Here is a 57,671-nt window from a genome sequence, read left to right as displayed (position 1 = left end):
TCCAGCGCCTGGGTAAACACATCCAGGCGGTTGGCGTAGCGGTGCACCGACAGGCCGATATCACTCAGGGTAAACAGCGTGGCCGGCTGCGAATAGTTGTAGGTGCCCGAGGCACGCATCACCGCGAGGTAAACGCCCGGTTGCTGCAATGGCTTGAGGCCGGCGATCGGCAGCAGCAGGGTCTCGCGGGTGTTGCGCGCCGGGTTCAAGTCGAAACGTCCGCCGTAGACCAGGTCGGCCAGGGGCAGCAGTTCGCGGGATTCATAACTTTGCAGGCTGGTGTTGCGGCCCCACTGCGCGAGGAATGTGGGCAGGGATTCGGGTTTGATGCGGAAGAATTCGACGTCGATCTTGTCGACGTTCAGCGCGATCACCGGCAGCCCTTCAGCCAGGCGGGTTGGCAGCAAGGTGCCACGGCTGGCGAAGCCGACAGTGGCTTGCAGGTCGCGGGTTTCCAGGCGGGCGGTGTACTCGGCGGCAAGCTTGTTGTCGTTGACGGCCTTCACACCAGCGTCGACGGTCAGCACCAGTTTGCGCTGCGGTTCGAGGTGGCGCAGGCGCAACTCCATCAGGTTGTCGGAGATCTCCCAGGCACCATCGACCTTGCCGGACTTGCTGTCCACCAGGTGAAGCTTGTCAGCAAATTTCTGATCGGGGTCCAACGGAATGGAAAAACTCACGGAAAGCGTGCTGGCACCGTCGAGTTGTACTTCGGACACGTCCACCACACTCAACTCACGTCCGGCGTAACGTTGCTTCAGCGCCGCCACATCCACCGCGGCCTTGGCCGGTTTGGGCGCCACTGTCGCCGCTGCGGGAGCGGTCGGGGCCGCCGGTTTATCGGAGGAATCGCAGGCGCTCAGCAGGGCCAGCGCGCAAGCAAGGAACAGTCCTTTGTTAAGCATGGGGCACTCGTTGTGAGGGGGTCCGAGAGGTGAACTATATATCAGCCCGCGGGGGGTCGATGTGGTGCTGGTCACATTGACCGACGGAGGGTGGTTTGGTTCTGATGTCATCCTGGATCAAGCCAAATCCCACAGCCAAGGGCAGCCAGTTACAATGCCGCTCCCCCAAGGAGCCTGCATGCCCACCCTACTCACCGACTGGCGCCACCGCCCCACCCACCGACGCGTCTGGGCCCTGGCCGCGCCGATGATCCTGTCGAACATCTCGGTGCCGCTGGTGGCCCTGGTCGACAGCATGGTGATCGGCCATCTGCCCCACGCGCACCAGTTGGGCGCCGTCGCGGTCGGCGCCAGCCTGTATACCTTTCTCGCCTGGGCCATGGGTTTCCTGCGCATGGGCTCCACCGGCTTCGCCGCCCAGGCTGCCGGACGCAATGATGGGGCGGCGCTGCGGCAGATCCTGCTGCAAGGCCTGCTGCTCGCACTGGGCCTGGCAATGCTATTGGGCACTGTCGGCATTCCGCTGAGCCATCTGGCCCTGGAATGGATGCAGCCCTCTCCCGAACTCAATCAACTGACCCAAGATTTTTTCCACACCCGCCTGTTCGGCCTGCCCGCCGCGCTGGCCAGCTATGCGCTGGTCGGCTGGTTCCTTGGTACGCAAAACGCCCGCGCGCCTTTGGCGATCCTGCTCACCACCAACCTGGTCAACATCGCCCTGAACCTGTGGTTCGTACTCGGGCTGGATTGGGGGGTGGTCGGTTCGGCGCGTGCGTCCGTCGTGGCGGAATGGACCGGCGCTTTGCTCGGCCTGGCGATGACGCAAAAAGCCCTGCGCGCCTACCCCGGCCATATCGCCTGGGCTGCGCTGAAATGGTGGGCAAGCTGGCGGCCACTGCTGGCGGTCAACCGCGATATCTTCATCCGCAGCCTTGCACTGCAATCGGTGTTTTTCATGATCACGGTGCAAGGCGCCCGCCTGGGCGACGCCACCGTGGCCGCCAACGCGCTGCTGCTCAACGGCCTATTGCTGACTGCCCATGCCCTGGATGGACTGGCCCACGCGGTCGAAGCCCTGTGCGGCCACGCCATCGGCGCCCATGACCGCCAAGCACTGCGCCGCTCGCTGGTGGTGGCCGGCGGTTGGTCGCTGATCGCCAGCGTCGGCTTTGCCCTGCTGTTTACCGTCGCCGGCCACCTGTTTATTGCCATGCAGACCGACATTCCCAGCGTGCGAGAAACCGCCGATATCTACCTGCCTTACCTCGCGGTATTGCCGTTGATTGCGGTGTGGAGTTACTTGCTGGATGGTTTGTTTATCGGCGCGACGCGCGCGCGGGAAATGCGCAATGGCATGCTGTTGACGGTGGTTTTGGTGCTGCCCATTGCCTGGGCGTTGCAAGGATTGGGCAACCACGGGCTGTGGATAACCTTCCTGGTGTTTATGACGGTGCGCAGTCTCACCCTTTGGGCGATTGCCTGGCGCCTAAATCGGCAGGGGCTATGGCTAGGTAGTAGCTGAAAGAATAAGATCCCGGCGTGGGAGCTGGCTTGCCTGCGATGGCGGTGGGTCAGACAACATTCCAGCACTGACACACCGCCATCGCGGCGGTTCGACAAGCCCGGCTCCCCATTAGAGCCGGGTCACGTCACTTATGACGACAGGTACGAAGAGCGCGTCAGCCCCAGACGCAACGCATCCAGGAACTGGGTACGCTCACTGGCACTGATCTTCGCGCTCGCACATTTATCACGGTAATGCGTCATCAACTCCTCCGGCGACAAGTGCACATAACGCAGCATGTCTTCGATCGTGTCGTGGGTCTCGATACCGGCGCTGTACACCGAACCGTCTTCACGCTGGTAGATGTTCACCGAGTCGGTGTCACCGAACAGGTTGTGCATATCACCCAGGATTTCCTGGTAAGCACCGACCAGGAAGATACCCAGCAAGTAGTCCTCGCCTTCGTTCAAGCCGTGAACCGGCAGGCTGGTCTCGATGGACTGCTCGTCGACGTATTGCTTGATCTTGCCGTCGGAGTCACACGTCAGGTCTTGCAGTACGGCACGGCGCAGCGGCTCTTCGTCGAGACGGTGCAGCGGCAGGATCGGCAGGACCTGGCCGATGGCCCAGGTGTCCGGCAGGCTCTGGAACACCGAGAAGTTGCAGATGTACTTGTCGGCCAGCTTGTCGTTGAGCTCGTCCAGCACCTGGCGGTGCGAGCGCTGGCGGGCCTTCAGCGAGTTATGCAGGCGGCGGCACACGGCGAAGTAGCATTGTTCGGCCAGGGCTTTCTCGGCCAGGGTCAGCTTGCCGTCGGCGTACTGGGTGGCCACGTCGCTCATGTAGTGGGTGGCGCGCCAGTAGGTTTCGGTGACCATCTCGATGTCGGTCGGGCCGAGCAGGTCCACCAGCCACTGCACGGTTTCCGGCAGGGCTTCCTTGTTCTCGATCACCGGCACGTCGTCGTTGTGCTTCTCGACGTCGGTCACCTGCACCACCAGCATGGCGTGGTGGGCGGTCAGCGAACGGCCACTTTCGGAGAAGATGTTCGGGTGCGGCAGGCTCTGCGCGTCGCAGAATTCCTTGAGCATGCCCACGACCACGCCGGCGTAGTCGTCCATGTCGTAGTTGATCGAGCTGGCGTTACGCGAGTGGGTGCCGTCGTAGTCCACGCCCAAGCCACCGCCGACGTCGATGTGGTCCACCGGCAGGCCGAGGTTGCGCAATTCGCCGTAGTAACGGATGGCTTCCTTGAAACCGTGCTGGTAGTCGGCCAGGTTGGCGATCTGCGAGCCCATATGGAAGTGCAGCAGGCGAATGCCCTGGTCCAGGCCGGCGGCGCGGAAGCGCTCGACGACGGACAACAGCTGCGCCGCCGACAGACCGAACTTGGACTTCTCGCCACCGGTGTCCGCCCATTTGCTCGACGCCAGGGACGACAAGCGCACGCGCAGGCCGACCTGTGGCTTGACCTTGAGGCTGGCAGCCTCTTCGATCACCAGTTCAACTTCGGATTCTTTCTCGATCACGATGAACACGTTGTGGCCGAGTTTCTGGCCCATCAGCGCGAGGCGGATGAACTCACGGTCCTTGTAGCCGTTGCAGACGATGGTGCCGCCCTTCGGCGCCAGGGCCAGCACGGCCAGCAGCTCGGGCTTGGAGCCGGCTTCCAGGCCGATGGACACGTTTTGGGTGGCGATGATGTTTTCGATCACCGCTTCCTGCTGGTTCACCTTGATCGGGTACAGCGCGGTGTACTTGCTCTGGTATTCCAGGCGCTCGATGTTCGAATCGAAAGCGCCGGTCAGCTGGCGTACACGGTCTTGCAGGATGTCGGGGAAGCGCACCAGCAGCGGCAACGACAGGCCGCTCTTGCGCAGCTCGTCGACTTGCTCGTACAGGTCGACAGGCGTGCTGTTCGGGCCGTTCGGACGGACTTCAACGCGACCGGCATCATTGATCGCGAAATACCCGGCCCCCCAATGGCGAATCCCGTAAACACTGCGGCTGTCCGCAACTGTCCATTGGCTGCCATCGTCTTTGCGTGTGCGTCGTACGGACATCGAAGTCCCCTATAAATGAAGTCGAAGGCACCGCCCCTATCAGAGGCTGGCGCAGTCTAAAGAATGAAAATGACGATTTGCCTGCGTGCAAGGTAGGACCCCACGCGCAGGACAGAGTTTAGACACAGGTCGGAAGAGGCTTTCAGCCGCCGGACTTCTTGGCCTTGTACCCGAGCTTGATCAGCTCGGCCAACAGCAACTCGACGTGATCGCCCTGAATCTCAATGACGCCGTCTTTCAACGCGCCACCCGTGCCACAGCGTCTTTTCAGCGTCGTGGCCAGTTCCTTCAGGGCCTCTTCGGCCAACGGCACGCCGGTGATGGTGGTCACCGTCTTGCCGCCACGGCCCTTGCTCTCGCGTCGCACGCGGGCAATACCGTCGCCTTCAGGGATCAGGGTCTGTTTGCAGGTACACGAATCCACGGGCTGACGACAGTCCGGGCAGTGTCGACCTGCGTCGGTGGAAAATACCAGGCCACCAAGGGCGGCGAAGGATGCGGCTTTTTTGGCCACCGGCAATCCTCTTGGGAGGATGAAGACTGATCGGCACCCGCAAAGGGGAGTACCGACCGCGAAGCCCCACTCAGGCAGGGGCAGCGCTACCGAACCGCCAAGGTGGTTCGGGTGAAAAGTCGCGCAGTGTAACCACAAAAAGCCGACTTGCTAAGAGCCAAATGGCGCCAATTTATGCAACTTTAGCGACGCAAGGCCAGATAACGGCGCAACCCTTCCTGGGCATCCGGGCAGTAAGGCTTTTGCGCAGCCTCCTGCAGGACTGTTTCAAGGGGTAAAAAGCGCGCTTCCATGACTTCTTCAGGCTGCAAACGCAGCGGCCCGTCCCAGACGGCGGAGTAGGATTTACACCAGAGCCGGCTGTCGCCATCTTCGAAGTAGAAGTGGTCATGTTCGACCAATTCCACTCCGCTGACACCCAACTCCTCTTCCAGCTCGCGAGCCGCCGACAAGGCATACGACTCACCCGCCGCCACCATCCCGCCCGCCGCCGTGTCCCAGAAACCCGGGTACAAGGCTTTGCTCAGGGTGCGCCGATGCACACACAGCTCACCGTTGGAGTTGAACAGGAATATGAAGGTGCAACGGCCAATCAGGCCACGCTGGCGAAGGTCGGACCTGACGAGGTGACCGAGCAGGTTGTCCTGCTCGTCGACCCAACAGATCAATTCAGCATCGGAAGCCGCGCGGTGCGCGGCCTCCTTTTGGGTAGCGTCCATCATCAACCCTGGTTGAGGAGCTGACGCAAGTCGATCACTGCAGCGTTTGCCCGGGAAATGTAGTTGGCCATCACCAACGAATGGTTCGCCAGTACGCCGAAGCCACTGCCATTAAGGATCATGGGGCTCCAAACCGGCTCCTGCGAGGCTTCCAGCTCACGAATGATCTGGCGCACGCTGACCGTGGCATTCTTCTTGGCCAGTACGTCGGCAAAGTCGACTTCGATGGCACGCAACAAGTGCGACAAGGCCCAAGCCTGGCCACGGGCCTCGTAAAACACGTTGTCGATCTGCATCCATGGGGTTTCCACCACTTCCTCATCGACCTGCGGCACTTCACCCGGCGCCAGGGCTTCGGTTTTCAATGCCGTGTTCAGCTTCACCCGGCCCACGCTGGCCGACAAGCGTTGCGACAACGAACCCAAGCGCGTCGCGACGTCGCCCAGCCAGTTGTTCAGGTTGTCGGCACGCGCATAAAACAGCGCACCTCGCTGGTTAGGGTCGGACAGACGTGCTTCGTAGCGACTCAGGGAATTGATGCCTTCCTGGTATTCCGACTCACTGGACGGGAGCACCCAGCTCTTGTTGTCGAAGTTGAAACGTGGCTCGGCCTTGGCCAGATCCGCGTCTTCGGCCGACTGCGATTGAGAGCGGGCAAAGTCTTTACGCAAGGCGCGGGTCAGGTCACGCACCTGCACCAGCACGCCGTATTCCCAGCTCGGCATGTTGTCCATCCACAGACCTGGCGGGAAGCGATCGTTGGAAATGTAGCCACCGGGCTTGTTCAGCAAGGTGCCGACTACGGTCTTGAGGGTTTCGACCGTGGTATAGCCCACCACCATCTGCTTGCCTTCCTTCTCGGCGGCAAGCTGCGCATTCTGCTGCACCGGAAACAGCGCCGGCTCTTCGCTCCAGTACCAGCCCAGGGCGCCGGTGACCAACAAGTACAGGCCGAGCACACTGAGCACGGCACGGCTCATCAGCACGGTACGAAAATAGCCGCGGTTGGTCGACTTGGGCTCAGGCGCGGGGCCTTTGGCGCTGCCTGCACGGTTTTTCCAGTCCAGCATGGCGATATCCTTTCAATCACTTGAGTTCATGCACTTGAATTGATGGCGTGCGTTCAAACACTCCGACCACAACCCTACCCCATCGTGCCCGCCCATGCGGGGCTTTTCGCCAAACTGGCGCACTGAGGCTGTTCGACTATAAAGGATGCACGCGTTTTACGCTGCGCGACCACCCAGTCAGCAATTGAATGCGACGGGCACGCAGTTTATTGACGTATGACACTCATCCCATTGAAAAGAGGTGCTAGCATAGAGCCATCAGTCGACCTCAGCATGCGCCCTAACTAGTAGTCAGGATATGACCGAGCCAGAAGACCCCAGCCGTGAGCGCCTCAAGCAGCATTTTGCCCAGCGGGTAATTCATCAGGCACGTCAAATTCTTGAGATCTGGCAGCGCCTGCAACGCAGCGAATGGTCCAGTGCAGACCTCGCCGAACTCAGCGAGGCCAACTTGCGCCTGCTGCGCTTTGCCGAGCGCTTCGAACAGCCGGAACACAGCCAGTTGGCGCGACACATCGGCGACTCCCTCAAGGCTGTGGACGAGAACCGTGGCCGCCTGAGCAGCCACCTGATCACCGAACTCAATCGCTTGATGCAGCGCCTGTCCCGCACCGGCCTGCGCCAGGGCGACCAGCTCGAACAAACCTTTCTGCCGCCAATGCGCAAGCCGATCTACGTGATGCTGGCCGATCACGACCGCGCCGAGCGCCTGGCCAAGCAGCTGGAATTCTTTGGCATGAGCGCCCAATCCCTGGACAGCGTGGCGGCGTTCCGCGCATCGATGGCCGAGCGCTTGCCTTCGGCCATCGTGATGGATGTGGATTTCTGCGGCACCGGCCTGGGCCTCAAACTCGCCGCCGAAGCCCAGGAAGGCCTGGAGCACAAGCTGCCGCTGCTGTTTTTCAGCCTGCACGAAACCGATACTCCCACCCGCCTCGCCGCCGTGCGTGCCGGTGGCCAGGAATTTCTTACCGGCACGCTGGAAGCCTCAAGCCTGCTGGAAAAGATCGAAGTGCTGACCTGCGTCGCCCAGTACGAACCGTACAAAGTGCTGATCATCGACGACTCACGGGCCCAGGCGCTGCACACAGAGCGTCTGCTCAACAGTGCCGGCATCGTCACTCGCTCCCTGATCGAGCCGATTCAGGCCATGGCCGAACTGGCGGATTTCCAGCCCGACCTGATCATCCTCGACATGTACATGCCCGCGTGCACCGGCACCGAGCTGGCCAAGGTCATCCGCCATAACGACCGTTATGTGAGCGTGCCGATCATCTACCTGTCGGCCGAGGACGACCTGGACAAACAGCTGGACGCCATGAGCGAAGGCGGTGACGACTTCCTCACCAAGCCAATCAAGCCGCGTCACCTGATCACCACCGTGCGCAACCGTGCGGCACGCGCGCGCCACCTCAAGGCACGGATGGTGCGCGACAGCCTCACCGGCCTTTACAACCACACCCACATCCTGCAATTGCTCGAAGACTGCAGCTTCCGCGCACGCCGCGAGAACAAGCCGCTGAGCTTTGCCATGCTGGATATCGACCACTTCAAGCGGGTCAATGACAGTCATGGCCACCCCATGGGTGACCGTGTGATCAAGAGCCTGGCGCTGTTTCTCAAGCAGCGCTTGCGCAAGACTGACTATATCGGGCGCTACGGCGGCGAAGAATTCGCCATCGTGATGCCCGACACCGATCTGGAATCGGCGTGCCAAGTGCTGGATGAAATCCGCGGGCGCTTTGCCGAAATCCACTATCCCGCCCAACCCCAGGATTTGTGGTGCACCTTCAGCGCTGGGCTGGTGGAGCTGTGCGACGGCTCCGACAGCCTGATGATGGCGGCCCAGGCCGATGAGGCGCTGTACCGCGCCAAGGATGCCGGACGTAACCGCGTGCAGGCCGCGCGCACATCAAAGCAAAGTGCCATCTTTTCACCAGAATCCACCGATTCCGTCATAACCTTGTAATGAAAACGCAATAACTTCAGGCACTTATCTTTTGTCGTCGGTTGAAACCACGCATGCGCCTGAAGCTGCTGACCAATCTCAATACCCTTCTGTTGGTGGCCGTGTGCCTGGCGCTGGGGGCGACGCTGTGGTGGTCGCAGCGCGCGCTGGAGCGGCCTTATCTGCTGATGGAGCGCTACCTGGGTCTGTCGCAGACCTTTCAGAACCAGGCTGCGCGCAATATCGACGACTACCTGGCCAGTGGCGACGCCCTACGCTTGAGCAGTGCCAGACAGAGCCTCGAAAGCTTGTTGCAGCAGCTGGATGAGCTGCCGGCGGACCTCGCCCAAAACCTGCGCCCCAGCCTGGTGGACCTGGATGCGTTCAGCAAGACCGCCTTGCTGGCAGCCGGCAAACTGGCAGGCGACCCGCAAGCCTTGCTGCTGCAGGCCGAGCGCGAATTGGGCGCGAACCTGGAGCAGTTGAGCCAGTACGCCATCAGCGTGAACTCTCCCGAGGCCGCCCGCTATCTACCGCCTTTGCTGGCAGCGTCCCAGCACCTGGGCAAACTGTCTCTGGCCCGCGACAAACTGGTCACCAGCGGGCGCGCGGAACTGGCCGACGATGTGGAACGCGAAGTCAGCAACATTCGCAGCCAGGCTGACCTGCTGGAACAACTGCCGTTGCTGGGCGTGAAAGCCAGCGCCGAATCCAGCGCCGACGACTTTTCCGCGCTGATGGGCCTGGAAAACACCGGAAAAACCGAAGCCCAGGACACCGGCGTCGACCTCAAGCGTGAGCTCAACAGCCTGCTGACCCGTTACCCGGCCGAACTCAAGCGCACCCGCGAACAGATCCAGCAGCGCACCGACCTGGCCGCCCAGACCCACCAGAAAATCGACACCGTGCAACACGCCATCGCCGGACTGGAACCTGTGGTGCGCGCGCAGCATGGCAAGATCCAGGGCGAAGTGCGCCTGATGCAAGGCGTGATGATCGGCCTGATCCTGCTGATCGCACTGCTGATCGACACCCTGCAACGCCGCTTGGCACGTGTACTGACCAACCTGGCACCGGCCCTGTCGACCTGGGCAGAGGGCGATTTCAGCCAGCCGATCGCCCTGGGCAAGACCAATCGCGAACTGCACGATATTGAAGCCTCCCTGAACCGTCTGCGGGCTTACTTGGTGGACTTGGTCGGCACCATTCGTGGCAATGCCGAGGAAGTTGTCGGCAGCAGCCGTGCGCTGGCCGAACTGAGCAGCGGCCTGCACGACGGCGCCGAACGCCAGGCCGGGGATACCGCGCAGATTCGTGATTCGCTGGGTGAACTGGAAGCGACCATCCAGCAAGTCGCGGGCGATGCCAGCCAGGCAGCAGGCGCCAGTCGCAGCGCCGGTCAGGCGGTGGAACAGGGCCAACGCGTGATCGGCCTGAGCCTGACCGGGCTGCATGCCCTGGTGGGCGAAGTGCAGCAGAATGCGCAGATGATCGAAAAACTCGCCGAAGAATCCGCCACCATCGGCGGCGTGCTGACGGTGATCCGTTCGATTGCCGATCAGACCAACCTGCTCGCCCTCAACGCCGCCATCGAGGCGGCCCGTGCCGGTGAAGCAGGACGTGGTTTCGCCGTGGTGGCCGACGAAGTCCGCTCCCTGGCCCAACGCACCGCTGGCGCTACCGCAGAGATCCAGAGCCTGATCGCCGGCCTGCAAAGTGCCGCCCATCAATCGGTCCAAGGCATGCGCGCCCAGGTCGAACACGCCGAAGCCACTGCCCAGCAAGCCCAGGCAGCAGACGGCGCGCTGGATGAGATCGTCGGCGCGATACAGACCATTTCCGAGACTGCCGTGCGCATCGCTGATGTGACGGCGCAACAGAGTGGGGCTGTGAGTGAGATTCGCGATAACAGTGAGCGGATTCATCAGATGGGTGAGGACAACCTGCTGCGGATTGGCCAAGGGCGTAGCCAGGGCGAGCATCTGTTGGTGCTCGGTGGGCAGCTCAACACTGCGGTGCAGGCCTTCCGCGTGTGACCCGACTTCCCGCCTCATCAATCACAAGCCATGCGCAGATCAGAACTGTGGGCGCTGGCCTGCCTGCGATCGCGGTGGGCCAGTTAACACATCCGGTACTGACACACCGCCATCGCAGGCAGGCCAGCTCCCACATTGAATCTCCATCAGCTTCGAAGACGTGCCACCAATGACCAGATCCTACGACTTGGTCACATACTTTGCGCTATCCTCGCTAATCGTGCCGCCTACTGCATAGAACTGGACAGTCACAAAGGCTTTGCGGCATAGTCGCCGGGTTCTGCCGTACCCACATCAATAACAAGGAACAGCCGATGGCGACCTTACTGGTTCTTCACGGACCCAACCTGAACCTGCTCGGCACCCGTGAACCGGGCGTCTACGGGGCAGTCACCCTGGACCAGATCAACCTCGACCTGGAACGCAGGGCGCGTGAAGCCGGCCACCATCTGCTCTACCTGCAAAGCAATGCCGAGTACGAATTGATTGATCGCATCCATGCCGCGCGTGGCGAAGGCGTGGACTTTATCCTGATCAATCCCGCCGCTTTTACACACACAAGCGTTGCATTACGTGACGCATTGCTGGCGGTGAGCATCCCATTCATCGAAGTGCATTTGTCGAACGTGCACAAACGCGAAGCTTTCCGCCATCACTCCTACTTCTCCAACGTTGCGGTAGGTGTGATCTGCGGCCTTGGCGCCAGCGGTTACCGACTGGCCCTGGAGGCCGCCCTGGAACAACTTGAACAACCGGCCAAGCGCCCCTGACCGACCCTTGGGAGTTGATGATTCATGGATATCCGTAAAGTTAAGAAACTGATCGAACTGCTGGAAGAATCCGGTATCGACGAGCTGGAAATCAAGGAAGGCGAAGAGTCCGTACGGATCAGCCGTCACAGCAAGACCCCGGCCCAACAGTTCTACGCGCCACAGATGCAAGCACCGGCTCCAGCCGCTGCTGCGCCGGCCGCCGCACCTGCTGCTGCCGCGGCACCTGCCGCCCCGGCTGCTCCTGCGCTGAACGGCTTCGTGGTCAAGTCGCCAATGGTCGGTACGTTCTACCGCACCCCGGCACCGACCTCGCCAGCCTTCGTTGAAGTCGGCGCAACCGTGAAAGTGGGCGACACCATCTGCATCGTTGAAGCGATGAAAATGATGAACCACATCACCGCTGAAAAAGCCGGCGTCATCGAATCCATCCTGGTAGAAAACGGTCAGCCGGTTGAGTACGACCAGCCGCTGTTCACCATCGTTTGAACCGCGGAGCGCCTTCGATGTTGAAACCTGCGAAGAAACTGCAAAAAGTCCTGATCGCCAACCGCGGCGAGATCGCGCTGCGTATCCTGCGCGCCTGTAAGGAAGAGGGCATCAAGACCGTCGCTGTTTACTCGACGGCCGATACCGAATTGATGCACGTGAAACTGGCGGACGAAAGCATCTGCATCGGCCCGCCACTGGCCACGAACTCGTACCTGAAAGTCTCGAACATCATCGCGGCCGCGGAAGTGACCGGCGCCGATGGCATCCACCCTGGCTATGGCTTCCTCGCGGAAAACGCCGATTTCGCCGAACAGGTGGAAAAATCCGGGTTTGCCTTCATCGGCCCGAAAGCCGAAACCATTCGCCTGATGGGCGACAAGGTTTCGGCCAAGGACGCCATGATCGCGGCTGGCGTGCCAACCGTGCCAGGCTCCGACGGCCCGCTGCCTGAAGACGAGGAAACCGCTTTGCGCATTGGTCGCGAAGTCGGTTACCCGGTGATCATCAAGGCCGCCGGTGGCGGTGGTGGTCGCGGCATGCGCGTGGTGCACAAGGAAGAAGACCTGATCGAAGCCGCCAAGCAGACCCGCTCCGAAGCGGGCGCCTGGTTCGGCAACCCGATGGTCTACCTGGAGAAGTACCTGACCAACCCACGTCACGTGGAAGTCCAGGTACTGTCCGACGGCCAGGGCCACGCCATCCACCTGGGCGACCGCGATTGCTCGCTGCAACGTCGTCACCAGAAGGTCCTGGAAGAAGCGCCAGCACCGGGCCTGGACGAAAAAGCGCGCCAGGAAGTACTGGCTCGTTGCGTCAAGGCGTGCATCGACATCAACTACCGTGGCGCGGGTACTTTCGAGTTCCTGTACGAGAACGGTCGTTTCTACTTCATCGAGATGAACACGCGCGTGCAGGTAGAGCACCCGGTGTCGGAGATGGTCACCGGTATCGACATCGTCAAGGAGATGCTCAGCATCGCCGCCGGCAACCCGCTGTCCTTCACCCAGGACGATGTGAAGATGCACGGCCACTCCCTGGAGTGCCGCATCAACGCTGAAGACCCGAAAACCTTTATCCCGAGTCCAGGCCTGGTCAAGCACTTCCATGCTCCGGGCGGCAACGGCGTTCGCGTCGATTCGCACCTGTACAGCGGCTACAAGGTTCCGTCCAACTACGACTCGCTGATCGGCAAGCTGATCACCTGGGGCGCGACCCGCGACGAGGCCATGGCCCGTATGCGCAACGCCCTGGACGAAATCGTGGTCGACGGCATCAAGACCAACATCCCGCTGCATCGGGATCTGGTTCGCGATGAAGGCTTCTGCGAAGGTGGTGTGAACATTCACTACCTGGAACACAAACTGGCCAACCAGTAAGTGCTCCGCTCAACAAAGCCGCCTTCGGGCGGCTTTGTTGTTTCTGGATCACCTGGATTTTGTGGTCACACACTCTAAATGTGGGAGCGGGCTTGCTCGCGAATGCGGTGGGTCAGTGATGAGTTTGTCGACTCACACGCCGCATTCGCGAGCAAGCCCGCTCCCACATTTGAACCCTGTGCAGTCAGTGGTGTCGTCTTCTGCCCGCCGCTCGCGTAAACTTGCGCCCTTTCGCAGCCCCACCCCGCTGCACACTCATTTTTTTCAAAGGTGCCCGCCATGCCTTGGCTGCAAGTCCGTCTCGCCATCAGCCCAGAACAAGCCGAAACCTATGAAGACGCTTTCCTCGAAGTAGGCGCTGTCTCGGTCACCTTCATGGACGCCGAAGACCAGCCGATCTTCGAGCCGGAGCTCAACACCACGCCGCTGTGGTCCCACACCCATTTGCTGGCCCTGTTCGAAGACGGCACCGATGCCGCCGCCGTACTGGCCCATATGGAGTTGCTGACAGGTGGGCCGTTGCCGGAGCATCACAGCGAAGTCATCGAAGACCAGGACTGGGAACGCAGCTGGATGGACAACTTCCAGCCGATGCGTTTCGGCCAGCGCCTGTGGATCGTGCCAAGCTGGCATGCCGCCCCGGAGCCGGACGCCGTCAACCTGCTGCTCGACCCAGGGCTGGCATTCGGCACCGGCACCCACCCCACCACCGCGCTGTGCCTGGAATGGCTGGACGGCCAGGACCTGACCGACAGCCACGTGCTGGACTTCGGCTGCGGCTCGGGGATCCTGGCAATTGCCGCCCTGTTGCTGGGCGCCAAGGAAGCCGTGGGCACCGATATCGACGTGCAGGCCCTGGAAGCCTCCCGCGATAACGCCGGGCGCAACAACATCCCTGAGGGCAAATTCCCACTCTACCTGCCGGAGCAATTGCCCCAGGTGCAGGCCGATGTACTGGTCGCCAACATCCTCGCCGGCCCGCTGGTGTCCCTGGCACCGCAACTGTCGAGCCTGGTCAAGCCGGGCGGCCGCCTGGCGCTGTCAGGTATCCTGGCCGAGCAAGGCGAAGACGTTGCCGCCGCCTACGCGAAGGATTTCGAGCTGGATCCGATCGCCAACCGTGATGGCTGGGTACGCATCAGCGGGCGTCGGCGCTAGAATGAGCGCTTGCCTGAATCGGATGGCCGCATGACCGACAGTTTCGTCACCCAGTGCCCGCACTGCCAAGCACGCTTTCGCGTCAACCACGCTCAATTGAGCGTGGCCCGTGGCGTGGTGCGCTGCGGTTCGTGCCTGCAAGTGTTCAACGCCGCTCGTCAATTGCTGGAGCAGCGCGGCAAGGCGTCCGCGCCGGAGCCAGAGGCGCCGCTGGCGCTGCCGCCTGAGCCTGCGCGGGCCATCAGCCAGAAGCAGTGGACCGCCGAAGAGCTGGACCTGGACAACCTGGACCTGGACGAAGAACTGGCCAAGCTGGAACGCCGCGAGATTCAGCACACGCTGCCGGCTGGCGCAGATCGTCGCCAGCCCGGCACCGACCGCCGCCAAAAGGAAGAATCCTTCAGCGCCAGCCGCGACACGGTCAAGGCCGAAGAGGAAAAATGGGCGTCGAGCCTGTTCAGCGAGCCGCCTGAAGAGCGCCTCCACGTCACTGAGGACGAGCCTGAACCTGCGACCAGGCAGCGCACCGAACCGTCAATGTCGTTCCACACCGACGAACTCGACGAGGAGCCGCCACTGCGCTCAACGCCAGTCGATGATGACATCGACCCGCCGTTCACCCCGCTGACCAAAGCGGCCGAACCCGAAGATCGCCTGCAACCTCGCCGCAAACGCCCGCGCCCTGAGGCGGGTGTGCATGACGATGTGCTCCAGGACCTGGAAGACGACCCGCTGCACCTGTACGCGCAAAAACGCCCATCGGGTTGGGGCCGCCGCCTGGTCTGGCTGTTGCTGGTGTTGATGGCTGCCGGCGGCCTGGCGGGTCAGTACATCGCTTATCAATTCGACGACCTGGCTCGCCAGGACGCCTATCGTCCGTGGTTCCAGCAACTGTGCCCCACACTGGGCTGCACGGTGCCATCACGGGTCGATATCGCCCACATCAAGAGCAGCAACCTGGTGGTGCGCAGTCACCCGGACTTCGCCGGGGCCTTGGTGGTGGACGCGATCATCTATAACCGCGCGACCTTCTCCCAGCCCTTCCCGCTGCTGGAGCTGCGTTTTGCCGATTTGAATGGCAGCCTGATTGCCAGTCGTCGCTTCAAACCCGCCGAATACCTCAGCGGTGAATTGGCCGGTGTTAGCGAAATGCCATCGCAAACCCCGATCCATATCTCCCTGGATATCCTCGACCCGGGCAATAAAGCCGTGAATTACAGCCTGAGCTTTCACTCGCCCGAGTGAATCGGTGCATGGGTTGAGATTTGACGGCAGGTTATTGACTTTCCCCTGCGCAACCAAACCGGTAGCGATAAAGAAATAACTGTTCAGATTTTATCCAATTCAGCCTTTATCCAGTCATCGAGAGCGGGTATCATGCCAACCCTTTTTCGAACTCTAATGATCCGGCCCCACAACAGGGAAGTCCTATGTCGGCGGTACGCATCGGCCCATATACATTACAGAATGGCTTGATTCTCGCCCCGATGGCGGGCGTCACCGACCAACCCTTTCGTCAGCTGTGCAAGCGTTTGGGCGCGGGCCTAGTTGTCTCGGAAATGGTCACCAGCGACATGAGCTTGTGGAACACCCGCAAATCGCGGATGCGCATGATCCACGAAGGTGATCCCGAGCCCCGCTCGGTCCAGATCGCCGGTGGAGATGCACAGATGCTGGCGGATGCGGCCCGCGCCAACGTGGAGTTGGGGGCGCAGATCATCGACATCAACATGGGCTGCCCGGCCAAGAAGGTCTGCAACAAGGCCGCCGGTTCCGCCCTGTTGAAAGATGAGCAATTGGTTGCCGAGATCCTGCAGGCCGTTGTTGCCGCAGTGGATGTGCCGGTCACCCTGAAGATTCGTACCGGTTGGGACCGGGACAACAAGAACGGCCTGACAGTGGCGAAGATCGCTGAACAGGCAGGCATTACAGCGCTGGCGGTGCATGGCCGCACCCGCGCCGACCTTTACACCGGTGAAGCCGAGTACGACACCATCGCTGCGATCAAGCAGGCAGTGTCGATGCCGGTGTTTGCCAATGGCGACATTGACTCCGCCGAGAAAGCCCGGCGCGTACTGCACGCCACCGGTGCCGATGGTTTGTTGATTGGCCGGGCAGCCCAGGGGCGGCCATGGATTTTCCGTGAGATCGAGCATTTTCTGCGTACCGGTGAAGTGTTGCCGGCACCGGAGCTGGTCGAGGTGGAACGTATTCTGCTAGAGCATCTGGCCGCCCTGCACGCCTTCTATGGAGACGTGATGGGAGTACGCATCGCTCGCAAGCATGTCGGCTGGTATCTCGCAACCCTGCCGGGCGCCAGGGAGTTTCGCGCCCACTTCAATCGTTTGGATGATACGGAAGCACAGTGCGCCAACGTTCGAGAGTTCTTCAGCGAGCGTTACAAGAGCCTGGGGACAGGGGACGGAGAGGGGGTGGCCGCATGACGATGATGACCGAGACTTTAGTGAGTGGAACAACACCCGTGAGCGACAACGTCAATTTGAAACAGCACCTCAACACGCCGAGCGAAGAAGGCCAGACCCTTCGCGGGAGTGTCGAGAAGGCGCTGCACAATTATTTCGCCCACCTTGAGGGCGCTTCCGTCACGGACGTGTACAACCTGGTGCTCTCCGAAGTCGAGGCGCCCTTGCTCGAAAGCGTGATGAACTACGTCAAGGGCAACCAGACCAAAGCCAGTGAGCTGCTGGGCCTCAACCGTGGCACCTTGCGCAAAAAGCTCAAGCAGTACGATTTGTTGTAAGCATTCAATCAAACCAGAAAGGCGCCCGCGTAAAAAACGGTCGCCTTTTTTGCTGACTCCTTTGCTTTTGATGGAAATTGAAATGACCGACCAGACTACCCGCCTGCCGATCCGCCGCGCCTTGATCAGTGTCTCCGACAAGACCGGGATCCTCGAATTTGCCCGGGAGCTGGAAGCCCTGGGCGTGGAAATCCTCTCCACGGGCGGGACCTTCAAACTGCTGCAGGACAACGGCGTGGCCGCAGTGGAAGTGGCGGACTACACCGGTTTCGCAGAGATGATGGACGGTCGGGTCAAGACCCTGCACCCGAAAATCCACGGCGGCATCCTCGGCCGTCGCGGCACCGACGACGCGATCATGGCCGAGCACGGCATCAAGCCGATCGACCTGGTAGCCGTTAACCTCTACCCGTTCGAAGCCACCATCAACAAGCCAGGCTGCGACCTGCCGACCGCCATCGAAAACATCGATATCGGCGGCCCGACCATGGTGCGCTCGGCTGCCAAGAACCACAAAGACGTGGCCATCGTGGTCAACGCCAGCGACTACGCCAATGTGCTTGAAAGCCTGAAAGCTGGCGGCCTGACCTACGCCCAGCGTTTCGACCTGATGCTCAAGGCGTTCGAACACACTGCCGCCTACGACGGCATGATCGCCAACTACATGGGCACCGTTGACCAAACCGCTGAAACCCTGTCGACCTCCGGCCGCAGCCAGTTCCCGCGCACCTTCAACAGCCAGTTCATCAAGGCCCAGGAAATGCGCTACGGCGAGAACCCGCACCAGAGTGCGGCGTTCTACGTGGAAGCCAAGCCGGCCGAAGTGGGCATCGCCACCGCGACCCAGTTGCAAGGCAAGGAGCTGTCCTACAACAACGTGGCTGACACCGACGCCGCACTGGAATGCGTGAAGAGCTTCGTCAAGCCAGCCTGCGTGATCGTCAAGCATGCCAACCCATGCGGCGTGGCTGTAAGCCCGGACGCTGAAGGCGGTATCCGCCAGGCCTACGAGCTGGCCTACGCCACCGACACCGAATCGGCGTTTGGCGGCATCATTGCCTTCAACCGTGAACTGGATGCCGAGACCGCCAAAGCGATCGTCGAGCGTCAGTTCGTTGAGGTGATCATCGCCCCTTCCGTCAGCGAAGAAGCCCGCGCCATCGTGGCGGCCAAAGCCAACGTGCGCCTACTGGCCTGCGGCGAGTGGTCGGCTGAGCGTGCCGCTGCCTGGGACTACAAACGCGTCAACGGCGGCTTGCTGGTACAGAGCCGTGACATCGGCATGATCGGCAGCCAAGACCTGAAAGTCATGACCCAGCGCGCCCCGACCGAGCAAGAGATCAACGACCTGATCTTCGCCTGGAAAGTCGCCAAGTACGTTAAGTCCAACGCCATCGTCTACGCCAAGAATCGCCAGACCATCGGCGTCGGCGCCGGCCAGATGAGCCGCGTGAACTCGGCGCGTATCGCCGCGATCAAGGCCGAACACGCGGGTTTGCAAGTGGCGGGTTCGGTAATGGCTTCCGACGCATTCTTCCCGTTCCGTGACGGCCTGGACAACGCCGCAAAAGCCGGCGTCACCGCCGTGATCCAACCGGGTGGTTCGATGCGTGATGCTGAAGTCATCGCTGCCGCTGATGAAGCCGGCATCGCCATGGTCTTCACCGGCATGCGCCACTTCCGCCACTGATTGATTAGATCGCCTGTGGGCACCGGCTCCATGTGGGAGCTGGCTTGCCTGCGATAGCATCACCCGGGTCTGACTGGACGACCGAGGTGCCTGCATCGCCGGCAAGCCCAGCCCCCACAGAAAAGCACCGTCCACAGTGCTCTCCCTGATTCAGCGTCATCCGAGGTTTTTGAAATGAATGTTTTGATCATTGGCAGCGGTGGCCGTGAACACGCCCTGGCCTGGAAAGTTGCCCAAGACCCGCGTGTCCAGAAAGTGTTCGTTGCACCCGGCAACGCCGGTACCGCCATTGAAGCCAAATGCGAGAACGTTGCTATCGACGTGCTGGCCCTTGAGCAACTGGCCGATTTTGCTGAAAAGAATGTATCCCTGACCATCGTCGGTCCGGAAGTGCCATTGGTTGCCGGCGTGGTAGACCTGTTCCGCAGCCGTGGCCTGGACTGCTTCGGCCCAACCGCGGGCGCTGCGCAGCTGGAAGGCTCCAAGGCGTTTACCAAGGATTTCCTGGCACGCCACAAGATCCCGACCGCCGACTATCAGAATTTCACCGAGATCGAGCCGGCCCTGGCTTACCTGCGTGAAAAAGGTGCGCCGATCGTGATCAAGGCCGATGGCCTGGCCGCCGGCAAAGGCGTGATCGTCGCCATGACCCTGCAGGAAGCCGAAGACGCCGTGCGCGACATGCTTGCCGGCAACGCATTCGGTGACGCCGGTTCGCGCGTGGTGATCGAGGAATTCCTCGACGGCGAAGAAGCCAGCTTTATCGTGATGGTCGACGGCAAGAACGTCTTGCCGATGGCCACCAGCCAGGACCACAAACGCGTCGGCGACGGCGACACCGGCCCGAACACCGGTGGCATGGGTGCCTACTCCCCTGCCCCGGTGGTCACCGCCGATGTGCATCAGCGCGTCATGGACCTGGTGATCTGGCCAACCGTGCGTGGCATGGCCGACGAAGGCAACGTGTACACCGGTTTCCTGTACGCCGGCCTGATGATCGACAAAGCCGGCAACCCGAAAGTCATCGAGTTCAACTGCCGCTTCGGTGACCCTGAAACCCAACCGGTGATGCTGCGCCTGCAATCGAGCCTGGTGCTGCTGGTGGAAGCCGCCCTGGCCCAGGCCCTGGACAAGGTAGAAGCACAGTGGGATCCGCGTCCGAGCGTTGGCATTGTGCTGGCGGCCGGTGGCTACCCTGCCGATTACGCCAAGGGTGACGTGATTGAAGGTCTCGACGCGGCTGCTACGCTGGAAGGCAAAGTCTTCCATGCAGGCACTGCGCTCAAGGATGGCCAGGTCGTGACCGCCGGTGGCCGTGTGTTGTGCGCCACCGCCATGGGCGCCAGTGTCGACGCCGCGCAGCAACAGGCTTATCAGTTGGCTGCGAAGATCGACTGGAAAGGCTGCTTCTATCGCAAGGACATTGGCTATCGCGCCATTGCGCGGGAGCGTGGCGAGAGCCAGTAAGCAGCTATCCGTTCGGCTAGGCAAGGGCCTCTGGCCCTTGCCGTATGCAGGTCTACCCGCGCATAGTTAACTGTGCATCAACCTACGAAGGGATTTCGCCGTGCGCTGGCTCAGGATCGCCATAGGTTTCACTGTCAGCCTGCTGACACTGCTCTGCTTGTTCCCGGCCCAGGCCGCCGCGCAAGGCAGTGGCTGGGCAGTATTGCTTGATGAACAGGCCGACCTGCAACTGAGCGACATCCGTTCCTCGCGCTACACCAATCAATTCAGCCCCACCGAACTGGACCGCATTACCGCCGCGGAACCGGACGGTGCGTTGTGGGTGCGTTTCAAACTGCAACCCGGCAAGCACGAACAAGTGCTGCGGGTCTTTGCCCCGGACCTGTCCCACCTGAGCCTCTATGTACTGGACGGCGACACCCTGGTGGAACAACAGAGCACCGGCACACGCCAGCCCCAGGCCGAGCGTCCGTTGCCCAGCAGCGACTTCATGCTGCCCATGCCCCAGAGCCAGAAGCCTTTAGAGGTCTACCTGCGCCTGGTCTCGGAACATGAACTGCGTCCCTACATCACCCTGGAACCGGCCGTGCTCGCCGCCGCCGACCAGACCCAGACGCTGATCTACGGCCTGCTGTTCGGCTGTCTGCTGATGCTGATCCTGCACAACCTCACCCGTTTCGCCTACCACCGCTCGCGCAGCAGCCTGTGGTTGGCCGCCTGCGAAATCCTGCTGATGCTCAGCCTCGCGCTGCTGCTGAACCTGATCGGCCCGTGGCTGCCGAACTGGCACGCGATCCAGACGCCGGGCGCCTACCTGGCGCTGCTGCTGACGGCGCCGTGCGGATTGATGTTTGCCTATCGGTTCTTCATGCCTTTGGGCCCACATCCGCTGAACAAGCTGTTGATGGCGGATATCCTGTTCATCGTGCTGTGCGGCCTGCTGCTGTTGTTCGTCAACACCCTGCCGCTGAACATCATCACCTATGCCCTGGTGGCTCTGGCCGGCTTGAGCATGCTGTTCGTCTCGGCTTATCACTGGCAGAAAGGCTACCGTCCGGCGCGCCTGTTCGTGGCGGCGATGGTGGTGTTCAACATCGGTACGTTGATCATCCTGCCGGCGCTGCTGGGCCTGACGATGGTCTCGCCCCAGGGCCTGATCGTCACGCTGCTGGCGTTTATCTGCCTCAGTGGTCTGTTGATGAGCCTGGCGCTGGGCGAACGCCAGCGCGCAATTGTCGAAGCGCGCTTCAGCCTCAGCCGCGACCTGGCGGCAAGCAATGCCGAGATTGCCGCCAAGGCCGAGTTCCTGGCCAAGATCAGCCACGAAATCCGCACCCCCATGAACGGCGTGCTGGGTATGACCGAGCTGCTGCTGGGCACGCCCCTCTCGGTGAAACAGCGTGACTACGTGCAGACCATCCACAGCGCCGGCAATGAACTGCTCACGCTGATCAACGAAATCCTCGATATCTCCAAGCTGGAATCCGGCCAGATCGAATTGGATGACGTGCAGTTCGACCTCAATGCACTGATCGAAGACTGCCTGAGTATCTTCCGCGCCAAGGCTGAACAACAGAACGTCGAGCTGATCAGTTTTATCCAGCCCCAGGTGCCTCGCGTGATCAGTGGCGACCCGACGCGCCTGCGCCAGGCCATGTTGAGCCTGCTGGAAAACGCCCTGCAAAAGACCGACGAAGGTGAAGTGCTGATCGTCGTCGCGCTGGACGACCGCAGCACCAAGCCGCGCCTGCGCATCGCCGTGCAGGACAGCGGTTTGCCGATGGAAGCCGCCGAGCGTGACGCTCTGCTGCACAGCGAACTGCACAGCAAGAACTTCTTCTCCGCCACCCGACTGAACGGCCACCTGGGCCTGGTCATCGCCCGCCAATTGATCCTATTGATGAACGGCGAATTCGGCATCAAGAGCGGCAGCCACCAGGGCAGCACCTTGTGGCTGACCTTGCCGCTGGACCCGGAACGCCTGGAACACCCCACCTCCGACCTCGACGGCCCACTCAAGGGCGCACGGGTGCTGGTGGTGGACGACAACGACACCTGTCGCAAAGTATTGGTGCAGCAATGCTCGGCCTGGGGCCTCAACGTCAGCGCCGTGCCTTCGGGAAAGGAAGCCCTGGCGTTGCTGCGCACCAAGGCGCACCTGCGCGATTACTTCGACGTGGTGCTGCTGGACCAGAACATGCCCGGCATGACCGGCATGCAACTGGCGGCGAAAATCAAGGAAGACCCAAGCCTGAACCACGACATCCTGCTGATCATGCTCACCGGCATCAGTAATGCGCCGAGCAAGATCATCGCGCGCAATTGCGGGATCAAGCGCATCCTCGCCAAGCCCGTGGCCGGCTATACGCTCAAGACCACCCTGGCCGACGAACTGACCCAGCGCAGCAAGGGTAACGTCCCACCACGCCCCGTCCTCAACACGCCGGCGGCGATCACCGTGCCAACGGATTTCCGCATCCTGGTGGCCGAAGACAACAGCATCTCCACCAAGGTGATCCGTGGCATGCTCGGCAAGCTCAACCTCAACCCGGACACCGCCAGCAATGGTGAAGAAGCCCTGGAGGCGATGAAGGCCCAGCGCTATGACCTGGTGTTGATGGATTGCGAAATGCCGATCCTCGATGGTTTCTCGGCCACCCAGCAATTGCGCGCGTGGGAAGTCAGCCACCAGCGCGTTCGTACGCCGGTGGTGGCGCTGACGGCGCACATTCTGTCCGAGCACAAGGAGCGCGCACGCCAGGCCGGGATGGACGGGCACATGGCCAAGCCCGTTGAGTTGTCACAGTTGCGTGAGCTGGTGGAGTTCTGGGTGGCGCAGCGGCAACAGCGACCAGAGCACGCCCCCTCCTGACGTGTAATGCAGACCCCATGTGGGAGCGGGCTTGCTCGCGAATACGGTGTGTCAGTCAATGCATCCTTAACTGATCCATCGCATTCGCGAGCAAGCCCACTCCCACATTTGGTCTCTGCCGCCTGATAGACTCTCAACACTTCCTCCGCCGCGAGCCGCCCCCATGCTCCACGTGTTATTCAGCGTCTACCTGAAAATGCTGGTGCTCTACAGCCCATTCTTCGTGCTGTCCTGCTTTATCAGCCTCACCCGTGGCTACTCCAGCAAAGAGCGGCGGCGCCTGGCGTGGAAGGTGGCGTTGGCAACCCTGGTATCGAGCGTGTTGCTCTACCTGTTCGGCCGCGTCATTTTCAGCGTGTTCGGCATCACCGTCGACGCGTTCCGCATCGGTGCCGGCAGTGTGCTGTTCATTTCCGCCTTGGGCATGGCCCAGGGCAAGTCCGCAGTGCAGACCGACAACGTACAGCAGGACGTGACCATCGTACCGCTGACCATTCCCCTCACCGTCGGCCCCGGCACCATCGGTGCGTTGCTGGTGATGGGCGTGAGCCAGCCGCATTGGGATGACAAAATCACCGCCATCCTCAGCATCGCCCTGGCCAGCCTCACGGTGGGCGTGGTGCTGTACCTGTCCAACCGGATCGAACGCATCTTGGGCGACCAGGGCTTGCAGATTGTCAGTCGGTTGATGGGGTTGTTCGTATGTGCCCTGGCCGCGCAAATCATCTTCACCGGTGTGCGCGGTTACCTGGTGCCTTAAATCCGGTACTTGGCGATCGCCAATTGCACCTTGTCACCCGCACTCTCGCGCATCAGTTGGATCGTCTTTTCGTTGACTACCGAGGTGTTCAGCACCAGGCACGTCTGCCCGCTGAAGGCCTCGAATGAGGAACTGTCCCATTCCAGAAATGGCAACCCTACCTGCTTGCTCACTCCCTGGGTGCTGTAGGTCACCAGCACCATCATCAGTTCCCCCTCTGTTTGCGCACAGGACGCCAGGCCGAAGTCGCCGCCCTGGTGTACGGCACTGTTGCGTTTGAACAGCTCGAAAGTCCCAGGTGTCTGCTTCAACGCCTCCACGGCATCGGCCACCAGTTTCGGCAATACGCTGAGCAAGTGCGCAGACAACGATGTCGACGCCAGCAGAGCCGCGATGATATTCAGCGCCGCCGATTGCACGGTCAGGCCCTTGCCGGAACGTGAAATCCGTTCGAAGCGGCTGCGCACCGGCAACCACCCCAGGCTGACCATCACCCTGATGAATTCGTCGTACCAACGTTCGGTGCCGCGTGGGACTTTCAACACATCGCTGACATAGCTGCTGGCCAGCAAATAGCTCTTACGCACGTATTCTCGATTTAAACCGGACAAGCCTTCGGCAAACGAGATGACGCTGTTGTTGACCACCGCGGCGTTGAAGTCGTCCTCGATGTCCAGCGGCAAGGCCGCGCGCTTGCCTGACGCTCCCGGTAGTGTGTAGGCGGCAATCAACTTGCGCCTTTTTGTACTGCTGATCCTTCTGTGATGTCGCTCCATTTTAGTTCTCCACAAGCACCCCGACTCGGGGCTTATGTCCACCCTAGTTCACTGACTGAAGCCTTTTCCAGACGACAAACATTCCTTGGCGCAGCGCATCAAACCGTGCTGCCCAGCAATAACGCGGCGCGCCTGGCGGGCTTCCGGATTTCGTCGTAGAAAAAAGAAAAAGCCCCGGACAACGCCAGGAAAATCCCTGGGTCATTCGGAGCTTTCAGGCACCTGAGGGGCGGTTTTCAGGAGGCCGGTTTCTCGCCGTACCAGCGCGGCGTGTACACCCACTCACCGCCACCGGCACGCGGGAAGGTGACGGTGGTGGACGAGCCGATCAGCACCATGGTGCGCATGTCCACCTGATCCGGCGTCAATTGCCCCAGCGTGGTTACACGCAGCGTCTGACCCGGCCGACCGATATCACGGCCCAGCACCACCGGCGTTTCAGGCGTGCGATGCCGCGCGACGATTTCCAGGGCACGCCCCAGCTGCCACGGCCGCGAGCGCGAGATCGGGTTGTAGAACGCCAGCGCCAGGTCGGCCTGGGAGGCAAGGTCCAGGCGTTTTTCAATGATCGACCAAGGCTTGAGGTTGTCCGACAGCGACATCACGCAAAAGTCATGGCCCAACGGTGCACCGGCCTGAGCGGCGGTGGCGAGCGACGCCGAGACCCCTGGAAGGATTTGCAGGTCGACCTGATGCCAGGTCGGGTCGCTGGATTCGTGCAGGGCTTCTATCACGGCAGCAGCCATGGCGAACACGCCCGGGTCGCCGGACGACACTACGACCACCGAGCGACCTTGGGCCGCCAGTTCGAAGGCATGGCGGGCACGCTGCATTTCTTCGCGGTTATCGGTGCAATGCTGCACCTGGTCGTCTCGGAACGGGCCGGCCATGCGCACGTAGGTTTCGTAGCCGAGCACATCGGTGCAGCGCGCCAGTTCGGTTTTTACCGCAGGCACCATCAACTCGGCAGCGCCAGGTCCCAGGCCGATCACGGCAAGGCGGCCACGCACGCGACCGACTTGCGACAGGTCCAGAGGGAGTTCGGCAACATTGATGACGATATCCGCGTCCTGGGCCACGCTGGCAAAACGCAGCGGTACACCCAATTCCAACGCTGCTTCATGCAATGTGGCTTCGGCCATCTGCGTATCACTGGCCAGCAGGCACGCGAGGGATTGCAGAGCGATGCCCGCCTCATGCAACGCCGCGCGCACCCGCTCAGCCAGTTGCGCGCCTGGCTTGCAGCTCACGCTGACGTTCTTCGGGTAGATCAACAATTCATGGGCGGTAGGCGTGCGCTCGGCACTGCCCACATGAATCGCCAGGCGTGCCTGTTGATCCTGGGGCAGATTGGCCTGGTCCAGCCACGGCGCAGCGCCTTCGATGCGTACGCTTTCGCCGGCCAGCAAGTCGGAGACGAAACGCTTGCCCAGTTCCAGATCGGCCAGTTCATAACCCGCAGGCGGGTTGAGCAGGCAGGTGCCGAAGCGCAGCTCGCCACTGGTGGTGATCGCAGCAGCCACGTTCAACGCAGCGGCGATTTCGCGAGCCATCACGTTCACACCGCCAAGGCCGCCAAGCAACGGCACCACGGCGCTACCGTCTTCGGCGACGGCCAGCACGGCGGGCTCCTCGCCTTTTTCCAGCAGCAGCGGCGCCAAGGTCCGAATAACGATACCCGCGGCGCACAGCGCGATCAGCGGTGTGCCTTGCTGATACAACTGACGCAGGGTCGCGCCGAACTCACCGTAGACCTGGTCCGCACCGTCGACCCGTCCGGCCAGGCCGTGGACCGTCGCGTCGGGGTACACACATTGGATCTTGCGTGCCGTGGCCAGGCTGCCCTGACCCAAAATAACAATCGCCGGGCTCATCAACCTTGCCACCGTTCACCGGGCACGATGATCAGCGAGAAGTACGGGGACGACGCTGGATCCACCTGATCCAGCGGCACGATCTTTTGATTCGCCATGGTGGCGCGTTCGACATACAGCGCTCGCTCGGCCAGGCCGAGTTCTTCCAGCACCTGGCGCACTTTCGGGAAGTTGCGGCCCAGCTTCATGATCACTGCCGCATCGGCATCCGCAAGGCGGCGCTTGAGGTCGTCATGGGGCAACACGCCCGAGAGTACCGAAAGGCTCTGATTGCGATAGACCAGCGGGGCGCCCAGCACCGAGGCGCCGCCGAGCATCGAACAAACGCCTGGAATCACGTGGGCTTCATAGCGCTCGGCGAGGCGGTCGTGCAGGTACATGTAGGACCCGTAGAAGAACGGGTCACCTTCGCAGATCACCGCCACATCACGACCGGCGTCCAAATGTGCGGCGACATCCACGCTGGCGGCGTCGTAGAAATCGCTGATCACCTGCTCGTAGGACATTGGCGCCGGCAACACTTCGGTGGTCACCGGGTACACCAGCGGCATCAAGGTCTGTTGCGGCACCAGATGGTCTTCGATGATGCCGAAGGCGTTGCCCTTCTTGCCCTTGGCCACGAAGTACGCCACCACTGGCGACTCGCGCAACAGGCGCAGGGCCTTGAGGGTGATCAGTTCCGGGTCACCGGGGCCTACGCCCAGGCCGATCAAACGTCCACGTGCCTGCATTATTCGACCTCCGTGGCCAGCGCATTCACCGCAGCGGCGGCCATGGCGCTACCGCCCAGACGGCCCTGCATGATCACGAACGGTACACCGCGACTGTCGGCGGCCAGCATCGCCTTGGATTCGGCGGCGCCGACAAAACCAACCGGGAAACCGAGGATCAACGCCGGCTTCGGTGCGCCGGCGTCAAGCATTTCCAGCAGATAGAACAAGGCCGTCGGAGCGTTGCCGATCACCACCACACTGCCTTCCAAGTACGGGCGCCACAGCTCAAGGGCGGCAGCGGACCGGGTGTTGCCCAGCTCACGCGCCAGCGCCGGTACGCTGTCATCGCGCAGGGTGCAGATCACTTCGTTGTTGGCTGGCAGGCGTGCGCGGGTCACACCTTCGGAGACCATCCGCGCATCGCACAGGATCGGCGCACCTGCGGCCAGCGCATCGCGCCCAGCCTTGCCCGCCCCTTCGGAGAACTGCAGGCCGTCGATCGCGTCGACCATGCCGCAGGCGTGAATCACCCGCACCGCGAGTTTTTCCAAATCAGCCGGGATACGGTCCAACTTGGCTTCCGCGCGAATGATGGCGAAGGAGTTGCGATAGATCTCCTGACCGTCGCGGATGTAATCAATCATCGGTGTTGCTCCGTGGGCGAGCGCGCAGCAGGGCGCCCGTCGCTTCAATAGAAAGGTTGCGCGCGTGCAGCCTGCCGAAACCGGGCTGGGCTGCCTCGCGAAAGTAGAGGTCGTAGTGGCCGGGGCTCACGGCCAGCAAGGTGACCGGCGCCGTGTGCGCGGCGGCGCAGGAGCGCGGGCAGCCGGACAGGTGCACGTCGTGACCGGTGTCCAAAGCGGCGAGTTGCACCGCGTCGGCCTTGGTGTCGGCCAGGGCTTTGCCGCAGCCGCTGGAACCGGTGCAGGCGGTCATGCGCGCCAGGGGCTGGTCGATTGAGCAGAGGAAGCCCAATTGCGCCAGGCGTTCGGTGACGGCGTGAGGTTTTTCAACGTAGGGCAACAGCACGCCCTGCCAAGGGGTAAAACGCAAGGTGCCGTCGCCGTATTCGCTGGCCAGTTGTGCGGCGCCCTTGAGCATCGTCGCATCGAGGCGACCCAAGGGCGCAATGGCGGCGACGTAGAACTGATTCTTTTGTGCTTGTGGATAACTGCCGAGGTGCAACAAAGCGCCGCTGGGTGGGCGTTTGAAGCCATCCGCCGGCAGCAGCGGCAGTTTTAGACGACTCAACACGTTATCCACAGGCAGGTGGCGCATGCGGGTCTGTTCAGGGGTGGCGATGTCCAAAAACCCTTCCAGCACAGCCACCACCAATGCATGCCCCTGGTCCAATGGCACGGCGGCCAGCGGTGCATCCAGACCCGGACACCCGGCCAGGCCAAACGCGAGGAGTGTTTCGCCCTTGCGCACGAACGCCGACAGCCACAGGTCATGGTGATGTTCGAGCATTGCCAGCGCCTCGCCCCCGTCCAGCTGCACCGCGAACTTGGCCGACAGTTCATGGAAACGCGGGTGATTCTGCAGGGTGGCGAGGATCTGCTCCGCCAACGGCCGGGTGTCGAACAGCATTTGCGGGTCGATACCGGCGCTGGGGCTGAGCATCAGGTTGCGCACGTCGTCGCCGGCAGCGTTGTTGGGGCCCAGATCGGCAGCCAACAGCATGGCAATCAACGCGCCCTCTTCGGCGCCGATCCCGCGAATCTGCAGATTGGCGCGGTTAGTCGCCTCGATCACCCCGCCCGCATACGCCTGGGCTGCGTCCGCCACTGCGCAGGCTTGGGCGGCGCTGATCGAACCACCGGCCAATTTGATCCGACAAATGCCACCGTCCAGCGCCTGGACAATACGCAGCAACCCCGGACAAGCCGAGGGGCGCAAGGTATTCACAGCGGGCGTTGGGTTCACGGGGCTACCGGTTGATGGGTAAAGGCGCGGTATTATGCCTGCTTTGTCCGGCGGCATGAAAAGCCTGCCCGTCGGATGTCGTTCAAGGAATATTTATGTCGCCCTGGCTGACGGTTGTAGGCATCGGTGAAGACGGCTTCAAGGGGCTGGGCAGGAATGCCCGGCATGCCCTGTTGCGCGCCACGCGGATTATAGGCGGCCAGCGCCAGTTGGACCTGCTGCCGGTGTGTATTCGGGGTGAGCGCGAATTGTGGCCGAGCCCGTTTTCCCTGGAACCGGTGCTGGCGCGGCGTGGCGAGTCAGTGTGTGTGTTGGCCAGTGGTGATCCGATGTTCTATGGCGTGGGCGCGAGCCTGGCGCGGCAGGTGGCGGCTGAAGAGTTGCTGGTCTTGCCGGCGCCTTCGTCGGTGTCGTTGGCGGCGGCGCGGCTGGGCTGGCCGTTGCAGGAGGTGGTGACGTTATCCGTGGTGGCCCGGCCGCTGGCGGCGCTGAATGCGCATCTGGCCAGTGGGGTGCGGCTTTTGGTGTTGAGTAATGACGGCCGAAGTCCGGCGTTGATTGCTTCTTTGCTGGCTGAATCCGGTTTCGGCCCGAGCCGGCTGAGTGTGTTTGAGCACCTGGGCGGCACGGATGAGCGACGCATCGACGGCGTGGCGAGTGATTGGCATCCGGCTTGCGTCGCCGATTTGAATCTGGTCGCCATCGACTGCGTGGCCTCTGGCGATACGCCCCGTCTGTCGCGTCTGGCGGGCCTGCCAGATTCAGCTTTCAAACATGACGGCCAATTGACCAAACGCGATGTGCGCGCCCTGACCCTGGCCCGTCTTGCGCCGATGCCCGGCGAACTGCTGTGGGACGTGGGTGCAGGCAGCGGCTCCATCGGTATCGAGTGGATGCGGGCTCACCCGAGCTGCCGGGCAGTGGCGATTGAAGCGGATGAAGGTCGCCAAGGCCTGATCGAACACAACCGCGACGCCCTTGGCGTGCCGGGCCTGCAACTGGTTCGCGGCAAAGCGCCGGATGCGCTCGACGGCCTGGAAGCCCCGGACGCCATCTTCATCGGCGGCGGCGTCACCCGTGACGGCGTGCTCGACACCTGCTGGCACCATCTACGGCCGGGCGGGCGGTTGGTCGCCAACGCCGTGACGCTGCAAAGCGAAATGACCTTGATGGACTGGCGTACGCGCTATGGCGGAGAACTCACGCGTATCCATGTCGCCCAGGCCCAGCCGCTGGGAGCGTTCGATACGTGGCGCCAGGCATTGCCGATCACACTGCTGGAAGTGGTCAAGCCGCGATGAAACGCATCCTGCTGCTGGGCGGCGTGACTGAAGCGCTGGCCATCGCCCGTACATTGGGCCCGGAACATATCTACAGTTTGGCCGGTGTTGGGCGCGTGCCGACTGACTTGGCGTGCCAGGTGCGGGTGGGTGGGTACGGCGGGGCCGAGGGATTGGCACAGTTTGCTCGACATGAGCAGATCAGCCTGATTCTCGACGCGACCCATCCGTACGCGGCGCAGATCAGCCGCAACGCGGTCGAGGCGGCAAGGATTTGCGGGGTGCCTTGCTGGGCGCTACGACGCCCGGCCTGGCAGCCACAGGCGGGGGACGATTGGCGAGAAGTCAGTGATTGGGCCTCGCTGATTGAAGCACTCAAACCTTTCAAGCGCCCGCTGTTCACGCTGGGCCGTGAGCCGTTGCAGCACCTTGATGAAATCCCGCCGGAGCAGTTCTGGACACTGCGCGCCCTGGATGTGTATCCGGGGAATGAGCGTTGCGAAGTGATTGGCGCGCGAGGCCCGTTTCTGATCGAAGACGAACGTGGGTTGTTTGAACGACGCCAGATCGACGTGTTGATCAGCAAGAACAGCGGCAGCACAGCCACCGAACCGAAGCTGGAAGTGGCACGGGAGCGGGGCGTGCCGGTGTTGGTATTGAAGAGGCCAGTGTTGGCGCCGGTAGATCGGGAGTTCACCACCTTGACGACGCTGCAACAGGCAATCACCTCTCTTTAAGCTCCATCGTTCCAATGTGGGAGCGGGCTTGCTCGCGAAAGCGGAGTGTCAGTCACCGGATGAGTTGACGGGTCTTTCGCCTTTGCGAGCAAGCCCGCTCCCACATTTAGAGCTGCGTTGCCATTTGAGATCTGCAACCGCTCAGTTCCCGTCTATCCTCAAACCCAGCACTGCGACACCAAACCACACCCACCCTTTTTACTTATCCCCACCGATCAGGCTAAATACCCCCCTGATCGTTTAACCCTACGGATTGTCCGCCATGGCCCGTCAACGCTTCGCAATTGCCTGGATCGCCTGCCTTGCAGTGCTGTTCAACGCCTTTGTCATGCCGATGGCCGGTGCGATGCAACAGTCCCAGGACCCGGTGCAGCAATTGTTATGGGGCGGTTTCTGCTCCTCCAATGGTGCGAGCCTGAAGACCATTGCCCTGGGCAAGCTGGAGATTCCGGCGCCACAACAGGACGATCATTCCACCATGCAGCATTGCTGGTGTTGTTCGGGTGCTGCGCCGTTGGTGGCGTTGCCGGGGCATGTGCCACAGTTGTACCTCACCCAATTCAATACCTCACAGCGCTTGCCGCCCGCCCAGTTGCAAAGCCCTACTCCGCGCCAGCAATGGCCGAGCCTCAACCCGCGCGCCTCTCCAACGGTCTGATGTCTTCGCAAGTGAACTGCGTTTTAGAACCGTTCTGGAGAACTGCCATGCTCAAATCTTCCCTGCTTCTGGCGGCGTTGCTGCTGCCGGTGTTCAGTGCTGCCAACGCCGAGGACTACAAGGCCGGTGACCTGATGGTCAGCGAACCCTGGTCCCAGGAGTTGCCGCCGAATGCGCCGACTGTCGCGGCTTATTTTGTGATTCATAACAGCAGCGAAACCCCGGACCGCCTGCTCAGCGTAGAGACGCCCGTGGCGGACAAGGCCGAGTTGCATGAACACGTCATGCAAGGCGACCTGATGAAGATGCAGCAAGTACCGAGCGTCGCCGTGCCGGCCAAGGGTGATCTGACCTTCGCGCCGATGGCGTACCACGTGATGCTGTTGGGCATCAAAGACCGCAGCCTGTTGGCCGACGGCAAGCAATTCCCGCTGACCCTGACCTTCGAAAAAGCCGGCAAGGTCGAGGTGGAAGTGTCGGTACAGAAAGTGCCGCCAATGGCCGGCCACGGGCACAAGCACCCTCAGTAGACTGACAGTCGATGGGCGCCCCCCGCGCCAGGTGCTCCCCACGCGCGCGCGTAAGACGCGGCGGTTGGATCAGCCTGTTCGCCATGCTGATGATCTTTATCGGTCCGCTGATTTCCCAAGCGATGCCGATGGATCATCACGCCGGTATGTCGATGGACATGCCGATGGACCATGGCGAATCCCATCACAAAAAGGCCCCCGACGAACACCACGCCCTCTGGTCCAAGTGCGGCTATTGCGACCTGCTCTACAGCTGCCCCGCCCTGCCCGGCGGCGTTTCAACCTTCACCCTGAGCAGCCCGCCCCCCGCCAACGCCCTCACCCCCGACACGCGCCTGGGCCATGCCCGGCAGAGCATCTTCCCCGGCGCCCGCAGTCGCGCGCCGCCCATCGCTTCGTAAGCACTTCACAGCGTTACTTCACCCCGGCCGACTTTAGACAGACAGCCGCAGGCTGCTGGCCGTGTTGTTTACGATTGATTGATGGAATTTGTCATGTCCAGGTTTTCTGCTGACACCCGTTTGGGATATACCCCTGTGCTCGCTGCCTTTTGCGGCGCGCTGCTTGCCCCCCATGTTCAGGCCGATGAACACACCGAGCATGAGCTGACGCCCACCGTGATCACCGCGATCGCCCCCAGCTCACCGCTGACCGTGATCACCAACCCGAAAGACCCACGCCAACCGGTACCCGCCAGCGATGGCGGCGATTACCTCAAGACCATCCCCGGCTTCGCCCTGGTGCGCAATGGCGGCACCAATGGCGACCCGGTGCTGCGCGGCATGTTTGGCTCGCGCCTGAATATCCTCACCAACGGCAGCATGATGCTCGGCGCCTGCCCCGGCCGCATGGACGCGCCTACCTCGTACATCTCACCGGAAACCTACGACAAGCTCACCGTGATCAAAGGCCCGCAGACCGTGCTCTGGGGCCCTGGTGCGTCAGCCGGCACCATCCTGTTCGAGCGCGAGCCAGAACAGTTCGGCGAGCTGGGCACACGCCTCAACGCCAGTGTGCTGGCCGGTTCCAACGGGCGCTTCGACAAAGTCATCGACGCTGCCGCCGGTGGTCCGCTGGGCTACGTGCGGGTGATAGGCAACCAGGCCCACGCCGACGACTACAAGGACGGCAATAACGACACAGTCGCCTCGCGCTACGACAAATGGAACGGCGACGTGGCCGTCGGCTTCACCCCCGACGCCGACACCCTGCTGGAGCTCACCGCCGGCCGTGGCGATGGCGAAGCGCGTTACGCCGGGCGCGGCATGGATGGCTCACAGTTCCTGCGCGAAAGCCTGGGACTGCGTTTCGAAAAATCCAATATCGGCGACGTGCTGGACAAGGTTGAAGCCCAGGTCTACTACAACTACGCCGACCACGTGATGGACAACTACAGCCTGCGCACGCCCTCGGGCACCGGCATGATGGCCGGGCCCATGGCGTCCAACGTCGATCGCCGCACCCTCGGCGCGCGGATCAAGGCCACCTGGCGCTGGGCCGACGTGCAATTGATCAGCGGCCTGGATGCACAGACCAACGAACACCGCCAGCGCAGCAGCATGGGTATCGATACCTACAAGGACCTGCCACGGGTCAAGGACGCCAACTTCCACAACTATGGCGTGTTTGGCGAACTGACTTGGTACGCCGCCGACCGCGACCGCCTGATCACCGGCGCCCGGCTGGACCGCGCGTCGGCCAAGGACTTCAGGCAAACCAGCGGCTCCGGAATGATGAAGCGCCCCAACCCAACCGCCGACGACACGCGTGCCGACACCTTGCCCTCGGGCTTCGTGCGTTATGAGCACGACCTGGCCGACAGCCCCACCACCCTCTACGCAGGGCTGGGCCACTCGGAACGTTTCCCCGATTACTGGGAGCTGTTTTCGCCCAACACCGGTGCGATCGGTTCGGTGAATGCCTTCGACGGCGTGAAGCCGGAGAAAACCACCCAGCTCGACTTCGGCGCGCAGTACAAAGCCGACGATCTTGAAGCCTGGGCTTCGGGTTATATCGGCCGGGTGCAGGACTTCATCCTGTTCGACTACAGGCCCGGGATGATGGGCACCACGTCCCAGGCCCGCAACGTCGACGCGCGCATCATGGGCGGTGAACTGGGCGCGGCGTACAAGCTGACCCAGAACTGGAAGGCCGACGCCACCCTCGCTTACGCCTGGGGCAAGAACAGCAGCGACGGCAAGGCGCTGCCGCAAATGCCGCCGCTGGATGCTCGCCTGGGCCTCACTTACAGCGAGGATGACTGGAGCGCCGGCGCGCTGTGGCGTGTGGTCGCCGCTCAAAACCGCATCGACCAGAACAAGGGCAACGTGGTCGGCAAGGACTACGACAAAAGCAGCGGCTTTGGTGTGTTCTCGCTGAATGCGGCGTATCGCGTCAATAAACACCTCAAGGTCAGCACCGGCGTCGACAACCTGTTCGGCAAGGCCTATGCCGAGCACCTGAACCTGGCCGGCAACGCAGGGTTCGGCTACCCGGCCAGTGACCCGCAAGCCATCAAGGAGCCGGGGCGCACCCTTTGGACCAAGGTCGATATGACCTTCTAAAAACATCGGGGGCAAGCCCCCTCCCACACTTGAAATGCATTCCAACTGTGGGAGGGGGCTTGCCCCCGATGGCGGCCTACCAGACACAAAAAAACCAAAGCCTTGCGGAGCCCAATGATGACCCCTCAAAAGATTTCCTTCTACAACCTGGCCTGGCGCTGGCACTTCTACGCCGGCCTTTTCGTCGCCCCCTTCATGGTGCTGCTGGCCCTGACCGGCATCATCTACCTGTTCAAACCTCAGTTGGACCCGCTGATGTACGGCGACCTGCTCAAGGTCCAGACCGCCGAGCACGCCCTGAGCGCCGACGAGCAACTGCAGCGCGCCAAGGCCGCGTATCCCAAGGCCGCGATCAGCAAATACCTGCCGCCTGCCGACAGCACCAGCAGCGCGCAATTCGTGATGCACAACCAAGGCCGCGAAGTGACCGTCTTCGTCGACCCGTATCGCGGCAACGTCCTCGGCGAGCAGGACGCCAAATACAACCTGCAAGCCATCGCCCGCGCCCTGCATGGCGAGTTGATGATCGGCACCGTCGGCGATCGCCTGGTGGAACTCGCCGCCGGTTGGGGCGTGATGCTGGTGGTGTCGGGCCTGTACCTGTGGTGGCCGCGCGGCAAGTCCTCGGCGGGGGTGTTGTGGCCGCGCTTCAACAGTCGCGGCCGGGTATTCTGGCGCGATATGCACGCGGTCACCGGTTTCTGGGGAGCATCACTGCTGCTGGTGATGCTGCTCAGCGGCATGACCTGGACCGGCTTCTGGGGCAAGCAATACGCTGATGTGTGGAACACCTTCCCGGCGGCGATGTGGAACAACGTGCCGCAGTCCGACCAGCAGGCACGCGTGCTCAATACGGCCAGCCAGCAGACCGTGCCCTGGGCCATGGAAAACACGCCGATGCCGATGTCCGGGGACCATGCCGAACACATGAACCACGGCGCCATGCACTCGGCTCCAGCTGCGCCCACGCTGCGCCTGCAACAAGTGGTCGACCTGGCCACCGCACGCCACGTCGAGCCCGGCTACAGCATCACCTTCCCCACCACCGCTGAAGGCGTGTTCACTGTCGCGGTGTTCGCCAACGACCCGCGCAATGACGCCACCTTGCATGTGGACCAGTACACCGGCAAGGTGCTCGCCGATGTGCGCTGGGAACACTACAACGCGGTCGCACGGGCCACCGAGACCGGTGTGATGCTGCATGAAGGCAAGATGTTCGGCTGGGTCAATCAACTGATCGTGCTGCTGATCTGCCTGATGATTCTGCTCAGCGCCGTCAGCGGCGTGGTGATCTGGTGGAAGCGTCGGCCTCAAGGCGGACTTGGTGTTCCGCCGCTGCGCCATGACTTGCCAAAGTGGAAAACCGCCATGGCGATCATGCTCGCATTGGCGATCATTTTCCCTCTTGTGGGCGCCTCTTTGATCCTCGTGTGGGCGTTGGATCGACTGGTGCTATCACGCCTTTTGGGGCAACGTGAATCCGCCTCAGGTTCAGCATGAAACAGGCGAGATGCCCGGCACAGAGCCGTTCTGTAGCCTTGCGCGGACTTTTTCCGCGCAGCGAATAAGTGTTAACTTATAACACTTTCTGCGTTATCGTTGCTCGCCGCGCCCTGCGGCGAGCACCTCCCCGAGAAGCGATTGATCGACCGATGAACAAGTACCTTGCGTCCGGCCTGTGCCTGCTCGCCCTGCACAACAGCGCCCAGGCCCTGACCCTGCCCGCCAGCCCAATCACCGCGCCTGCGATGGATGACGAACGCGTCGACCTGAACACCCCGACCACCGCCGGCTCGCGCCTGAACCTCAGCGCCCTGCAAACCCCCGGCAGCGTCGAAAGCCAAACCGGTACGCAGATCCGCGAACGTGGCGATGCCAGCGTGCAGGACGCGATTTCCCGCGCTACCGGTATCAGCCGCACCGGCACCCCGGGGGATGGCGGCACTTCGTTATCGGCGCGTGGTTTTACCGGCCAGGGCTCGGTGATGCAGCTGTATGACGGCAACCGCATGTACATGGGCATGGGGACTTCGACATTTCCGGTGGACACTTGGTCGGTGGAGCGCGTGGACGTGCTGCGTGGCCCGGCCTCGGTGCTGTACGGCGAAGGTGCTACCGGCGCGGTGATCAATACCGTGGCCAAAAAGCCCTTTGAAGGCGAGATCGAAAACCACATCCGACTGGGCTACGGCACTTATGATCGCCAGCAACAGGCCCTGGACAGCGGCGGCTCGCTGACTGACACCCTGAGCTATCGCCTGAACCTCAACCGCCTGCACAGCAACGGGTTTATCGACCGTGGCGACTCCAGCAGCGACTTCTTCAGCGGCGCCCTGCGCTGGCAAGCGGCGGACAACCTGAGCTTCACCCTGGCCAGCGACTACGGCGACCAGCGCCCTCAAAACTACTTCGGCACCCCGCTGATCAACGGCCAATTGCACAAGGGCCTGCGCGACAAGAACTACAACGTCAGCAACGACACCCAGCACTACAACGACCAGTGGACGCGCCTGACCAGCGCGTGGCAGATCAACGACAACATCAGCGCCAGGAATGAACTGTACTACCTGAAAAACCAGCGTCGCTGGCAGAACGCCGAGAACTACAACTTCACCAACGGCCAGCTTACCCGCAGCGGCAACTTCGGCATCAAGCACAACCAGGAGCAGGTGGGCGACCGCCAGACCTTTACTTTCAAGCACACCCTGTTCGGTCTCGACAGCCAGACCCTGGCCGGCGTGGAATACAACCGCATCCGCTTCCGCCTGGCCAGCAACTCACCGTTCAACGATGTGTTGGCGGGCGGTCAGCCGATCGACATCCTTCACCCGGCACCCGCCGCGTTCAACAGCCAGAACGCGTTCGCGCCGTTGTTTTCTACCACCACTAAAACGGTCGCCGGCTTCGCGGAAAACCGCCTGCAACTCACCGATAAACTGTCGCTGGTCACCGGAATCCGCCGTGACTACGCCCATGTCGAGCGAGATGATTTGCGCAACGGCGGCCAAACCGACAAGACCCTCACCGGCAATAACGGGAAGGCCGGCCTGGTCTACGCGATCACGCCCGACACCTCGATCTATGGCCAGTACGCTACCAGCACCGACGGCGTCGGTGGCCTGATCTCCCTGAGCCCAGGCCAGCAGCAGTTCGACCTGTCCACCGCCAAGCAGACCGAGATCGGTATCAAGCAAGCCTTCTGGAACCAACGGGGCGAATGGACGCTGGCGGCCTACCACATCGTCAAAAAGAAACTGCTCACCGACGTGCCGGGCGACCCGGACCTCAAGCAACAAGTCGGCCAGCAATCCTCTAGGGGCCTGGAAGCCAGCCTCGCCCTGCAACTGCCGGATGCCTGGCAACTGCAAGCCAACGCGGCCATCGTCCACGCGCAGTACGACGACTTCAAACAGGACGTCGGTGGCGTGCAGGTTTCCCGCGACGGCAACCGCCCGGTGGATGTGCCGCGCCGTACCGCCAACCTGTGGCTGAGCAAGGCCGTGACCGACGATATCCGCGCCGGGGCCGGGGTGCGCTATGTCGACGCACGTTACGCCGACATGGCCAACCAAAATGAGCTACCGAGCTACACCGTGGTCGACGCCACGGTGTCGTGGAAGGCTATGCGCAACACCACCCTGGGCCTGCAACTGAACAACCTGTTCGACCGCACCTACGCCGTCAGCCAATACAACGACGGGCAGCAGTGGATTCTGGGTGAGCCGCGCTCGTTCTTTGTCACTGCGGACTACACCTTCTAACGGTGTTGGACTTGAGAGACTCGATGACTTCGCTAACCCTCACCGACCTCAACTGGTCCCCCACAGGCCACTGCCATCACCAATTCCACCTGCGTGACGCCAACCTGCAGGTTGGTGCAGGGGAGTTTGTAGGGCTCATAGGGCCCAATGGCAGCGGCAAGACCAGCCTGTTGCGCTGTGCGTACCGTTTCAGTAAGCCGGCGCGCGGTGACGTGTTGCTCGACCACCAGAATGTGTGGAAGCAAAGCGCGAAGTGGTGTGCACAACGCGTCGCCGTGGTGCTGCAGGAATTCCCCGAGGCGTTCGGCCTGCGTGTCGATGAAGTGGTCGCCATGGGCCGCACGCCCCACAAGGGGTTGCTCGATGGCGATACGTTGCACGACCAGCAACTGATCCAGCAGGCACTGGAATCGGTCGGCATGCAAGGCTTCGAAGACCACGCCTTCGCCACCCTTTCCGGCGGAGAAAAGCAGCGTGTGATCCTCGCCCGCGCCTTGGCCCAGCAGCCGCAACTGCTGATCCTCGACGAACCGACCAACCACCTCGACCCGCGCTATCAGCTTGAGCTGTTGAAGTTGGTCAAGCGCTTGAACATCGGCACCCTGGCGAGCATTCACGACCTCAACCTGGCTGCCGCATTCTGTGATCGCCTGTACGTGATAGACCACGGGTGCATCGTTGCCAGCGGCACGCCCCATCAAGTGCTGACCGCCGAGTTGCTGCGTGACGTGTTTGACGTGGACGCGTTGATCGACACCCACCCCTTGTCCGGCTACCCCCGAATTACCTGGATAACCCAACCATGATCCTGCGCGCCCTGCTGCCCCTCGCCTTGCTGTTCGGTACTGCACAAGCGCTCGCCGAAGCGACGCATTACCCGGTCACTATCAAGAGCTGCAACCGCGACGTGACCTTCCAGGAAGCGCCGAAGCACGCGGTCAGCCACGACATCAACATGACCCAAATGATGCTCGCCCTGGGCCTCAAACCGCGGATGGCCGGCTACAGCGGCGTCACCGGCTGGAAGTCGGTAACCCCGGAAATGGCCGAGATCCTCGCCGGCCTGCCGGAACTGGCCAGCAAGTACCCTTCGGTGGAAACCCTGCTCAACGCCAACGTGGACTTCTTCTTCGCCGGCTGGGACTACGGCATGCGCGTGGGCGGCGACCTCACGCCGAGCACCCTGCAACCGTTGGGCATCAACGTGTATGAGCTGACCGAGTCCTGCGCTTTCGTGATGAAGCGCCCGGCGGCCACCCTGGAAGACACTTATAACGACCTGCGCAACCTGGGCAAGATCTTCGACGTGCAGGACCGCGCCAGTACCTTGATCGCGCAGATGCAGGCGCAGGTCGACGAGGTGCAAAAACACCTGCCCGCCGACAAACCTCGCGTGTTCCTCTATGACAGCGGTGAAGACCGCGCCATGACCTCCGGGCGCCTGGGTATGCCGCAAGCGCTGATCGACGCCGCCGGTGGGCGCAATATTCTCGATGACATAGATGCCAGCTGGACCCGAGTCAATTGGGAAACCGTGGTGGAGCGCAACCCGCAGGTGATCGTGATCGTCGACTACAGCGAAGTCACCGCCGAACAGAAGCAAGCGTTCCTGATGAACAACCCGGCATTGCAAGCGGTGGACGCGATCAGGAACCAGCGCTTTATCGTGATTCCCTACGTGCAGGCCACGCCGGGCATCGATAACGTGCTCGCAGTGGAGACCCTGGCGAAGGGGTTCCACGGCGAATGATTACGCGTCGCTACGCCTTGCTACTCGCTGCCCTGGGGGCGGTGTTGCTGGTCTCTTGCGTCCTCTCACTGGGCTTTGGCCCGGCGCGGGTGCCGGTAGAGGTGGTGTGGCGAATCGTGTTGTACAAGGCCTTCGGGGTCGGCGAGGTGCATTGGCCGGCCGGGCAGGAACATATCGTCTGGCTGATCCGCGTGCCACGCATGCTGCTGGGGGCGCTGGTCGGCGCCGGGCTGGCGCTGATCGGCGCGGTGTTGCAGGCGGTCACGCGCAACCCACTGGCCGACCCGCACCTGCTGGGCGTGACCTCCGGCGCCACCCTTGGCGCGGTGATCGTGGTGCTGCACGTGGGTGAAGTCATCGGCCTGCTGACCTTGCCCCTCGCTGCCTTCATCGGCGCGCTGCTGAGTATGCTCGTGGTGCTGGCGGTGGCCAGTCGCAATGGCCGGCTGGAGAGTGATCGCCTGCTGCTCTGTGGCGTGGCGGTGTCCTTTGTGATGATGGCGGCGGCCAACCTCTTGCTGTTCATGGGCGACCATCGTGCGGCGTCGGCGGTGATGTTCTGGATGCTCGGCGGCCTGGGCCTGGCGCGCTGGGAACTGCTGGCGGTTCCCTCCGCCACCGTGCTGTTGGGCTTGGGGTTGCTGCTGGGCATGGCGCGGCCCTTGAACGCGTTGATGGCCGGCGAGCAAACGGCTGTCACCTTGGGGCTCAACGCGCGCAACGTGCGGCTGAAGGTGTTCCTGGTCGCCTCCTTGATGACGGGCGTGCTGGTGTCCATCAGCGGCTCCATCGGTTTTGTCGGGCTGATGGTGCCGCACATTGCCCGTCGCCTGGTGGGTGCCGAACATCGCCGTCTGCTGCCGGTGTGCGTGTTGCTCGGCAGCCTGTTCCTGGTGTGGGTGGATGTCGCAGCGCGCACGCTGATCGCCCCCGAGGACTTGCCGATTGGCGTGGCCACGGCGGCGATTGGCGGGCTGTTTTTTATCGGGCTGATGCGCAGGCGCTGACACGTCTTCAGCTGACAGAAGGCCCCCATCACCCTGCTGGTCAGAGTTCGTCTTTGTCTCGACCGTACTGAACAACCTGCGGATCAGGTGCGGCTTGCACGTCCTTGACTTGCCACTCGGCCCCCAGCGTCCCCCGGCGCGTCCAAAAACTGTCGGTTTCCAGAACGGAAAGCTTGCCGGCCTCTCGCAAACCACTGACCAACACAGTGGGCAGAGGTGACGAGTCGACGCTCAGCAAAAGCGTCTCGCCTGCCGTAAAACCCGGCACGTACTTGAGCAGCGCGCCGCCTCGGCACGACAGGTACAGGCTCTCGGCAACCGGACGGTTATTCTTCACGATCGTTATGTAGGAACGCAGATCATCCTTGGAGGCAAAATTCCCCAGCAACTGCAAGTCAAGCGACATCGGGTTACCGACCCTGGGAGCCACTTTGTAAAATGCGTGGACCGCGTTGAGGGTGTAGAGGAACAGCGGATGTACGGACGTGACATCAAGCCCGATACCGCGAAACAAGAACACTGACGAAACCGTACTCTCCCAAAAGGTGCGTTGGTCCAGCACAGGATCAAGCCCCACAAACCCTGGAACACTAGGCGGCACCAGTACCGCTCCAAGGTATTCCTGCCCCATGAACCCACCCAGCTGTTTTTCGGTCCAGCGCGCGGCGTCGTCGGCATGACTGAACAACGGCCCACAGAATGAAAGAAGGTGTGGGTTGTCTGCGAAATCCCAGGGAGTGAGCTTGGGCCGCCACTGCGCCGTTACGGCTTCCTCCCTGGCCCATACGGTGCTCCTGACACGCACGTAAAGTTCGCCCCTGGCCGCGAGCCCCCGCACGTAGTAAGCGACGGTCAAGGACCCATCGAGCAACTTCGGTTCGATGGTTCTCATCTCGGAGTTCAAGGCATACAGCGATTGCGCTCCGTTTTTTCTGAATGAGTACCTGAGCAACGCACCGTCGGCACACAGCAGGTAAAGGGGCAGCACACCGTTTTTGGCCATATTGCTGACAAAATTGACGCCCATCGCCAGAGACGCGGGGGAGAAGAAACAGGTCGCCATTTCATCGCTTGCTGGAGCAATCGCCACCGTGGAGGCACACAAGTACAAGCCATCCAAGGCATAGCCCTGGGGCAACTGACCCTCGACAAACACCTGCTTGAAATCGGAATAATCGGCGCGTACCAACGGCACGGTGGTCATGTAAGCATTACGTTTTACCGACTTGAGCACATACCCGAACTGCACCTGCGCCTGGGGCGATGACAAACGCTGCGCATACCGTACCGCGTCACAGGCTTGGGTAAAGATCGGGCTGCACGGCGCATCGGCAAAAACCTGCTTGATCTCCAGGGCCGGCGCGCGCGTCACGTACGGTACGAACGGCCCACTCAGTGGCCGTGCGAAGCCCCACAGCGCATCGCCCTTGACCACCTGCAAATCGCCGGCCTTGGCCACCTGCGTCACGAAGTCGACTGGCAGCAGGGTGCCGGCGCGCAGTTGTCGTTCAATTTCATTGTCAGCGGCATCCCCCCTGAACAGGTTCAACGGCGCCAACTGCCGTTTGAGTTCCTCCTCTTCAGCGGAACCGCTCAATTGGTAACGCAGGATCAAACCCTCTGGACCAAACAGGTATTCGCGCTTGACGTGAACTTCCCGGCGCAACAGGTTCGACAGCACGTGGGTGGGCAACATGCTCTGGTAGACCGCTTTTTGAGTGACCGACAACAATATCTGCGTCTCTTGCCTGACCACCGACCGGTAACGGGCGACGATGGTACTTCCTGGCGGATACAGCCCTTGCGCAATCGCCGCATCAGGGTAAATCCAATTCAGTGCAAAACCCTGGGGAGGCACCACCAGCGGATCAGTCGCCGCGAAACCACCACCGGGCAGCCGTAGCAGCACACCGCCATAGGTACGATGACGGCCCTCTCCGACAATGGCCGCCGCATACCGAGCAGCATCGTCCGGGTTGGCAAAGGCGGGGCCCACATGTCGCCGGCTCAGGTTTTCGTAGCCGGACCATGTGCGCGGCACCCGCCCTAGTTTGTCCCAGCATTGGCTGGTGCGTACCACGCTGAGTTCACCCGCGTTGGCCCAGTCCCTGACAAACTCTTGCGGCGTTTTTTTACCTGAGGCCAGCGCGACCTCGATCTCTTCGAACGCGTGGTCTACCAGGCCGCCGCTTCCCACGTTGAATGGCAGCGGCAAGTACCTCAACAAGGCTCCCTCTTCAGTTGAAAAGTAGATCGGCAGGTTGTTCCCGTTGTTGTATTTCGCCCCCCTGTGCTTGCTGTCCACAAGCGCACCATACAAAACCATGGGCATCACAAAGTAACGGGTTAACCAGGTGCTTGAAGCGGGTAACCCCACCGGTTGCCACTGCTGCGAACGAAACAATCCGCAGAGTACAAACCCATCCGGAAACCGGTAGCTATTGTCTTCTGTCGCTGCAAACACGCTGTTGAGGTTGAACAGCTTGACGCGCTCATTGACGCCCACCACCTCGCTGGCGAGGTAATGGGCCTTATCCTTGTGCTTGAGAATAAAACCAAAGTAGGCCTGTTCCGCAAGATTGCGGCCATGAACCCTGGCGTGAAGGTCGCGGGCAGCTTCATCGGCGCTGCTGAACACTGCCCCGTAGGTGGCATAGTCGGGCGGGCCGAATCTTGGTGCATAAGCAAAATTGGGGGTCCAGTCGGCGTACACCGGCGAGCGCGGTCCCCACAAAGGGTTGCCCTGAACAATCCGCAAGTCTCCCGCCTCGGCCACGATGACAACCCACTGCGCGGGCTTCATCAGCCCGCTGTCGAGCCGCATCTGGGCCAGGCTGCCGCCAGCCTGTGGCGCCGTGCCGTTCAGCAGCAATGCCTCCTGACTGGACGCGCTGGGCGTGTACGCCAGTAAACAGTCTTCACTCCCCGACAAATACGCCGGACGCTGCTGTTGGATCACGGCGCGGATCTCTTCGACAGTAAAAGCCTGCAGGTTGATTTCGGCCTCTTCACGCGTCCAGCGTCGCTGTGCGACCCATCTCGGCTCGACCATGGACAAGGCCGGGTGAGAACCGTAACGCCCATGGATCATGTAGGGTTCGGGAGGGATCAACGGGTTTAGATCATCCGCTGGAAAAAACAGCGCCGCCGCAAAGGGGTTGGTTCCGGCCTCCATCGGCTCAGTGACGATAAAGCGGCCATCCTCACCCTTGAGGATGTAACCGCCATAAGCGCGGTCGCGCCGCTCGCCGATTTTCTCGTGGGCATACACCGCCGCGTCGGTGGCCGAGAGAAACGCCGGGCTCAGCACCGCCCGATGAACCGGCGCAAGCAGCGGGGATCGACTGTCCACACGACCGGAACGACGCCAGACCTGACCGGAAACCACCACCGACAGGTCCCCTGCCGCCAAGACCCGCCTGACATAGTGACGGGGTGTCAGGGTGCCGGCCCTCATCGCAGCCTGGGCACCGTTGTCATCCAGAACGCCGGGGACGGTTTCGTTGACCAGCTCGGTGACCGTCTGCGCGTCGGGCAATTTAAACCGCAACACCGCATCGTCCTCAGACAACAGGTAGAGCGCCAGGCCACGGGCCTTGTCTTGCAGCTCAAGCGTCGCCCGCGCTTGAGTAATGGCGTCGGTTATTTGTGCCGGAGAGAAGAACAAAGGCTGCAACCAGCTTTCATGGGCAGGAGCGTCGGCTGTAGCGGATGTTGAGCGGCAGTAGATCGCCTCCAGCCGAAAGTTGGAGGGCAGCCTCAGCTTGCCCGGTGCTCGTTCAGGAAATAGCCCTGCTGGAGCAAATCGTAACGGGCCCGGTGGCTCGGGATAGGTCGCAACATAACTGTCGCTTTGGATGTGTTTGAGCACAAAGCCGAATGCTTGCTCGGAGGCTGGCAAAGCAAGCGCGGCCAGTATCGCCAACTCAACGCGTTCAAATACCGGTGTAAAAAACGGCTGTTCCTCTATCACTTGCGTCACTGCCGCGTTGACTTTCCAACCTTGTTTTACCCGCCCGCGTACGCCGCCCCAGCGAGCGTCGGGTACCACCACCCGCAGATCGCCAGCCTCGGCAGCCATCCAGATCAATGACTCCCGATGCTCGGACGCCGGGAATGGTGCCTCGCCAAGAATGCGCTTTCTCAGCAGGACCTCAGTCGCCGAGCCACTGCTCACGTACTTGAGTAACGAGCCCTCGGGGCCGCACAGGTAATGAGCGGGCACCGAACCTCGATGTTCGATGATAAAACTCAGGTCTGCGGGCGAAAAAAAACTGATCATCATCCAGGCATGATCATCGCTGATCCCCGGATTGCTCAGTTTTACCTGTTCGACGTGTGCCGGATGGGAATGGTAGAGCGCCTCGCAGGTGTAACCGCCGGGCGCGATGAAGTTGTCGTCGGCATCGGTAGCCAGCATGATCCGATGATCGAAGGTGAGTTGCTCGCCAGCTATCGGCGTCGTAGCAAAGTAGCGACTGTCTTTTTTTAGGATCGCGCCGCCGTACTCTTTGTCAGCCTCCAGAAGATTGATCCACTCGTGGGCCCATCGAGCCGCATCGTCGGCCGTGATAAAAGGGGGGCCCAGCGTCGGTTGCGGGATCTTGCTGAAGGGACGCCATTGCGGTCCCACTTCCCCGACCTGATCCCAGAGGCGGCTGGTGTCGATGACTGACAGTTGCCCCGCCGCCGCGACCTGCAACACAAAGTCATGGGGGGTCAGCGTGCCAGCCATCAGCGCGGCCTGTTGACCGTTGTCGGTTACCGGACCGCCCGGCGCCTGGGCAAACAGCTGGGATTCGAGCGCCGAGCCAGAAAAGCGGTAGCGCAGCAGCGCTTGATCGCGCATACGAATGTACAGCGTTGTTCCCGCCCTGGGTTGTGGGCTGTAGCGGCGAAACTGCGCGATGTGAGTCGCCAGCTCAAGCGGGCTGATGAAGTTCTGATACAGCCACGATTCCACGGTGGGATATTGCGAGGGCGAGGGCTGAGCATGGAAATAGACACCCTCCACATGAAAGCCAGGAGGCAGCCGCGAAAGCAGGCCCCCACTCGGCCAGCCGCTGAGTTCGGCGAGTTGCGGTTCACAGGTGACGTATCGCCCCTGAACAGCACCTTGCAGAATCAACACGTGCAGCCTGTTCTCAGGCTGGCGCTTGATACGAGTGGCAGCGTGGTTGAGTACTTGGTCCCTGGAGGGAAACACTGGCCCGCAGTTGAGTTGCATGGGGGGCGCCTTGAACGGCTTGTAAGGTTCCCAATCACCAGGAACATCGCCCACCGATCCACCCCATGCAGCGTTGGATAACACAAAGCGTATCGAACCCACCGTAGCCAGCGCTTTGTAAGCGCCCTCCTCTGTGCCTTCAGCGTCGTACACAGAGGTCCATCCGCCCTCTCCGCGAAGCCAGCCCACGCGCTGGTCTTCGGCGTTGGAGAAACGGGTTTGGTACCTGAGCAATTCTCCGTTGGGACCCGACAAATAAGCGAGCGGCAGCTGAACCCCGACGCGATAATTGACGATGATGTCGTCCGTAGAAAAAAAACCCATGAAGGCCTTTACCTGCTGTGGCGACCACGTTGGGTTCGCCCGTTGGGTTCCGGCAAAATCATCGGGGTGCGAATGCAGCGCCCCGACGAGTTTATAGCCCTGAGGCTCTACAAACTGGAAAGTGCTGCCTCTTTCACGCTCAAGTATCAGGTTGAGATCGAAATTCTTTGCCTGCCCCAGAGCCGGCTCAGTCGCCACGTACAACTGATCCGAAAGGCGCTGCATGATCACACTGCCGTACTCGATATCCCGCGTAGTACCGATGCGCTCATGTACATAACGCGCGGCATCATCGGCGCTGATAAACGCCGGCGTCAGTGGGGGGAGCTTGGTGTGACCTGGAGGGATGGCGGCACGCTTGTCGCGGTTTGAATGTTCATCCATGAGTGCACCTGCTAATCAGAATTTGATGAATCAGTCACTGCCAGTGAAGGCCGAACACTGAAGATTCATCATCTTCAAAGGGGGACGCTCCTCAGGGGTGCTACATATTGTTGAAGCACCGCTAAAAACAGGCACCACAACAGCACACCGCCGTGCCCCGCCCCGCAATCAAGCATCACATTGGTGCAAGGCGCCGTTTCCGACGCCTATCCATCCCCGTCCCTCCAAGGCTTTGAGACTTCGGCACACCCCTTGCAATCAGCTCTGCAACGTCCCTCACCTGCCACCCATAAAAAAATACCGGTCACGGAGATCGCACCATGAAGCGTCGCAGCTTGATCAAGGCTTTCACACTCACCGCATCGATTGCCGCCATGGGCATGACCTGGACCGCGCAGGCCGCCGAGACTATCAAGGTCGGCATCTTGCACTCGTTGTCCGGCACCATGGCGATCTCCGAAACCTCGCTCAAAGACATGGCATTGATGACCATCGACGAGATCAACGCCAAGGGCGGGGTGAACGGCAAGATGCTCGAAGCAGTGGTGGTCGACCCCGCGTCAAACTGGCCGCTGTTCGCTGAGAAAAGCCGACAATTGCTGACCCAAGACAAGGTCGCCGTGGTGTTCGGCTGCTGGACCTCGGTGTCGCGTAAATCGGTATTGCCAGTATTCGAAGAACTCAACGGCCTGCTGTTCTACCCGGTGCAATATGAAGGCGAAGAGATGTCGCCAAACGTGTTCTATACCGGTGCAGCGCCGAACCAGCAGGCGATCCCCGCGGTGGAATACCTGATGAGTGAAGAAGGCGGCAGCGCCAAGCGCTTCTTCCTGCTTGGCACCGACTATGTGTACCCGCGCACCACCAACAAGATCCTGCGCGCGTTCCTGCACGCCAAAGGCGTGGCGGATAAAGATATCGAAGAGGTCTACACCCCGTTCGGGCATGCCGACTACCAGACCATCGTCGCCAACATCAAGAAGTTCTCGGCTGGCGGCAAGACCGCGGTGATCTCCACCGTGAACGGCGACTCCAACGTGCCGTTCTACAAAGAACTGGCCAACCAGGGTTTGAAGGCCACCGACGTTCCGGTGGTGGCGTTCTCGGTGGGTGAAGAAGAGCTGCGCGGCATCGACACCAAGCCGCTGGTGGGCAACCTCGCGGCCTGGAACTACTTCCAGTCGGTGGAGAATCCGGTGAACACAAAATTCGTCGCAGACTGGAAAGCCTACGCCAAGAAACACAACCTGCCGGGCGCGGACAAGGCCGTGACCAACGACCCGATGGAAGCCACCTATGTAGGCATCCATATGTGGGCGCAGGCGGCGGAAAAAGCCAAGTCAACCGACGTCGACAAAGTGCGCGAAGCGCTGGCCGGCCAGACTTTCGCCGCACCGTCCGGTTTCACCCTGACCATGGACAAGACCAACCACCACCTGCACAAGCCGGTGATGATCGGCGAGATCCAGGCCGACGGGCAGTTCTCTGTCGTGTGGCAGACCCAGGAGCCGATCCGGGCGCAGCCTTGGAGCCCGTACATCCCTGGCAATGACAAGAAGCCGGATTACGCCGTGAAGAGCAACTGAGCCCCACCGAACCCAGATGTCGGGCGCGGTCAATGTGGGCGCTGGCTTGCCTGCGATGCAAACAACTCGGTGTACCTGACACACCGCAGCGATGCTATCGCAGGCAAGCCAGCTCCCACACAGAGCCAGTACCCACACCGTCCGCGCATGATCAGGACATTTTTTTATGCTCACTGCCCTCTACCGATACATCCTCGCCGCCCTGCTGTTGCTGCCCTTAGGCGCGCACGCCAGCGACGCCGAAGACTTCATCAACGCCAATCCGACGCAACAAGCCAAGCTCCTCCAGGACTGGGCCGCCCAACCTGACCCGGCACGCATCGAGCTGGTGGACGCTCTGCAACAAGGACAACTCATCGTCAACGGTGAAACCAAAACCGTACGCCTGAACAACCGTCTGCGCGGCCTGATCGACAACGTACACGCCAGCCAGCAACTGCTCGCCGCCGACCCCAAGGTGCGCCTGGCTGCCGCACAGACCCTGCAAAAAAGCGCACAACCTGCGCAACTGAAATTCCTCGACCAGCGTGTCGCCGCCGAAACCGACGAAGGTGTCCACACCGCCCTCAGCCTGGCCCTGGCCAACCTGCAACTGGTGGACACCGACCCAGTGGTGCGCCTGGCCGCTGTGCGGTTGCTCGGCAGCACCGGCGACCCGCTGGCGCGCACGCGGCTTGAAGCCTTGCTCGCCCCCGGCGTTGAAACCGATGCCGCCGTGCACACCGCCGCGGAAACCAGCCTGGCCCAGGTCAAACGCAAATTGATGGTCGGTGAAATCCTGGGCCAGGCCTTCAGCGGCATGTCCCTGGGCTCGATTCTGTTGTTGGCAGCCCTGGGCCTGGCAATCACCTTCGGCCTGCTCGGCGTGATCAACATGGCCCACGGCGAGATGCTGATGCTCGGTGCCTACTCCACCTATATGGTGCAGTTGCTCATGCAGCGCTACATGCCACAGGCCATCGAGTTCTACCCGCTGATCGCGCTGCCGGTGGCGTTTTTTGTTACCGCCGCTATCGGCATGGCGTTGGAGCGCACGGTGATCCGTCACCTGTACGGCCGGCCGCTGGAAACCCTGCTGGCCACCTGGGGCATCAGCCTGATGTTGATCCAGTTGGTACGCCTGGTGTTCGGTGCGCAGAACGTCGAGGTGTCCAACCCCGAATGGTTGTCCGGCGGCGTTCAAGTGCTGCCCAACCTGGTGCTGCCGTACAACCGCATCGTGATCATTGCCTTCGCGCTGTGCGTGGTGGTGCTGACCTGGTTGCTGTTGAACAAGACGCGCCTGGGCCTCAACGTGCGCGCCGTCACGCAGAACCGCAACATGGCCGCGTGCTGCGGCGTGCCTACAGGACGCGTGGATATGCTCGCCTTTGGCCTGGGCTCCGGCATCGCCGGGCTGGGCGGCGTGGCACTGAGCCAGATCGGCAACGTCGGCCCGGACCTGGGCCAGAGCTACATCATCGACTCGTTCCTGGTGGTGGTGCTCGGCGGGGTCGGCCAGTTGGCCGGCAGCGTGATGGCGGCGTTCGGTTTAGGCATCGCCAACAAGATTCTCGAACCGCAGATCGGCGCCGTGCTCGGCAAGATTCTGATCCTCGCGCTGATCATTCTGTTTATCCAGAAACGCCCGCAAGGACTCTTCGCACTGAAAGGACGGGTGATCGACTGATGAACCAGCCATTGATGCTTACGGCCGCGCAAAAGGCCGGCCCCAAGGTGACGATTGCCCTCGGCGCGCTGATCCTGATCGTGCTGCTGGCGCTGCCGCTGTTGTCGTTGTTGCCACCGGACAACGCCTTTCATATCTCGGCCTACACCCTGACGCTGGTGGGCAAGATCCTCTGCTATGCAATCGTCGCCCTTGCGTTGGACTTGGTGTGGGGTTATGCAGGCATGCTGTCCCTCGGCCACGGCCTGTTCTTTGCCCTGGGCGGTTATGCCATGGGCATGTACCTGATGCGCCAGGCGTCCGGTGACGAGTTGCCGGCGTTCATGACCTTCTTGTCATGGACCGAGCTGCCCTGGTACTGGGTCGGAACGCAGCACTTCGTCTGGGCCATGTGCCTGGTGGTGTTGGCACCAGGCTTACTGGCGCTGGTGTTTGGTTTCTTCGCCTTCCGTTCGCGGATCAAGGGCGTGTATTTTTCGATCATGACCCAGGCCCTGACCTTTGCCGGAATGCTACTGTTTTTCCGCAACGAGACCGGCTTTGGCGGCAACAACGGCTTCACCAATTTCCGCAGCATCCTCGGCTTCGGTATTACTGAACCAGGCACCCGAGCGGTGCTGTTTGTCGCCACAGTGGCGCTGCTGGTCGCGAGCCTGTTCATCGGCTGGCGCTTGGCACGCAGCAAGTTCGGCCGGGTATTGACCGCCTTGCGTGATGCGGAAAATCGCCTGATGTTCTGCGGCTACGATCCGCGTGGCTTCAAGCTGTTCGTGTGGGTGTTGAGCGCGGTGCTGTGTGGTTTGGCCGGGGCGTTGTATGTGCCGCAAGTTGGCATCATCAACCCCAGCGAAATGTCGCCGACCAACTCGATTGAAGCCGCGGTGTGGGTGGCCTTGGGCGGGCGTGGCACGCTGATCGGCCCGCTGCTCGGCGCCGGAGTAGTCAATGGCATGAAGAGCTGGTTCACCGTGGCTTTTCCGGAATACTGGCTGTTCTTCCTTGGGGCGCTGTTCATCATCGTCACCCTGTACCTGCCCAAGGGCGTCATCGGCCTGCTGAAGAAATGAGGAACGTCATGCTTGAACCTATTTTCGATGCAGGCGCCGGCCGCGATGCCATCGGCCTCGGCCAGGCCGCCGGCAAGGGCCTCGACACCCGCCACGGCACCATCCTGAGCCTGGAAGACATCAGCGTCAGCTTCGATGGTTTCAAGGCGCTCAACAACCTGAACCTTTACATCGGCGTCGGTGAGCTGCGTTGCATCATCGGCCCCAACGGCGCGGGCAAGACCACGCTGATGGACGTGATTACCGGCAAGACCCGGCCCAGCCACGGCACCGCCTGGTTTGGTGAAAACCTGGACCTGACCAGCCTGAGCGAAGTGCAGATCGCCCAGGCCGGCATCGGCCGTAAGTTCCAGAAGCCCACGGTGTTCGAAGCCCTCAGCGTGTTCGAAAACCTGGAACTGGCGCAGAAGACCGACAAGTCGGTGTGGGCCAGCCTGCGTGCACGCTTGAGTGGCGAGCAGAAAGACCGTATCGATGAAGTCCTCGACACCATCCGCCTGACCGCTTCGGCACAGCGCCAAGCGGGGTTGCTGTCCCACGGCCAGAAGCAGTTCCTGGAAATCGGCATGTTGCTGATGCAGGACCCACAACTGTTGCTGCTGGACGAACCGGTGGCGGGCATGACCGACGCGGAAACCGAATTCACCGCCGAACTGTTCAAGCGCCTGGCGGGCAAGCACTCGCTGATGGTGGTGGAACACGACATGGGGTTTGTCGGCTCGATTGCCGATCATGTGACCGTGTTGCACCAAGGCAGCGTACTGGCCGAAGGGTCACTGGAACAGGTGCAGGACAATGAGCGGGTGATCGAGGTTTACCTCGGCCGCTAAGGAGAACCGAACATGCTGCAAGTCGACAAGTTGCACCAGTACTACGGCGGTAGCCACATCCTGCGCGGGCTGTCTTTTGACGTGAAGGTCGGCGAGGTCACCTGCCTGCTCGGCCGTAACGGCGTGGGCAAGACCACCCTGCTCAAATGCCTGATGGGCTTGCTGCCCTCCAAGGAAGGCGCGGTGAACTGGGAAGGCAAGGCCATCACCGGGTTCAAGCCGCACCAACGTGTGCAGGCAGGGATCGCCTACGTGCCACAGGGCCGGGAGATTTTCGGGCGGCTGACGGTGGAAGAAAACCTGCTGATGGGGCTCTCGCGCTTCCCCGGTTCGGAAGCCAAGGAAGTGCCCGCGTTCATCTACGAGCTGTTCCCGGTTTTGCTGCAAATGAAGCACCGCCGTGGCGGCGATCTGTCCGGCGGGCAGCAGCAACAGCTCGCGATCGGTCGGGCGCTGGCCAGCCGCCCACGCCTGCTGATCCTCGATGAGCCCACGGAGGGCATCCAGCCGTCGGTGATCAAGGAGATCGGCGCGGTGATCAAGAAGCTCGCGGAGCGCGGTGATATGGCGATCCTGCTGGTGGAGCAGTTCTACGACTTTGCCGCCGAGTTGGCCGACCACTACCTGGTGATGTCCCGTGGTGAGATCGTGCAGCAAGGCCGAGGTGAAAATATGGAAAGCGAAGGTGTACGCGGCTTGGTAACCATCTAATCTGTAGCCTCCTAACGATAAGCACTCTGCCATGAACCTGCCCGTTACTCCTGCGCTGTTCACCCCCAGCTGGCATGCCGAGCTGGAGCTCGGCTATGCGCGTTTCGGCGACACCACGCGGCCAGTGATGCGTCGCCACCTCGGCCCCTTGCGCGTGCAAAAGCACCTGTATGCCGAAGGCCCCGAGGTGTGCCAGCACATCATTGTGCACCCGCCCGGCGGCATTGCCGGCGGTGATCGCCTGGACATCAGCGCCCATGTCGGCGCAGGTGCCTGGGCGCAACTGACCAGCCCCGGCGCCGCCAAGTGGTATCGCGCCAAGGGTCCTGCGTTTCAGCAGTTGGACCTTACCGTGGAAGCCGGCGCTACGCTGGAATGGCTGCCCCAGGAAACCATCGTATTCAGTGCCGCCCAGGCTGAACTCACCACGCGCATCGAGCTGCACGGCGATGCACGCCTGTTCTACTGGGACGTGGTCGCCCTCGGCCGCCCCGCCAGTGGCGAGCGCTTTGACCAGGGCCACTTTCAATCCCACTTGGATATCCGCCGCGACGGCCAATTGCTCTGGCATGAACGCCAGCGCATTGTGGGTGCCGACGGTTTGCTCGACTCTCCCATCGGCCTGGACGGGCAACCGGTGTTTGCCACGTTGCTGCTGACGGCTGATATCGACCCTGAGTTACTCGACACCTGCCGCGCCCTGCCCCACGCGGTGCGCGGCGACCTGACCCAACTGCCAGGCTTGCTGGTCGCCCGTTGCCTGGCCAGCGAAGCGCTGCTGGCGCGAGGTTGGTTGATTGATCTATGGAAACTGCTACGCCCAGCCGTACTTGAACGCGCAGCTGTTCCACCCCGAATCTGGAGCACATGAAGATCAAAATGTGGGAGCGGGCTTGCTCGCGAAAGCGGCGGATCAGAAACAGATGCATTGACTGACGCACTGCATTCACGAGCAAGCCGGCTCCCACATAAACCCATTCAACATTGATCTCTGGTGTTTTTAAGCATGCAATTTATGAAGGACCTTGAACCATGGACCTGACCCCACGGGAAAAAGACAAACTGCTGATCTTCACCGCAGGCTTGGTGGCCGAGCGTCGCCTCGCACGCGGCGTGAAGCTCAACTACCCGGAAACCATCGCCTACATCTCCGCCGCCCTGATGGAAGGTGCCCGCGACGGCCGCACCGTGGCCGACCTGATGCACTTTGGCACCACGCTGCTCAGCCGCGAACAAGTGATGGAAGGCATCCCCGAAATGATCCCGGATATCCAGGTGGAAGCCACTTTCCCCGACGGCACCAAGCTGGTCACCGTCCACCAGCCGATTGCGTGAGGCCTGATGATGATTCGTGACGCGACCCAAAATGATTTGCCGGCGATCCGCGATATCTACAACGACGCAGTGCTGAACACGACCGCGATCTGGAACGAACAACCGGCGGACCTGGGCAACCGCCAGGCGTGGTTCAGTGCGCGACATGCCCTGGGCTATCCGATCCTGGTATCGGTAGAAAACGGTGAAGTCACTGGTTACGCCTCGTTTGGCGATTGGCGGCCGTTCGAAGGTTTTCGCTACAGCGTCGAGCACTCGGTGTACGTGCGCAGCGACCAACGCGGCAAGGGCCTGGGCCCGTTACTGATGGAGGCGTTGATCGAGCGTGCACGCGCTTGCGGCAAACACGTGATGGTCGCCGCCATCGAGAGCGGCAACCAGGCCTCGATCCGACTGCATGAGCGCCAGGGATTCATCACCACCGGGCAGATGCCCCAAGTGGGTATCAAGTTCGGCCGCTGGCTGGACCTGACCTTCATGCAACTGGCGTTGAATCCGGGCGCCGAACCGCCCAAGGAGTGACACCAATGAATAGCGCGCAAGTGCGTCGAGTCAATGCGGAAAGTTTTGCCCACTATCGTCTGGGCTTGATCGAGTTGTTGCTGGACGCGGTCAGGCACGGCGCTTCCGTCGGCTTCATGGCCGACTTCGACGAGGCCCAGGCCCGCGAGTATTTGCGCGGCGTGCAGGCCAGCATCGAAGACGCCGGCCTGTTGCTCTGGGTGGTGGTGCGCGACGAACACGTGATCGCCAGTGTGCAATTGGCGCTGTGCCAAAAAGCCAACGGAGTCAACCGCGCCGAAGTGCAAAAGCTGCTGGTACACAGCAGCGCGCGACGCCATGGCCTCGGCCAGCAACTGATGAACACCCTGGAACTCGCCGCCCGCCAGCACAAGCGCGGCTTGCTGTACCTGGACACTGAAGCCGGCTCACCCGCCGAAGCCTTCTACCAGTCGCTGCGCTATATCAAGGTCGGTGAACTGCCCGACTACTGCCAAAGCCCGGACGGGCGCTACAGCCCGACCGCCATCTACTTCAAGACCCTGGGGCAACCTGCATGATTCCTGGCGAATATCAGATCCAGCCTGGCGACATCGAACTCAACGTGGGCCGCCGTACGGTCACCCTCAGCGTGGCCAACAGCGGCGATCGGCCGATCCAGGTGGGCTCGCATTATCATTTTTTCGAGACCAATGACGCACTGACGTTTGATCGTGCCTCAACCCGTGGCATGCGCCTGAATATTCCGGCGGGCACGGCGGTGCGGTTTGAGCCGGGGCAAAGCCGTGAGGTTGAGTTGGTGGATTTGAGCGGCGGTCGCCGGGTGTTCGGGTTTGCAGGTCGAGTCATGGGTGACCTTTAGGCCCTCTTCGTGAGCAAGCCCGCTCCCATATTTAGTAGGCATTTCAACATGTGGGAGCGAGCTTGCTCGCGAAAGCGGATTCACATTCAACACACATTTCTCAGGGCACACACATGAAAATCAGCCGCCAAGCCTATGCCGACATGTACGGCCCCACCGTCGGTGACAAGGTCCGCCTGGCCGACACAGAGCTTTTCGTCGAAGTCGAAAAAGACTTCACGGTCTACGGCGAAGAAGTCAAATTCGGCGGCGGCAAGGTCATCCGCGATGGCCAGGGCCAAAGCCAATTGCTCGCCCATGAGGTGGTCGACACGCTGATCACCAACGCGCTGATCATCGACCACTGGGGCATCGTCAAAGCCGACGTGGGCCTGAAGAACGGCCGTATCCACGCCATCGGCAAGGCCGGCAACCCGGACATCCAGCCTGGCGTGACCATGGCCATCGGCGCCAGCACCGAAGTGATTGCCGGCGAAGGCATGATCCTCACCGCCGGCGGGATCGACAGCCACGTGCACTTCATCTGCCCGCAGCAGATTGAAGAGGCGCTGACCAGCGGCGTCACCACCATGATCGGCGGCGGTACCGGCCCGGCGACGGGCACCAACGCCACCACCTGCACCTCCGGCCCGTGGCACCTGGCGCGCATGCTCCAGGCCAGTGACTCGTTCCCGATGAACATCGGCTTCACCGGCAAGGGCAACGCCAGCTTGCCGGAGCCTCTGATCGAACAGGTGAAGGCCGGCGCCATCGGTTTGAAACTGCATGAAGACTGGGGCACCACCCCGGCGAGCATCGACAATTGCCTGAGCGTTGCCGATCAATACGATGTGCAGGTAGCGATCCACAGCGACACCCTCAACGAGTCCGGTTTCGTCGAGACCACCCTGGCCGCGCTCAAGGGCCGTACCATCCACACGTATCACACCGAAGGTGCAGGTGGCGGTCACGCACCGGACATCATCAAGGCCTGCGGCTTCCCGAACGTGCTGCCGAGCTCCACCAACCCGACGCGGCCCTTCACTCGCAACACCATCGACGAACACCTCGACATGCTGATGGTCTGCCACCACCTGGACCCGAGCATTGCCGAAGACGTGGCCTTCGCAGAAAGCCGCATCCGCCGCGAGACCATTGCCGCCGAAGACATTCTGCACGACCTCGGCGCGTTCTCCATGATCAGCTCCGACAGCCAAGCCATGGGCCGGGTCGGTGAGGTGATCACACGCACCTGGCAGACCGCCGACAAGATGAAAAAACAGCGCGGCGCCTTGCCTGGCGATGGTCCCGGCAACGACAACTTCCGCGCCAAGCGCTACATCGCCAAGTACACCATCAACCCGGCGATTACCCACGGTGTGAGCCATATCGTCGGTTCGATCGAAGTGGGCAAGTGGGCTGACCTGGTACTGTGGCGCCCGGCGTTCTTTGGCATCAAGCCGACCCTGATCCTCAAGGGCGGCGCGATTGCCTCAAGCCTGATGGGCGACGCCA

Annotated in this window: 47 protein-coding genes (2 of these 47 cut by a window edge); 36 read left to right on the top strand and 11 right to left on the bottom strand. The window is 61.8% G+C overall.

Annotation, left to right across the window (positions count from 1 at the left end; all coding sequences use genetic code 11):
* A protein-coding gene (locus tag PF1751_RS02995; RefSeq protein ID WP_021493209.1) for an alpha-2-macroglobulin family protein crosses the window boundary here: on the bottom strand, positions 1–905 show its 5' end (the start). It extends 3,994 nt beyond the left edge of the window; only the first 905 of its 4,899 coding nucleotides appear in the window; the start codon lies at positions 903–905; its stop codon lies beyond the left edge, outside the window.
* Positions 906–1,083: 178 nt separating this feature from the next.
* Here PF1751_RS02995 and PF1751_RS02990 point away from each other — a divergent pair, with 178 nt between their 5' ends.
* Positions 1,084–2,427: an MATE family efflux transporter gene (locus PF1751_RS02990; RefSeq protein ID WP_010213479.1), complete on the top strand. Its 1,344-nt coding sequence runs from the start codon at positions 1,084–1,086 to the stop codon at positions 2,425–2,427.
* Positions 2,428–2,558: 131 nt separating this feature from the next.
* Here PF1751_RS02990 and speA read toward each other — a convergent pair whose 3' ends face one another.
* From speA to PF1751_RS02970, 4 genes are all read right to left on the bottom strand, one after another.
* Positions 2,559–4,472, bottom strand: coding sequence for an arginine decarboxylase (speA, locus tag PF1751_RS02985; RefSeq protein ID WP_010213480.1), 1,914 nt, complete (start codon positions 4,470–4,472; stop codon positions 2,559–2,561).
* A 142-nt stretch (positions 4,473–4,614) separates the two neighbouring features.
* Positions 4,615–4,986 carry a translation initiation factor Sui1 gene (locus tag PF1751_RS02980; RefSeq protein WP_044286577.1) on the bottom strand — a complete coding sequence of 124 codons (372 nt, stop codon included), beginning with the start codon at positions 4,984–4,986 and terminating at the stop codon, positions 4,615–4,617.
* Between the two features lie 182 nt (positions 4,987–5,168).
* The gene (locus PF1751_RS02975; RefSeq protein WP_010213483.1) at positions 5,169–5,705 is read right to left on the bottom strand and encodes an NUDIX hydrolase; all 537 of its coding nucleotides are present in this window, start codon (positions 5,703–5,705) and stop codon (positions 5,169–5,171) included.
* A gap of 2 nt (positions 5,706–5,707) precedes the next feature.
* Positions 5,708–6,775: a DUF2333 family protein gene (locus PF1751_RS02970; protein WP_010213485.1), complete on the bottom strand. Its 1,068-nt coding sequence runs from the start codon at positions 6,773–6,775 to the stop codon at positions 5,708–5,710.
* A 298-nt stretch (positions 6,776–7,073) separates the two neighbouring features.
* Between PF1751_RS02970 and PF1751_RS02965 the strand changes: the two genes are divergently transcribed.
* The 13 genes from PF1751_RS02965 to PF1751_RS02905 all read left to right on the top strand — a co-directional run bounded on the left by PF1751_RS02965 (position 7,074) and on the right by PF1751_RS02905 (position 24,105).
* A complete protein-coding gene (locus PF1751_RS02965) occupies positions 7,074–8,744 on the top strand; it encodes a response regulator (protein WP_010213486.1) in 1,671 nt (556 codons plus the stop codon).
* A 53-nt stretch (positions 8,745–8,797) separates the two neighbouring features.
* Complete coding sequence (locus tag PF1751_RS30000; RefSeq protein ID WP_044286576.1) at positions 8,798–10,759, top strand: methyl-accepting chemotaxis protein; 1,962 nt, start codon at positions 8,798–8,800, stop codon at positions 10,757–10,759.
* Positions 10,760–11,073: 314 nt separating this feature from the next.
* Positions 11,074–11,529: a type II 3-dehydroquinate dehydratase gene (gene aroQ, locus PF1751_RS02955; protein ID WP_044286575.1), complete on the top strand. Its 456-nt coding sequence runs from the start codon at positions 11,074–11,076 to the stop codon at positions 11,527–11,529.
* A 24-nt stretch (positions 11,530–11,553) separates the two neighbouring features.
* Positions 11,554–12,018: an acetyl-CoA carboxylase biotin carboxyl carrier protein gene (accB, locus tag PF1751_RS02950; RefSeq protein ID WP_010213489.1), complete on the top strand. Its 465-nt coding sequence runs from the start codon at positions 11,554–11,556 to the stop codon at positions 12,016–12,018.
* Between the two features lie 17 nt (positions 12,019–12,035).
* Entirely contained in the window at positions 12,036–13,397 is a 1,362-nt protein-coding gene (accC, locus tag PF1751_RS02945) for an acetyl-CoA carboxylase biotin carboxylase subunit (protein WP_010213490.1), read from the top strand.
* Positions 13,398–13,676: 279 nt separating this feature from the next.
* Positions 13,677–14,555, top strand: a complete 879-nt coding sequence (gene prmA, locus PF1751_RS02940) for a 50S ribosomal protein L11 methyltransferase (RefSeq protein ID WP_010213491.1) — start codon at positions 13,677–13,679, stop codon at positions 14,553–14,555.
* A gap of 30 nt (positions 14,556–14,585) precedes the next feature.
* Positions 14,586–15,800, top strand: coding sequence for a DUF3426 domain-containing protein (locus tag PF1751_RS02935; RefSeq protein WP_044286574.1), 1,215 nt, complete (start codon positions 14,586–14,588; stop codon positions 15,798–15,800).
* Positions 15,801–15,985: 185 nt separating this feature from the next.
* Positions 15,986–16,999: a tRNA dihydrouridine synthase DusB gene (gene dusB / locus PF1751_RS02930; RefSeq protein WP_010213494.1), complete on the top strand. Its 1,014-nt coding sequence runs from the start codon at positions 15,986–15,988 to the stop codon at positions 16,997–16,999.
* The gene (gene fis, locus PF1751_RS02925) at positions 16,996–17,316 is read left to right on the top strand and encodes a DNA-binding transcriptional regulator Fis (RefSeq protein WP_002555375.1); all 321 of its coding nucleotides are present in this window, start codon (positions 16,996–16,998) and stop codon (positions 17,314–17,316) included. The genes dusB and fis overlap by 4 nt, the downstream gene beginning before the upstream one ends.
* Positions 17,317–17,398: 82 nt before the next feature.
* Positions 17,399–19,006 carry a bifunctional phosphoribosylaminoimidazolecarboxamide formyltransferase/IMP cyclohydrolase gene (purH, locus tag PF1751_RS02920; RefSeq protein WP_044286573.1) on the top strand — a complete coding sequence of 536 codons (1,608 nt, stop codon included), beginning with the start codon at positions 17,399–17,401 and terminating at the stop codon, positions 19,004–19,006.
* A 174-nt stretch (positions 19,007–19,180) separates the two neighbouring features.
* Complete coding sequence (purD, locus tag PF1751_RS02915) at positions 19,181–20,473, top strand: phosphoribosylamine--glycine ligase (RefSeq protein WP_010213497.1); 1,293 nt, start codon at positions 19,181–19,183, stop codon at positions 20,471–20,473.
* A 100-nt stretch (positions 20,474–20,573) separates the two neighbouring features.
* On the top strand, positions 20,574–23,345 hold the full coding sequence (locus tag PF1751_RS02910; RefSeq protein WP_010213499.1) for a hybrid sensor histidine kinase/response regulator: 2,772 nt from the start codon (positions 20,574–20,576) through the stop codon (positions 23,343–23,345).
* 163 nt (positions 23,346–23,508) lie between these two features.
* Positions 23,509–24,105, top strand: coding sequence for a MarC family protein (locus PF1751_RS02905; RefSeq protein ID WP_003217330.1), 597 nt, complete (start codon positions 23,509–23,511; stop codon positions 24,103–24,105).
* On the opposite strand, the gene PF1751_RS02900 is transcribed toward PF1751_RS02905, so the two are convergent.
* From PF1751_RS02900 to cobG, 5 genes are all read right to left on the bottom strand, one after another.
* The gene (locus tag PF1751_RS02900) at positions 24,102–24,881 is read right to left on the bottom strand and encodes a hypothetical protein (protein WP_044286572.1); all 780 of its coding nucleotides are present in this window, start codon (positions 24,879–24,881) and stop codon (positions 24,102–24,104) included. The genes PF1751_RS02905 and PF1751_RS02900 overlap by 4 nt on opposite strands.
* Before the next feature lie 236 nt (positions 24,882–25,117).
* Positions 25,118–26,755 (bottom strand): precorrin-3B C(17)-methyltransferase, encoded by a 1,638-nt coding sequence (gene cobJ, locus PF1751_RS02895; protein ID WP_021493215.1) that lies wholly within the window; start codon positions 26,753–26,755, stop codon positions 25,118–25,120.
* On the bottom strand, positions 26,755–27,486 hold the full coding sequence (locus tag PF1751_RS02890) for a precorrin-2 C(20)-methyltransferase (protein WP_010213504.1): 732 nt from the start codon (positions 27,484–27,486) through the stop codon (positions 26,755–26,757). The genes cobJ and PF1751_RS02890 overlap by 1 nt, the downstream gene beginning before the upstream one ends.
* Positions 27,486–28,112, bottom strand: a complete 627-nt coding sequence (locus tag PF1751_RS02885) for a precorrin-8X methylmutase (protein WP_042570885.1) — start codon at positions 28,110–28,112, stop codon at positions 27,486–27,488. Before PF1751_RS02885 ends, PF1751_RS02890 begins: the two co-directional genes overlap by 1 nt.
* Positions 28,105–29,451, bottom strand: coding sequence for a precorrin-3B synthase (gene cobG / locus PF1751_RS02880; protein WP_044286571.1), 1,347 nt, complete (start codon positions 29,449–29,451; stop codon positions 28,105–28,107). Before cobG ends, PF1751_RS02885 begins: the two co-directional genes overlap by 8 nt.
* A gap of 38 nt (positions 29,452–29,489) precedes the next feature.
* Here cobG and PF1751_RS02875 point away from each other — a divergent pair, with 38 nt between their 5' ends.
* The 11 genes from PF1751_RS02875 to PF1751_RS02825 all read left to right on the top strand — a co-directional run bounded on the left by PF1751_RS02875 (position 29,490) and on the right by PF1751_RS02825 (position 41,681).
* A complete protein-coding gene (locus PF1751_RS02875) occupies positions 29,490–30,695 on the top strand; it encodes a bifunctional cobalt-precorrin-7 (C(5))-methyltransferase/cobalt-precorrin-6B (C(15))-methyltransferase (RefSeq protein ID WP_044286570.1) in 1,206 nt (401 codons plus the stop codon).
* Positions 30,692–31,411 (top strand): cobalt-precorrin-6A reductase, encoded by a 720-nt coding sequence (locus PF1751_RS02870; protein ID WP_044286569.1) that lies wholly within the window; start codon positions 30,692–30,694, stop codon positions 31,409–31,411. The genes PF1751_RS02875 and PF1751_RS02870 overlap by 4 nt, the downstream gene beginning before the upstream one ends.
* 262 nt (positions 31,412–31,673) lie before the next feature.
* Complete coding sequence (locus PF1751_RS02865; protein WP_010213512.1) at positions 31,674–32,069, top strand: DUF2946 domain-containing protein; 396 nt, start codon at positions 31,674–31,676, stop codon at positions 32,067–32,069.
* A gap of 47 nt (positions 32,070–32,116) precedes the next feature.
* On the top strand, positions 32,117–32,599 hold the full coding sequence (locus tag PF1751_RS02860) for a copper chaperone PCu(A)C (protein ID WP_010213513.1): 483 nt from the start codon (positions 32,117–32,119) through the stop codon (positions 32,597–32,599).
* 11 nt (positions 32,600–32,610) lie between these two features.
* The gene (locus PF1751_RS02855) at positions 32,611–33,000 is read left to right on the top strand and encodes a DUF2946 domain-containing protein (RefSeq protein ID WP_021493219.1); all 390 of its coding nucleotides are present in this window, start codon (positions 32,611–32,613) and stop codon (positions 32,998–33,000) included.
* A 93-nt stretch (positions 33,001–33,093) separates the two neighbouring features.
* Positions 33,094–35,163 carry a TonB-dependent copper receptor gene (locus PF1751_RS02850; RefSeq protein WP_044286568.1) on the top strand — a complete coding sequence of 690 codons (2,070 nt, stop codon included), beginning with the start codon at positions 33,094–33,096 and terminating at the stop codon, positions 35,161–35,163.
* Between the two features lie 117 nt (positions 35,164–35,280).
* Positions 35,281–36,663, top strand: a complete 1,383-nt coding sequence (locus PF1751_RS02845) for a PepSY-associated TM helix domain-containing protein (protein WP_042570881.1) — start codon at positions 35,281–35,283, stop codon at positions 36,661–36,663.
* A gap of 152 nt (positions 36,664–36,815) precedes the next feature.
* A complete protein-coding gene (locus PF1751_RS02840; protein ID WP_038452618.1) occupies positions 36,816–38,924 on the top strand; it encodes a TonB-dependent receptor in 2,109 nt (702 codons plus the stop codon).
* 23 nt (positions 38,925–38,947) lie between these two features.
* The gene (locus PF1751_RS02835; protein WP_044286567.1) at positions 38,948–39,730 is read left to right on the top strand and encodes an ABC transporter ATP-binding protein; all 783 of its coding nucleotides are present in this window, start codon (positions 38,948–38,950) and stop codon (positions 39,728–39,730) included.
* The gene (locus tag PF1751_RS02830; protein ID WP_010213522.1) at positions 39,727–40,674 is read left to right on the top strand and encodes an ABC transporter substrate-binding protein; all 948 of its coding nucleotides are present in this window, start codon (positions 39,727–39,729) and stop codon (positions 40,672–40,674) included. The genes PF1751_RS02835 and PF1751_RS02830 overlap by 4 nt, the downstream gene beginning before the upstream one ends.
* Entirely contained in the window at positions 40,671–41,681 is a 1,011-nt protein-coding gene (locus PF1751_RS02825; RefSeq protein WP_044286566.1) for a FecCD family ABC transporter permease, read from the top strand. Before PF1751_RS02830 ends, PF1751_RS02825 begins: the two co-directional genes overlap by 4 nt.
* A 40-nt stretch (positions 41,682–41,721) precedes the next feature.
* Here the strand turns inward: PF1751_RS02825 and PF1751_RS02820 are convergent, their stop codons facing one another.
* A complete protein-coding gene (locus PF1751_RS02820) occupies positions 41,722–47,616 on the bottom strand; it encodes a DUF4329 domain-containing protein (protein WP_080923179.1) in 5,895 nt (1,964 codons plus the stop codon).
* A 320-nt stretch (positions 47,617–47,936) separates the two neighbouring features.
* On the opposite strand from PF1751_RS02820, the gene urtA reads away from it, so the two are divergent.
* The 11 genes from urtA to ureC all read left to right on the top strand — a co-directional run.
* Positions 47,937–49,202 carry an urea ABC transporter substrate-binding protein gene (gene urtA / locus PF1751_RS02815; protein WP_042570877.1) on the top strand — a complete coding sequence of 422 codons (1,266 nt, stop codon included), beginning with the start codon at positions 47,937–47,939 and terminating at the stop codon, positions 49,200–49,202.
* A 166-nt stretch (positions 49,203–49,368) separates the two neighbouring features.
* Positions 49,369–50,871, top strand: a complete 1,503-nt coding sequence (urtB, locus tag PF1751_RS02810; protein ID WP_044286565.1) for an urea ABC transporter permease subunit UrtB — start codon at positions 49,369–49,371, stop codon at positions 50,869–50,871.
* Positions 50,871–51,938: an urea ABC transporter permease subunit UrtC gene (gene urtC, locus PF1751_RS02805; protein ID WP_010213530.1), complete on the top strand. Its 1,068-nt coding sequence runs from the start codon at positions 50,871–50,873 to the stop codon at positions 51,936–51,938. The genes urtB and urtC overlap by 1 nt, the downstream gene beginning before the upstream one ends.
* Complete coding sequence (urtD, locus tag PF1751_RS02800) at positions 51,935–52,768, top strand: urea ABC transporter ATP-binding protein UrtD (protein ID WP_029529256.1); 834 nt, start codon at positions 51,935–51,937, stop codon at positions 52,766–52,768. Before urtC ends, urtD begins: the two co-directional genes overlap by 4 nt.
* Before the next feature lie 12 nt (positions 52,769–52,780).
* On the top strand, positions 52,781–53,479 hold the full coding sequence (urtE, locus tag PF1751_RS02795) for an urea ABC transporter ATP-binding subunit UrtE (RefSeq protein ID WP_010213533.1): 699 nt from the start codon (positions 52,781–52,783) through the stop codon (positions 53,477–53,479).
* Positions 53,480–53,510: 31 nt separating this feature from the next.
* A complete protein-coding gene (locus tag PF1751_RS02790) occupies positions 53,511–54,350 on the top strand; it encodes an urease accessory protein UreD (RefSeq protein WP_010213534.1) in 840 nt (279 codons plus the stop codon).
* 161 nt (positions 54,351–54,511) lie between these two features.
* Positions 54,512–54,814: an urease subunit gamma gene (locus PF1751_RS02785; RefSeq protein WP_010213535.1), complete on the top strand. Its 303-nt coding sequence runs from the start codon at positions 54,512–54,514 to the stop codon at positions 54,812–54,814.
* A 9-nt stretch (positions 54,815–54,823) separates the two neighbouring features.
* Positions 54,824–55,336, top strand: a complete 513-nt coding sequence (locus PF1751_RS02780; RefSeq protein ID WP_010213536.1) for a GNAT family N-acetyltransferase — start codon at positions 54,824–54,826, stop codon at positions 55,334–55,336.
* A 5-nt stretch (positions 55,337–55,341) separates the two neighbouring features.
* A complete protein-coding gene (locus PF1751_RS02775) occupies positions 55,342–55,875 on the top strand; it encodes a GNAT family N-acetyltransferase (protein WP_042570875.1) in 534 nt (177 codons plus the stop codon).
* Complete coding sequence (locus PF1751_RS02770) at positions 55,872–56,177, top strand: urease subunit beta (RefSeq protein WP_010213539.1); 306 nt, start codon at positions 55,872–55,874, stop codon at positions 56,175–56,177. Before PF1751_RS02775 ends, PF1751_RS02770 begins: the two co-directional genes overlap by 4 nt.
* A gap of 113 nt (positions 56,178–56,290) precedes the next feature.
* Positions 56,291–57,671 carry the 5' portion of an urease subunit alpha gene (gene ureC, locus PF1751_RS02765; protein WP_044286564.1) on the top strand. 320 nt of this gene lie beyond the right edge of the window, so only the first 1,381 of its 1,701 coding nucleotides appear in the window; the start codon lies at positions 56,291–56,293; the stop codon falls past the right edge of the window.

It is taken from the genome of Pseudomonas simiae (assembly GCF_000934565.1).
Classification (GTDB): Bacteria; Pseudomonadota; Gammaproteobacteria; order Pseudomonadales; family Pseudomonadaceae; genus Aquipseudomonas; species Aquipseudomonas simiae.
This window is presented reverse-complemented; position numbering and strand designations above follow the sequence as displayed.

What these genes read in the sequence shown, in the direction of transcription:
- PF1751_RS02990 (WP_010213479.1), top strand. Translation starts at nt 1,084, where the DNA reads ATGCCCACCCTACTCACCGACTGGCGCCACCGCCCCACCCACCGACGC.
- speA (WP_010213480.1), bottom strand. Translation starts at nt 4,472, where the DNA reads ATGTCCGTACGACGCACACGCAAAGACGATGGCAGCCAATGGACAGTT.
- PF1751_RS02975 (WP_010213483.1), bottom strand. Translation starts at nt 5,705, where the DNA reads ATGGACGCTACCCAAAAGGAGGCCGCGCACCGCGCGGCTTCCGATGCT.
- PF1751_RS02970 (WP_010213485.1), bottom strand. Translation starts at nt 6,775, where the DNA reads ATGCTGGACTGGAAAAACCGTGCAGGCAGCGCCAAAGGCCCCGCGCCT.
- PF1751_RS02965 (WP_010213486.1), top strand. Translation starts at nt 7,074, where the DNA reads ATGACCGAGCCAGAAGACCCCAGCCGTGAGCGCCTCAAGCAGCATTTT.
- PF1751_RS30000 (WP_044286576.1), top strand. Translation starts at nt 8,798, where the DNA reads ATGCGCCTGAAGCTGCTGACCAATCTCAATACCCTTCTGTTGGTGGCC.
- aroQ (WP_044286575.1), top strand. Translation starts at nt 11,074, where the DNA reads ATGGCGACCTTACTGGTTCTTCACGGACCCAACCTGAACCTGCTCGGC.
- accB (WP_010213489.1), top strand. Translation starts at nt 11,554, where the DNA reads ATGGATATCCGTAAAGTTAAGAAACTGATCGAACTGCTGGAAGAATCC.
- accC (WP_010213490.1), top strand. Translation starts at nt 12,036, where the DNA reads ATGTTGAAACCTGCGAAGAAACTGCAAAAAGTCCTGATCGCCAACCGC.
- prmA (WP_010213491.1), top strand. Translation starts at nt 13,677, where the DNA reads ATGCCTTGGCTGCAAGTCCGTCTCGCCATCAGCCCAGAACAAGCCGAA.
- PF1751_RS02935 (WP_044286574.1), top strand. Translation starts at nt 14,586, where the DNA reads ATGACCGACAGTTTCGTCACCCAGTGCCCGCACTGCCAAGCACGCTTT.
- dusB (WP_010213494.1), top strand. Translation starts at nt 15,986, where the DNA reads ATGTCGGCGGTACGCATCGGCCCATATACATTACAGAATGGCTTGATT.
- fis (WP_002555375.1), top strand. Translation starts at nt 16,996, where the DNA reads ATGACGATGATGACCGAGACTTTAGTGAGTGGAACAACACCCGTGAGC.
- purH (WP_044286573.1), top strand. Translation starts at nt 17,399, where the DNA reads ATGACCGACCAGACTACCCGCCTGCCGATCCGCCGCGCCTTGATCAGT.
- purD (WP_010213497.1), top strand. Translation starts at nt 19,181, where the DNA reads ATGAATGTTTTGATCATTGGCAGCGGTGGCCGTGAACACGCCCTGGCC.
- PF1751_RS02905 (WP_003217330.1), top strand. Translation starts at nt 23,509, where the DNA reads ATGCTCCACGTGTTATTCAGCGTCTACCTGAAAATGCTGGTGCTCTAC.
- PF1751_RS02900 (WP_044286572.1), bottom strand. Translation starts at nt 24,881, where the DNA reads ATGGAGCGACATCACAGAAGGATCAGCAGTACAAAAAGGCGCAAGTTG.
- cobJ (WP_021493215.1), bottom strand. Translation starts at nt 26,755, where the DNA reads ATGAGCCCGGCGATTGTTATTTTGGGTCAGGGCAGCCTGGCCACGGCA.
- PF1751_RS02890 (WP_010213504.1), bottom strand. Translation starts at nt 27,486, where the DNA reads ATGCAGGCACGTGGACGTTTGATCGGCCTGGGCGTAGGCCCCGGTGAC.
- PF1751_RS02885 (WP_042570885.1), bottom strand. Translation starts at nt 28,112, where the DNA reads ATGATTGATTACATCCGCGACGGTCAGGAGATCTATCGCAACTCCTTC.
- cobG (WP_044286571.1), bottom strand. Translation starts at nt 29,451, where the DNA reads ATGCCGCCGGACAAAGCAGGCATAATACCGCGCCTTTACCCATCAACC.
- PF1751_RS02875 (WP_044286570.1), top strand. Translation starts at nt 29,490, where the DNA reads ATGTCGCCCTGGCTGACGGTTGTAGGCATCGGTGAAGACGGCTTCAAG.
- PF1751_RS02870 (WP_044286569.1), top strand. Translation starts at nt 30,692, where the DNA reads ATGAAACGCATCCTGCTGCTGGGCGGCGTGACTGAAGCGCTGGCCATC.
- PF1751_RS02865 (WP_010213512.1), top strand. Translation starts at nt 31,674, where the DNA reads ATGGCCCGTCAACGCTTCGCAATTGCCTGGATCGCCTGCCTTGCAGTG.
- PF1751_RS02860 (WP_010213513.1), top strand. Translation starts at nt 32,117, where the DNA reads ATGCTCAAATCTTCCCTGCTTCTGGCGGCGTTGCTGCTGCCGGTGTTC.
- PF1751_RS02855 (WP_021493219.1), top strand. Translation starts at nt 32,611, where the DNA reads ATGGGCGCCCCCCGCGCCAGGTGCTCCCCACGCGCGCGCGTAAGACGC.
- PF1751_RS02850 (WP_044286568.1), top strand. Translation starts at nt 33,094, where the DNA reads ATGTCCAGGTTTTCTGCTGACACCCGTTTGGGATATACCCCTGTGCTC.
- PF1751_RS02845 (WP_042570881.1), top strand. Translation starts at nt 35,281, where the DNA reads ATGACCCCTCAAAAGATTTCCTTCTACAACCTGGCCTGGCGCTGGCAC.
- PF1751_RS02840 (WP_038452618.1), top strand. Translation starts at nt 36,816, where the DNA reads ATGAACAAGTACCTTGCGTCCGGCCTGTGCCTGCTCGCCCTGCACAAC.
- PF1751_RS02835 (WP_044286567.1), top strand. Translation starts at nt 38,948, where the DNA reads ATGACTTCGCTAACCCTCACCGACCTCAACTGGTCCCCCACAGGCCAC.
- PF1751_RS02830 (WP_010213522.1), top strand. Translation starts at nt 39,727, where the DNA reads ATGATCCTGCGCGCCCTGCTGCCCCTCGCCTTGCTGTTCGGTACTGCA.
- PF1751_RS02825 (WP_044286566.1), top strand. Translation starts at nt 40,671, where the DNA reads ATGATTACGCGTCGCTACGCCTTGCTACTCGCTGCCCTGGGGGCGGTG.
- PF1751_RS02820 (WP_080923179.1), bottom strand. Translation starts at nt 47,616, where the DNA reads ATGGATGAACATTCAAACCGCGACAAGCGTGCCGCCATCCCTCCAGGT.
- urtA (WP_042570877.1), top strand. Translation starts at nt 47,937, where the DNA reads ATGAAGCGTCGCAGCTTGATCAAGGCTTTCACACTCACCGCATCGATT.
- urtB (WP_044286565.1), top strand. Translation starts at nt 49,369, where the DNA reads ATGCTCACTGCCCTCTACCGATACATCCTCGCCGCCCTGCTGTTGCTG.
- urtC (WP_010213530.1), top strand. Translation starts at nt 50,871, where the DNA reads ATGAACCAGCCATTGATGCTTACGGCCGCGCAAAAGGCCGGCCCCAAG.
- urtD (WP_029529256.1), top strand. Translation starts at nt 51,935, where the DNA reads ATGAGGAACGTCATGCTTGAACCTATTTTCGATGCAGGCGCCGGCCGC.
- urtE (WP_010213533.1), top strand. Translation starts at nt 52,781, where the DNA reads ATGCTGCAAGTCGACAAGTTGCACCAGTACTACGGCGGTAGCCACATC.
- PF1751_RS02790 (WP_010213534.1), top strand. Translation starts at nt 53,511, where the DNA reads ATGAACCTGCCCGTTACTCCTGCGCTGTTCACCCCCAGCTGGCATGCC.
- PF1751_RS02785 (WP_010213535.1), top strand. Translation starts at nt 54,512, where the DNA reads ATGGACCTGACCCCACGGGAAAAAGACAAACTGCTGATCTTCACCGCA.
- PF1751_RS02780 (WP_010213536.1), top strand. Translation starts at nt 54,824, where the DNA reads ATGATTCGTGACGCGACCCAAAATGATTTGCCGGCGATCCGCGATATC.
- PF1751_RS02775 (WP_042570875.1), top strand. Translation starts at nt 55,342, where the DNA reads ATGAATAGCGCGCAAGTGCGTCGAGTCAATGCGGAAAGTTTTGCCCAC.
- PF1751_RS02770 (WP_010213539.1), top strand. Translation starts at nt 55,872, where the DNA reads ATGATTCCTGGCGAATATCAGATCCAGCCTGGCGACATCGAACTCAAC.